The 54,880-nt window shown below is 70.1% G+C and carries 59 protein-coding genes and 1 tRNA gene (2 of these 60 cut by a window edge); 30 read left to right on the forward strand and 30 right to left on the reverse strand.

The annotated features are described in order from the left end of the window. Both ACEZHJ_RS15915 and ACEZHJ_RS15920 read right to left on the reverse strand, forming a co-directional pair. Positions 1-528, reverse strand: the 5' portion of a protein-coding gene (locus tag ACEZHJ_RS15915; RefSeq protein WP_375036699.1) for a MurR/RpiR family transcriptional regulator. Its footprint begins 390 nt before the window's first position; only the first 528 of its 918 coding nucleotides appear in the window; it begins with the start codon at positions 526-528; its stop codon lies beyond the left edge, outside the window. Positions 529-707: 179 nt separating this feature from the next. After that, positions 708-1,052: a hypothetical protein gene (locus ACEZHJ_RS15920; RefSeq protein ID WP_375036700.1), complete on the reverse strand. Its 345-nt coding sequence runs from the start codon at positions 1,050-1,052 to the stop codon at positions 708-710. A gap of 256 nt (positions 1,053-1,308) precedes the next feature. On the opposite strand from ACEZHJ_RS15920, the gene ACEZHJ_RS15925 reads away from it, so the two are divergent. From ACEZHJ_RS15925 to ACEZHJ_RS15975, 11 genes are all read left to right on the forward strand, one after another. Beyond that, complete coding sequence (locus ACEZHJ_RS15925; RefSeq protein WP_256379698.1) at positions 1,309-2,370, forward strand: Glu/Leu/Phe/Val dehydrogenase; 1,062 nt, start codon at positions 1,309-1,311, stop codon at positions 2,368-2,370. Between the two features lie 234 nt (positions 2,371-2,604). Then, positions 2,605-3,609 carry a porin gene (locus tag ACEZHJ_RS15930; RefSeq protein ID WP_163139046.1) on the forward strand — a complete coding sequence of 335 codons (1,005 nt, stop codon included), beginning with the start codon at positions 2,605-2,607 and terminating at the stop codon, positions 3,607-3,609. 172 nt (positions 3,610-3,781) lie between these two features. Further along, positions 3,782-6,817, forward strand: coding sequence for an EAL domain-containing protein (locus tag ACEZHJ_RS15935; RefSeq protein WP_375036701.1), 3,036 nt, complete (start codon positions 3,782-3,784; stop codon positions 6,815-6,817). 35 nt (positions 6,818-6,852) lie between these two features. Beyond that, positions 6,853-8,097, forward strand: coding sequence for a threonine ammonia-lyase (locus tag ACEZHJ_RS15940; RefSeq protein ID WP_163139044.1), 1,245 nt, complete (start codon positions 6,853-6,855; stop codon positions 8,095-8,097). A 112-nt stretch (positions 8,098-8,209) separates the two neighbouring features. Then, positions 8,210-8,989 (forward strand): transporter substrate-binding domain-containing protein, encoded by a 780-nt coding sequence (locus tag ACEZHJ_RS15945; RefSeq protein WP_163139043.1) that lies wholly within the window; start codon positions 8,210-8,212, stop codon positions 8,987-8,989. A gap of 128 nt (positions 8,990-9,117) precedes the next feature. Continuing rightward, positions 9,118-9,786, forward strand: a complete 669-nt coding sequence (locus ACEZHJ_RS15950) for an amino acid ABC transporter permease (protein ID WP_163139042.1) — start codon at positions 9,118-9,120, stop codon at positions 9,784-9,786. 38 nt (positions 9,787-9,824) lie between these two features. Further along, a complete protein-coding gene (locus ACEZHJ_RS15955; protein ID WP_375036737.1) occupies positions 9,825-10,562 on the forward strand; it encodes an amino acid ABC transporter ATP-binding protein in 738 nt (245 codons plus the stop codon). Positions 10,563-10,576: 14 nt separating this feature from the next. Continuing rightward, on the forward strand, positions 10,577-11,542 hold the full coding sequence (locus ACEZHJ_RS15960; RefSeq protein WP_240466096.1) for an ATP-binding cassette domain-containing protein: 966 nt from the start codon (positions 10,577-10,579) through the stop codon (positions 11,540-11,542). 70 nt (positions 11,543-11,612) lie between these two features. After that, positions 11,613-12,353 (forward strand): ABC transporter permease, encoded by a 741-nt coding sequence (locus ACEZHJ_RS15965; RefSeq protein WP_163139050.1) that lies wholly within the window; start codon positions 11,613-11,615, stop codon positions 12,351-12,353. A gap of 186 nt (positions 12,354-12,539) precedes the next feature. Next, a complete protein-coding gene (locus ACEZHJ_RS15970; protein ID WP_163139041.1) occupies positions 12,540-13,220 on the forward strand; it encodes a DUF4126 domain-containing protein in 681 nt (226 codons plus the stop codon). After that, complete coding sequence (locus ACEZHJ_RS15975) at positions 13,217-13,681, forward strand: NUDIX domain-containing protein (protein ID WP_163139040.1); 465 nt, start codon at positions 13,217-13,219, stop codon at positions 13,679-13,681. The genes ACEZHJ_RS15970 and ACEZHJ_RS15975 overlap by 4 nt, the downstream gene beginning before the upstream one ends. 58 nt (positions 13,682-13,739) lie before the next feature. Here ACEZHJ_RS15975 and corA read toward each other — a convergent pair whose 3' ends face one another. Both corA and ACEZHJ_RS15985 read right to left on the reverse strand, forming a co-directional pair. Next, a complete protein-coding gene (gene corA / locus ACEZHJ_RS15980) occupies positions 13,740-14,693 on the reverse strand; it encodes a magnesium/cobalt transporter CorA (protein ID WP_163139039.1) in 954 nt (317 codons plus the stop codon). A gap of 68 nt (positions 14,694-14,761) precedes the next feature. After that, positions 14,762-15,490, reverse strand: coding sequence for an FCD domain-containing protein (locus ACEZHJ_RS15985; protein WP_163139038.1), 729 nt, complete (start codon positions 15,488-15,490; stop codon positions 14,762-14,764). 151 nt (positions 15,491-15,641) lie between these two features. Here ACEZHJ_RS15985 and ACEZHJ_RS15990 point away from each other — a divergent pair, with 151 nt between their 5' ends. From ACEZHJ_RS15990 to ACEZHJ_RS16000, 3 genes are all read left to right on the forward strand, one after another. Further along, positions 15,642-16,145, forward strand: a complete 504-nt coding sequence (locus ACEZHJ_RS15990; protein ID WP_163139037.1) for a fasciclin domain-containing protein — start codon at positions 15,642-15,644, stop codon at positions 16,143-16,145. Positions 16,146-16,267: 122 nt separating this feature from the next. Then, the gene (locus ACEZHJ_RS15995) at positions 16,268-16,567 is read left to right on the forward strand and encodes a hypothetical protein (protein ID WP_163139036.1); all 300 of its coding nucleotides are present in this window, start codon (positions 16,268-16,270) and stop codon (positions 16,565-16,567) included. Positions 16,568-16,600: 33 nt separating this feature from the next. After that, positions 16,601-17,680, forward strand: a complete 1,080-nt coding sequence (locus ACEZHJ_RS16000; RefSeq protein WP_163139035.1) for an endonuclease/exonuclease/phosphatase family protein — start codon at positions 16,601-16,603, stop codon at positions 17,678-17,680. Positions 17,681-17,810: 130 nt separating this feature from the next. Here the strand turns inward: ACEZHJ_RS16000 and ilvA are convergent, their stop codons facing one another. Beyond that, positions 17,811-19,322, reverse strand: coding sequence for a threonine ammonia-lyase, biosynthetic (gene ilvA / locus ACEZHJ_RS16005; RefSeq protein WP_018716427.1), 1,512 nt, complete (start codon positions 19,320-19,322; stop codon positions 17,811-17,813). Between the two features lie 135 nt (positions 19,323-19,457). Between ilvA and rpiA the strand changes: the two genes are divergently transcribed. Continuing rightward, entirely contained in the window at positions 19,458-20,117 is a 660-nt protein-coding gene (gene rpiA / locus ACEZHJ_RS16010) for a ribose-5-phosphate isomerase RpiA (protein WP_163139034.1), read from the forward strand. A gap of 16 nt (positions 20,118-20,133) precedes the next feature. Then, positions 20,134-20,334, forward strand: a complete 201-nt coding sequence (locus tag ACEZHJ_RS16015) for a DUF2905 domain-containing protein (RefSeq protein WP_163139033.1) — start codon at positions 20,134-20,136, stop codon at positions 20,332-20,334. 21 nt (positions 20,335-20,355) lie between these two features. Here the strand turns inward: ACEZHJ_RS16015 and glp are convergent, their stop codons facing one another. From glp to rplM, 7 genes are all read right to left on the reverse strand, one after another. Then, positions 20,356-21,582, reverse strand: coding sequence for a gephyrin-like molybdotransferase Glp (gene glp, locus ACEZHJ_RS16020; RefSeq protein ID WP_163139032.1), 1,227 nt, complete (start codon positions 21,580-21,582; stop codon positions 20,356-20,358). Next, on the reverse strand, positions 21,579-22,028 hold the full coding sequence (locus ACEZHJ_RS16025) for a molybdenum cofactor biosynthesis protein MoaE (RefSeq protein ID WP_163139031.1): 450 nt from the start codon (positions 22,026-22,028) through the stop codon (positions 21,579-21,581). The genes glp and ACEZHJ_RS16025 overlap by 4 nt, the downstream gene beginning before the upstream one ends. 4 nt (positions 22,029-22,032) lie before the next feature. Continuing rightward, the gene (locus ACEZHJ_RS16030; RefSeq protein WP_163139030.1) at positions 22,033-22,272 is read right to left on the reverse strand and encodes a MoaD/ThiS family protein; all 240 of its coding nucleotides are present in this window, start codon (positions 22,270-22,272) and stop codon (positions 22,033-22,035) included. A 6-nt stretch (positions 22,273-22,278) separates the two neighbouring features. Beyond that, on the reverse strand, positions 22,279-23,298 hold the full coding sequence (gene moaA, locus ACEZHJ_RS16035) for a GTP 3',8-cyclase MoaA (protein WP_163139029.1): 1,020 nt from the start codon (positions 23,296-23,298) through the stop codon (positions 22,279-22,281). Between the two features lie 244 nt (positions 23,299-23,542). Next, a tRNA-Gln gene (locus ACEZHJ_RS16040) sits at positions 23,543-23,616 on the reverse strand. Positions 23,617-23,628: 12 nt separating this feature from the next. Further along, the gene (gene rpsI / locus ACEZHJ_RS16045; protein ID WP_018716434.1) at positions 23,629-24,021 is read right to left on the reverse strand and encodes a 30S ribosomal protein S9; all 393 of its coding nucleotides are present in this window, start codon (positions 24,019-24,021) and stop codon (positions 23,629-23,631) included. Between the two features lie 39 nt (positions 24,022-24,060). Further along, positions 24,061-24,489 carry a 50S ribosomal protein L13 gene (gene rplM, locus ACEZHJ_RS16050; RefSeq protein ID WP_163139028.1) on the reverse strand — a complete coding sequence of 143 codons (429 nt, stop codon included), beginning with the start codon at positions 24,487-24,489 and terminating at the stop codon, positions 24,061-24,063. 242 nt (positions 24,490-24,731) lie between these two features. Between rplM and coq7 the strand changes: the two genes are divergently transcribed. Further along, a complete protein-coding gene (gene coq7, locus ACEZHJ_RS16055; RefSeq protein WP_163139027.1) occupies positions 24,732-25,376 on the forward strand; it encodes a 2-polyprenyl-3-methyl-6-methoxy-1,4-benzoquinone monooxygenase in 645 nt (214 codons plus the stop codon). A gap of 80 nt (positions 25,377-25,456) precedes the next feature. Here the strand turns inward: coq7 and speD are convergent, their stop codons facing one another. Together speD and ACEZHJ_RS16065 are read right to left on the reverse strand one after the other, a co-directional pair. Then, positions 25,457-26,281 carry an adenosylmethionine decarboxylase gene (gene speD, locus ACEZHJ_RS16060; RefSeq protein ID WP_018716437.1) on the reverse strand — a complete coding sequence of 275 codons (825 nt, stop codon included), beginning with the start codon at positions 26,279-26,281 and terminating at the stop codon, positions 25,457-25,459. Positions 26,282-26,359: 78 nt separating this feature from the next. Continuing rightward, positions 26,360-26,776 carry an OsmC family protein gene (locus ACEZHJ_RS16065; RefSeq protein WP_163139049.1) on the reverse strand — a complete coding sequence of 139 codons (417 nt, stop codon included), beginning with the start codon at positions 26,774-26,776 and terminating at the stop codon, positions 26,360-26,362. 205 nt (positions 26,777-26,981) lie between these two features. Here ACEZHJ_RS16065 and crp point away from each other — a divergent pair, with 205 nt between their 5' ends. Continuing rightward, positions 26,982-27,614, forward strand: coding sequence for a cAMP-activated global transcriptional regulator CRP (gene crp, locus ACEZHJ_RS16070; protein WP_163139026.1), 633 nt, complete (start codon positions 26,982-26,984; stop codon positions 27,612-27,614). A 111-nt stretch (positions 27,615-27,725) separates the two neighbouring features. Here the strand turns inward: crp and trpC are convergent, their stop codons facing one another. The 6 genes from trpC to rpe all read right to left on the reverse strand — a co-directional run bounded on the left by trpC (position 27,726) and on the right by rpe (position 33,255). Next, on the reverse strand, positions 27,726-28,538 hold the full coding sequence (trpC, locus tag ACEZHJ_RS16075; protein ID WP_163139025.1) for an indole-3-glycerol phosphate synthase TrpC: 813 nt from the start codon (positions 28,536-28,538) through the stop codon (positions 27,726-27,728). A 14-nt stretch (positions 28,539-28,552) separates the two neighbouring features. After that, positions 28,553-29,569 carry an anthranilate phosphoribosyltransferase gene (trpD, locus tag ACEZHJ_RS16080; RefSeq protein ID WP_163139024.1) on the reverse strand — a complete coding sequence of 339 codons (1,017 nt, stop codon included), beginning with the start codon at positions 29,567-29,569 and terminating at the stop codon, positions 28,553-28,555. 15 nt (positions 29,570-29,584) lie between these two features. Beyond that, positions 29,585-30,178: an aminodeoxychorismate/anthranilate synthase component II gene (locus ACEZHJ_RS16085; RefSeq protein ID WP_163139023.1), complete on the reverse strand. Its 594-nt coding sequence runs from the start codon at positions 30,176-30,178 to the stop codon at positions 29,585-29,587. Positions 30,179-30,188: 10 nt separating this feature from the next. Further along, positions 30,189-31,676 (reverse strand): anthranilate synthase component I, encoded by a 1,488-nt coding sequence (gene trpE / locus ACEZHJ_RS16090; protein ID WP_375036702.1) that lies wholly within the window; start codon positions 31,674-31,676, stop codon positions 30,189-30,191. Between the two features lie 170 nt (positions 31,677-31,846). Beyond that, the gene (locus tag ACEZHJ_RS16095; protein WP_163139022.1) at positions 31,847-32,584 is read right to left on the reverse strand and encodes a phosphoglycolate phosphatase; all 738 of its coding nucleotides are present in this window, start codon (positions 32,582-32,584) and stop codon (positions 31,847-31,849) included. Next, on the reverse strand, positions 32,581-33,255 hold the full coding sequence (gene rpe, locus ACEZHJ_RS16100) for a ribulose-phosphate 3-epimerase (RefSeq protein WP_163139021.1): 675 nt from the start codon (positions 33,253-33,255) through the stop codon (positions 32,581-32,583). The genes ACEZHJ_RS16095 and rpe overlap by 4 nt, the downstream gene beginning before the upstream one ends. A gap of 137 nt (positions 33,256-33,392) precedes the next feature. Between rpe and ACEZHJ_RS16105 the strand changes: the two genes are divergently transcribed. Continuing rightward, positions 33,393-33,863, forward strand: coding sequence for a CopD family protein (locus ACEZHJ_RS16105; protein WP_018716446.1), 471 nt, complete (start codon positions 33,393-33,395; stop codon positions 33,861-33,863). Positions 33,864-33,872: 9 nt separating this feature from the next. Here ACEZHJ_RS16105 and ACEZHJ_RS16110 read toward each other — a convergent pair whose 3' ends face one another. From ACEZHJ_RS16110 to moaB, 7 genes are all read right to left on the reverse strand, one after another. Beyond that, positions 33,873-34,670 carry a TerB family tellurite resistance protein gene (locus tag ACEZHJ_RS16110; protein ID WP_018716447.1) on the reverse strand — a complete coding sequence of 266 codons (798 nt, stop codon included), beginning with the start codon at positions 34,668-34,670 and terminating at the stop codon, positions 33,873-33,875. Positions 34,671-34,889: 219 nt separating this feature from the next. Next, positions 34,890-36,536, reverse strand: a complete 1,647-nt coding sequence (locus ACEZHJ_RS16115) for a bifunctional diguanylate cyclase/phosphodiesterase (protein ID WP_051088163.1) — start codon at positions 36,534-36,536, stop codon at positions 34,890-34,892. Further along, positions 36,512-36,889 carry a hypothetical protein gene (locus ACEZHJ_RS16120; protein WP_018716449.1) on the reverse strand — a complete coding sequence of 126 codons (378 nt, stop codon included), beginning with the start codon at positions 36,887-36,889 and terminating at the stop codon, positions 36,512-36,514. Before ACEZHJ_RS16120 ends, ACEZHJ_RS16115 begins: the two co-directional genes overlap by 25 nt. Continuing rightward, positions 36,886-37,527 (reverse strand): acyl-homoserine-lactone synthase, encoded by a 642-nt coding sequence (locus ACEZHJ_RS16125; RefSeq protein WP_205599734.1) that lies wholly within the window; start codon positions 37,525-37,527, stop codon positions 36,886-36,888. Before ACEZHJ_RS16125 ends, ACEZHJ_RS16120 begins: the two co-directional genes overlap by 4 nt. 106 nt (positions 37,528-37,633) lie before the next feature. Beyond that, positions 37,634-38,380, reverse strand: coding sequence for a LuxR family transcriptional regulator (locus ACEZHJ_RS16130; protein WP_018716451.1), 747 nt, complete (start codon positions 38,378-38,380; stop codon positions 37,634-37,636). Between the two features lie 39 nt (positions 38,381-38,419). Next, entirely contained in the window at positions 38,420-39,028 is a 609-nt protein-coding gene (locus ACEZHJ_RS16135; protein ID WP_018716452.1) for a TetR/AcrR family transcriptional regulator, read from the reverse strand. Further along, entirely contained in the window at positions 39,025-39,561 is a 537-nt protein-coding gene (moaB, locus tag ACEZHJ_RS16140) for a molybdenum cofactor biosynthesis protein B (protein WP_256379696.1), read from the reverse strand. Before moaB ends, ACEZHJ_RS16135 begins: the two co-directional genes overlap by 4 nt. A 486-nt stretch (positions 39,562-40,047) precedes the next feature. On the opposite strand from moaB, the gene ACEZHJ_RS16145 reads away from it, so the two are divergent. From ACEZHJ_RS16145 to ACEZHJ_RS16160, 4 genes are read left to right on the forward strand one after another with little or no spacing between them, the layout of a single operon-like run. Next, a complete protein-coding gene (locus ACEZHJ_RS16145; RefSeq protein WP_018716454.1) occupies positions 40,048-41,352 on the forward strand; it encodes an NAD(P)/FAD-dependent oxidoreductase in 1,305 nt (434 codons plus the stop codon). Further along, entirely contained in the window at positions 41,349-42,119 is a 771-nt protein-coding gene (locus tag ACEZHJ_RS16150; protein ID WP_018716455.1) for a DUF1365 domain-containing protein, read from the forward strand. Before ACEZHJ_RS16145 ends, ACEZHJ_RS16150 begins: the two co-directional genes overlap by 4 nt. After that, entirely contained in the window at positions 42,116-43,333 is a 1,218-nt protein-coding gene (locus ACEZHJ_RS16155; protein WP_018716456.1) for a cyclopropane-fatty-acyl-phospholipid synthase family protein, read from the forward strand. The genes ACEZHJ_RS16150 and ACEZHJ_RS16155 overlap by 4 nt, the downstream gene beginning before the upstream one ends. Then, on the forward strand, positions 43,330-44,637 hold the full coding sequence (locus tag ACEZHJ_RS16160; protein WP_018716457.1) for an MFS transporter: 1,308 nt from the start codon (positions 43,330-43,332) through the stop codon (positions 44,635-44,637). Before ACEZHJ_RS16155 ends, ACEZHJ_RS16160 begins: the two co-directional genes overlap by 4 nt. Before the next feature lie 9 nt (positions 44,638-44,646). Here the strand turns inward: ACEZHJ_RS16160 and ACEZHJ_RS16165 are convergent, their stop codons facing one another. Beyond that, entirely contained in the window at positions 44,647-45,078 is a 432-nt protein-coding gene (locus ACEZHJ_RS16165; RefSeq protein WP_018716458.1) for a nuclear transport factor 2 family protein, read from the reverse strand. Beyond that, positions 45,075-45,848, reverse strand: coding sequence for an SDR family NAD(P)-dependent oxidoreductase (locus ACEZHJ_RS16170; RefSeq protein ID WP_375036703.1), 774 nt, complete (start codon positions 45,846-45,848; stop codon positions 45,075-45,077). Before ACEZHJ_RS16170 ends, ACEZHJ_RS16165 begins: the two co-directional genes overlap by 4 nt. Positions 45,849-45,976: 128 nt before the next feature. Between ACEZHJ_RS16170 and ACEZHJ_RS16175 the strand changes: the two genes are divergently transcribed. The 7 genes from ACEZHJ_RS16175 (at position 45,977) to arcC (ending at position 54,207) form a co-directional block, all read left to right on the forward strand. After that, positions 45,977-46,912, forward strand: a complete 936-nt coding sequence (locus tag ACEZHJ_RS16175) for a MerR family transcriptional regulator (RefSeq protein ID WP_018716460.1) — start codon at positions 45,977-45,979, stop codon at positions 46,910-46,912. Further along, a complete protein-coding gene (locus ACEZHJ_RS16180; RefSeq protein WP_018716461.1) occupies positions 46,909-48,336 on the forward strand; it encodes a deoxyribodipyrimidine photo-lyase in 1,428 nt (475 codons plus the stop codon). The genes ACEZHJ_RS16175 and ACEZHJ_RS16180 overlap by 4 nt, the downstream gene beginning before the upstream one ends. A 58-nt stretch (positions 48,337-48,394) precedes the next feature. Next, the gene (locus ACEZHJ_RS16185; protein ID WP_375036704.1) at positions 48,395-49,288 is read left to right on the forward strand and encodes a phosphoribosylaminoimidazolesuccinocarboxamide synthase; all 894 of its coding nucleotides are present in this window, start codon (positions 48,395-48,397) and stop codon (positions 49,286-49,288) included. A gap of 295 nt (positions 49,289-49,583) precedes the next feature. After that, positions 49,584-51,032 carry a YfcC family protein gene (locus ACEZHJ_RS16190; protein WP_018716463.1) on the forward strand — a complete coding sequence of 483 codons (1,449 nt, stop codon included), beginning with the start codon at positions 49,584-49,586 and terminating at the stop codon, positions 51,030-51,032. Positions 51,033-51,044: 12 nt separating this feature from the next. Then, complete coding sequence (locus tag ACEZHJ_RS16195; protein WP_163142189.1) at positions 51,045-52,274, forward strand: arginine deiminase; 1,230 nt, start codon at positions 51,045-51,047, stop codon at positions 52,272-52,274. A 17-nt stretch (positions 52,275-52,291) separates the two neighbouring features. Further along, on the forward strand, positions 52,292-53,293 hold the full coding sequence (gene argF / locus ACEZHJ_RS16200; protein ID WP_375036705.1) for an ornithine carbamoyltransferase: 1,002 nt from the start codon (positions 52,292-52,294) through the stop codon (positions 53,291-53,293). Between the two features lie 2 nt (positions 53,294-53,295). Continuing rightward, positions 53,296-54,207: a carbamate kinase gene (gene arcC / locus ACEZHJ_RS16205; RefSeq protein WP_018716466.1), complete on the forward strand. Its 912-nt coding sequence runs from the start codon at positions 53,296-53,298 to the stop codon at positions 54,205-54,207. A gap of 68 nt (positions 54,208-54,275) precedes the next feature. Here arcC and ACEZHJ_RS16210 read toward each other — a convergent pair whose 3' ends face one another. After that, on the reverse strand, positions 54,276-54,880 hold the 3' portion of the coding sequence (locus tag ACEZHJ_RS16210) for a phosphoglycerate kinase (protein WP_018716467.1). The gene runs 574 nt beyond the window's last position; the window shows 605 of its 1,179 coding nt (coding positions 575-1,179); its start codon lies off the right edge, out of view — the gene reads right to left on this strand; its stop codon occupies positions 54,276-54,278.

The following is a 54,880-nucleotide window of genomic DNA, read 5'->3' on the forward strand; positions in this document are numbered from 1 at the left end:
GTAGGAGAAGAAGCTCGCGAGCGGATAGGACTGGCGCATACCGAGCACGTGCACCCGCGTGGCGCCGACCAGCGCGGCGACCGCCTCCTCCAGGCCGGCCACGTCCAGGTTATTCAGCATCCCCTGGATATTGCCGCGCTCCTCGCGCGCCACCCTGGATAGCACCTCCAGGGTCTCGTGCTGACGGCCACTGACGTCGCGCAGCCGCGATACCTGGCCGCTGTAGAAATGGCCGGTCTGCGCGACATGCCGGCGGAAGACCGCCTGGAACTCGGCGAACCCCCGATAACCCAGGGCCTTGGCGAGGCGGGTCAGCGTCGACGGGTGCACCCCGAACGCCGACGCCAGCTCCGTGATGCTGTAGACCGCGGCCTGGCGCGGTGCGGCCACCATATCGGCAAGCACCGCCGCGGCACGGCGGCCGAGACGATGTCCCTCTCCCCCCGCCTCGACGTCGGCGAGCACCGCCTGCAACGCTTCCAGGGTGACCGGCGCATCGCCGGCCGGGGGGGTGTCCTTCGCGCTCATCTCGGCCCCCCCCTGTCCACTGCGGCACCACACGCCGGCGACCGCCGGGATCGCGGGCCGATGCCCCCCCCGCCCTGTTTGTGCAGCGCTGACGTCATATCGCGAGGATAGCAGCCGTTACACCGCAGGCAAGACAGAATTGCGGGATTGATATTTTTTCGCAAATCTGGAAAGCCCACTTACATCAGCAGACCGTACCCGGTGAGGACGATCCCGATCAGCGCCATGGCCGCGTGCAGCCAGACCATGAACATCGGCGGTGCGGCCCCCTCGAGCCGGAACACCCCGACGAAGCCGCCACCGACCGCGGCGAGACACAGGGCGAACGCACCGGTGTTGGCGGCCAGTGCCTGCCCGCCGCCCCACAGCGTCACCACCAGCGCCGCCACCGCCGATACGGCAACCACACCGTGGGCCACCCCCGCCGCCGGAGCCACGTGCCGACGGTGCAGGTGCCGGACGAGTATCACCGCCCCCGCCAGCGCCGCTGCCGTCACGACCCCCAGCCATATAGCCGCCGTCATGTCACCTCCCGCCGCTCGCCGGCGCCTTCGTCCTCCGGGCGCATAGCCTACGCCCGCCGCCCCGGGGCGGCCATCCCGGCACGCGGCCGCCGCAATGGGCGCGGCGTCACGCCGCGGGGTAGACTGGAACCGCCAGCCGACACACGTAACCCGTGCTCCGGCGGGCGCATCATTCGAACCGCCCCGCCCACAAGGCGGCGGCGGAGACGGATCGCCGGGCCGAACGCCCGGAACGACACCACTGGAGGAGATCCCCATGAGCGTGTTCGAACACCGGGAATTCCGCGGCCACGAACGCGTGGTCTTCGGCCATGACCCGGACACCGGACTGCGGGCCATCATCGCCGTGCACAGCACCCGGCTCGGCCCGAGCCTCGGCGGCTGCCGCGTGTTCCCCTATCCGGACGACGGCGCCGCGCTGACCGATGTGCTGCGCCTCTCCCGCGGCATGACGTACAAGTCGGCTATGGCAGGGCTGCCGCTGGGCGGCGGCAAGGCGGTAGTCATCGCAGACCCCCACAGGGACAAGACCCCGTCGCTGATGCGCGCGCTGGGACGGCTGGTGGAGGACCTGAACGGCCTCTACATCACCGCCGAGGACTCCGGCACCGACGTCGACGACCTGCGCACCATCGCCGGGGTCACCGGTCATGTCGTCGGGATCGCGGACAAGCGCGACGCCGACGGCGTCGTGCGCAGCGGCGATCCCTCGCCGGCCACCGCCCGCGGGGTGTTCGTCGGCATCCGCGCATCAGTGCGTGCGGCCCTGGGCGACGACGATCTCACCGGCATCCGGGTGGCCATACAGGGCGTGGGCAACGTCGGCCATCACCTCGCCGCGATGCTCCATGACGCCGGCGCCCGGCTCTGGATCAGCGACATCGACGAGGCCGCGCGCCGTCACGCCGTTTCGGCGTTCGACGCCGAACCGGTGGACACCGCCGCCATCCACGCCGCGCCCGTCGACGTATTCGCCCCCTGCGCCATGGGCGCCGTGCTCAATGCCACCACCATCCCGGCGCTGCAGGCCCGCGTGGTCGCGGGCTCCGCCAACAACCAGCTCGCCGAGGACGGCGACGGCGAGCGCCTGCGCGAACGCGGCATCCTCTACGCTCCGGACTACGTCATCAACGCCGGCGGCGTGATCGACGTCGCCGACGAGTATGCCGGCTACGACGCCCTGCGCGTGCGCCGCCGGGTCGACGCCATCGCCGACACCCTTACCGAGATCTACGAACGTGCCGCCCGCGAGGGCCGGGCGACCAGCACCATCGCCGACCACATCGCCGAGGAACGGCTCGCGGCCGCCCGTCCCTGATCCGCCTCACGCCGGTGCGGGGCTCATCCGCACCGGCCCTTCGTCATTCCCTCCGCGGACAGGGCCCTGACGCCTTATCCGTTGTTTATTTACAACTAAAAATTAATTTTTAGTTACATATGCAACAACCCTGTTGCGCCCAAGCATCGCCGCACGTATTGTTGCGATCAATTCTCGTTGCGATTTATGTGACGGGATTGTTACAGCAACCCAACCGACGATGAGGACGCGACAATGAAGAAGGCCATCTCCGCCCTAGCGGTCGCCGCCGCCCTCGGCGCCTCCAGCGCCCACGCCGCCGATTTCCGTGTCAACGACGACACGCTGTTCTCCGTTTACGGCTCCATCGAGTTCATCTACTACTCCCAGGAGCAGGCGACGGACGGCGGCGACACCGAGAGCCGCTCCGAGTTCGCCGACAACGGCTCCACCATCGGCTTCGCCGGCGAGCACACCTGGGATAACGGCCTGACCGGCTACTTCAAGGCCGAATTCGAGCACAACGCGGACGAGGAGAAGGGCGCCGGCGGCATCAACGACGGCGATAAGGCCTATATCGGTGTCAAGGGCAACTTCGGTAACGTCCGTGCGGGCTCCTGGGACAACATCTACAACGATGCGATCCAGGATCCGGTCGACCCCTTCGAGGCCTTTAGCCCGAGCATGTCGGACATCTCCGGCGAGGGCGACACCATCGCCTACTTCTCGCCCAAGATGGGTGGGTTCTCATTCCAGGTCGCCAGCCAGATCCGCGGCGACGGCGACACCCCCACCAGCAAGCAGCCGCTCACCGACGAGTCGGCCTTCCAGGTGGTGGGCATGTACGAGGTCAACACCCTCACCTTCGCCGTCGGCTACGACGACCGCGGCATCGTCTCCCAGACCGGCGCCGCAGGCGGCGACCCGGCCGAGGACGGCGTCTTCGGTGCCTCCGTCACCTGGGATCTCGCACCGTTGACCCTGGCCGCCCGCGCCGAGCAGCAGGGCGAGACGGTCGAGGACGACGAGGTCGGCTACTACAGCCTCAACGCCGCCTACGACTACGGCATGGGCACGCTGACCGCCACCGTCACCGAGGTGGACCCGGACGCCGACGACGAGGACAGCCGCACGGAGTTCAACCTCCTCGGCACCTACAACGTGGGCAGCAACATGTACGTCTATGCCGAGGCCGGCTGGTACGACAAGGAGAACGACGAAGACGACGCCATGGGCGTGGGTGTCGTCTACGAGTTCTGATCCCGCTGTATCGCGGAACGCGTTCAGGACGACGGGGGCCGCCCCGTCGTCCGCCTCACCGGTGGGCCACCATCGCCCGCCACCCCGCCAAGTTGCCCCACTCCGACCCCTGTGCCACTCTCTGCGAAGACCGACCCGTAACCGGGGAACCGCGCTTGGGGGCACGGGGCTGGTGACATACCGGAAAGCCGCGGAAGAACAATTCAGGGCCCTGTTCGAGGCCACGCCCCACCCGGTTCTGGTCTACGACCCGGGTACTCTGAACATCCTGCTGGCAAACGGGGCAGCCGAGGTGGCCTACGGCTACCGCGCCGACGAGCTGTGCAGGCTGACCCTCGACGACATCCATCCCGCCGAACAGCGCTCGGCGCTGCACCGCCAGATCGCGCGCAGCAGCCAAGGCAAGCGCTATGCCGGTGTCTGGACCCACGTCGCCGCCGACGGCACGCGCTTCGACTCCGAGGTCACGGGTAACGACGTATGGCTGCGCGGCCGCCGCCACCGGCTCGCGCTGGTCCACCCGGTTCACGACCGCCGCGCCGCCGAGCTCGCCGAGCAGCGCCGGCTCCAGCGTGCCAACGCCCAGGAGCGCGCCCTATCGGAGCTGGCCAGCGACCCGCGGGTGAGCGACGGCAGCGACCTGCACATCGTGCTCCGCCACATCTGCCGCACCGCCTGCGAAGCGCTGGAGATCACGCGTGCCAGCGTCTGGCGGGTCCGCGAACACCCGGAGGCCCTGGTCTGCGAAGCGCTCCACGACATCCGGGACGACATACCCCACGCCGTTCCACTGGTTCCGGCCACCGCATGCCGGACCTATCTCGATTCACTCAAACGCTACCGCAGCATGGACGTGGAGGATGCCCTCTCCGATCACCGTACCCGCGAGCTCACCGATGACTACCTGGCCCCCGCCGGCATCGGTGCCCTGCTCGACGCCGGCATACGCCTGCACGGCCGTCTCCACGGGGTCCTCTGCCTGGAGCACGCGGGCGGACCGCGGCGCTGGCACCACGACGAGGTACGCTTCGCCGCGCAGCTCGCCGACCAGATCACCAATGCCGTGATCCGCGCGGAGCGCAACCGCCAGCAGCAGCTGCTGCACCTCATCGCATCCGAGGTCGCCTCCGGCACCGGCGAGGACTTCTTCCGGCTGCTCGTCACCCGGCTCGGCGAGAGCCTGGGCGCGACGCTGGTCCACATCGCCGAGACCCCGGAGGGCCGGGAGAGCGATTACGCCAGCATCCTTGCCGGGTGGCGCCGGGACGGCAGCCGTCACGACGGCCACTATCCCCTCGCCGAGACCCCCTGCCGCCTCGCCCTGGACGAGGACACCTGCATGATCTCCCACGGGGTGGCGAACGTCTTCCCGGAGGACGGAGTACTCGCCGAGCTCGGCGCCGAGGGCTACATCGGGATCCGGCTGCGTGACAGCACCGGCGAGCCCATAGGACTGCTCACCGCCGTATTCGACCGGGCCCTGGAGCCGGGCGACGAGTCCGGATCACTGATGCAGATCTTCGCCGCCCGCGCCGCAGCCGAGCTGGAGCGCCTGCGCGGCGAGACCCGCCTGCGGCTCGCGGCGGCGGTACTGGAGAACACCGGCGAGGGCATCCTCATCGCCGACGGCGAGGGCCGGATCGCCGAGTCCAACCCGGCGTTCCGCCGGATAACCGGCCACGACCCGGCCCCGCTGCAAGGCGAGGACATCATGGACGTGCTCACCGCAGGCGACCCGGCGACGGTTACCGGGATCCGCCGTGGGCTATTCCGGGCCGGTCACTGGGAGGGCGAGATCCAGTGCCCCCGTGCCGATGGCGGTGCCTTTCCCGCCTGGGCAAGCTTCTCGCGGCTGGCCGGCACGGACGACGACCCGCCCCGCCTCATCGCCATGGTCAGCGACATCACCGAGCTCCACGAGAGCCGCGCCGAACTGCGCTATCTCGCCCACCACGACCCGCTCACCAGGCTGCCCAACCGGGTGTCGCTGCGCGAGGCGCTTGACAGAGCGCTCGCGGACCGCACCACCTCCGGCACCGAGGTGGCGGTCCTGTTCATCGACCTGGACGGGTTCAAGGACGTCAACGACAGCCTCGGGCACAGCGAGGGCGACGCCGTACTCCAGGTGGTCGCGCGCCGCCTGATCGACTACGTCCACGGCGACGACCTGCTGGCGCGGGTGGGCGGCGACGAGTTCATGCTGCTGGTCGCCCGCCACGACGCCCGTCAGCGGGCCACGGCACTCGCCGACAGCCTGCTCGAGGCCCTGGATGCCCCGTTCGAGGCCGGCGGACGGCCGATCTACCTCACGGCGAGCGTGGGCATCGCCCTGGCACCGGAACACGGCGAGGACGCGGAATCGCTGATCCTGGCCGCGGACGCCGCGATGTACCTGGCCAAGAACGAGGGGCGCAACACCGTCCGCACCTTCCAGCCGGAGCTGAGCCACCAGGCCTATCACCGCATCGTCACCGCCGGTGCACTGCGCTCGGCGATCGACGAGGAGCGGCTCTTCCTCGCCTATCAGCCCGTGCTCGCCCTCGGCAGCGGGGAACACTACGCCTGCGAGGCACTGGTGCGCTGGCGTCGCGACGATGGCAGCGTGGTCCCGCCCGGCGAGTTCATCCCCGTCGCCGAACAGTCCGGGCTGATCGTCCCCATCAGCCGCTGGGTCTTCCGCCAGGCCTGCCGCCAGATGCGCGAATGGGCGGAGACCGGCAATGCACCGGGCCGCGTCGCGGTCAACGTCTCACCGGCCCACCTGCGCGCCGGCAACCTCATTGGCGATATTCACGCCGCGCTCGCGGATACCGGCATCGCCCCCACACAGCTGATCGTCGAGGTCACCGAGAGCACGATCATGCAGGCGCCGGAGACGGTCTCGCGCACGCTGGAGACGCTGCGGGCGATGGGCGTGGAGATCGCGGTGGACGACTTCGGCACCGGCTATTCCTCGCTCGCCTATCTCAAGCGCCTGCCGCTGTCGATCCTCAAGCTGGACAAATCCTTCACCCAGGATCTCCCCGACGATCTGGACAACGCGGCCATCGCCCGGGCCATACTGGCAATGGCCGCCTCCCTCGGCCTGCGCGTGGTCGCCGAGGGGATCGAGACCGAGGCCCAGCTGGCATTCCTGCGCACCGAGGGCTGCGAGCTCGGCCAGGGCTTTCTGTTCGCCCGGCCGGCCGAGCCGGCGGCACCGGCATAGCGTTCCCATACCCGACCAGGGAGACAACCGAGACGATGACCCTGTCCATCGACCAGGTCCGCGAGGCCGCCGCGCATATCGCCAACAGCATCGTGCACACGCCCTGTGCCCTGTCGCGGACCCTCTCCGAGCTCACCGGCTGCGAGCTCTACATCAAGTTCGAGAACCATCAGTTCACGGCGGCCTTCAAGGAGCGCGGTGCCCTCAACCGCCTGCTCGCGCTCACCCCTGCCGAGCGCGAACGCGGCGTGATCGCGATGTCCGCCGGCAACCACGCCCAGGCGGTGGCCTATCACGCCCAGCGTCTCGGCATCCATGCCACCATCGTCATGCCGCGGCACACGCCCAACGTGAAGGTCCGCAACACCCGCGCCTTCGGCGCGGACGTGCGCCTGCGCGGCGACGGCGTGGCCGAGGCGGGGGAATACGCGCGCAGCCTCGCCGAGGAACATGGCTACGTATTCATCCACCCCTACGACGACGAACGGGTGATCGCCGGGCAGGGCACCATCGCGCTGGAAATGCTCGAGGAGTTCCCGGCCCTGGAGAGCCTGGTGATCCCCGTCGGCGGTGGCGGCCTGATCGCCGGCAACGCGGTAGCGGCGAAGGCCATCAACCCGGACATCGAGATCGTGGGCGTGCAGACCGAGCGTTTCCCGGCGGTCAGGCAGGCCCTCGCCGGCGAGCCCATCCATTGCGGTGCCGCGACCATCGCCGAGGGCATCGCCGTCAAGCAACCCGGGACACTGACCCTGCCGATCATCCGCGAGCTCGTCGACGACATCCTGCTGGTGGACGAGCCGGGGATCGAGCGCGCCATCCTGATGCTGCTGGAGATCGAAAAGACCGTCGCCGAGGGGGCGGGTGCCGCCGGGCTCGCCGCGGTGCTGGCGGAGCCGGAACGCTTCCGCGGCCGGCGCGTGGGCCTGATCCTGTGCGGCGGCAACATCGACCTGCTGCCGCTGTCCTCGGTCATCCAGCGCGGGCTGGTGCGCTCCGGGCGCATCATCCGGGTCCGCGTGGGCGTGCCCGATGTCCCGGGGGCGCTCGCCGACTTCACCCGTCTGCTCGCCGAGCACCGCGCGAACGTCATCCAGATCGCCCACCAGCGCACCTTCACGGACCTGTCGCTGCGTGCCACCGAGGTGGAGGCGACCCTGGAGACCCTGGGCAGCGAGCACTCCACCGAGGTCCTCGCGGCGCTGCGCTCGGCGGGCTACGACCCGGTGGTGCCGGACAGCGAGCCCCACCCGCACGAGCGCACCGAGCCCGCCCCGTGAGCCCCGGCCCCCCGGGGGTTGCGGCTTGACGGCCGCGCGAGCCCGGCCCATCGTTACCGGTCAGGAGAGTGGTCAGGCCACTCCCCATGAGGCAAGCCAAAAGGAGCCGATAATGTACAAACAATTACTTCGCGGCATCTCCATCGCCACCTGCATGGCACTGACCCTGGGGCTCGCCGGCACGGCGACCGCCCAGGACGACAACCCCACATTGCGGGCGGTCACGGACCCGAGCTTCGTGCCCTTCGAGATGCAGGACCGGGACACCGGCAAGATGGTCGGCTTCGACATGGACATCCTGGCCGAGGTCGCCAAACGCGCCGGTTTCGACTACGAGCTCGAGACCATGGACTTCCAGGGCATCATCCCGGCGCTGCAGACCGGCAACAAGGACATCGCCATCGCCGGCATCACCATTACCGAGGAACGTGAACAGGTGGTCGACTTCTCCGACCCCTACTACGACTCCGGCCTGCGCCTGCTGGTCAACGCCGACGACGACTCCATCAAGACCGTCGACGATCTCGCCGGCAAGAGCGTCGGTACCAAGACCGGCAGCACCAGCCACAACTACCTGCGCAAGAAGCTCGGCGACAAGGCCGACATCGAACCTTACCCGGGTAGCGCTGACATGTATCAGGCCCTGCTCGGCGGCGCGGTGGACGCCGTGTTCTACGACGCGCCCAACGTAGGCTACTTCGCCCAGACCAAGGGCGAAGGCCGTGTCAAGACCGTCGGCCCCCTCTACGAGGGCCAGCAGTACGGCCTCGCCCTGGTCGACGGCAGCAAGTGGGTCGGGCCCGTCAACAAGGCACTCGCCTCGATGCACGAGGACGGCACCTACGACCGTATCTACGAGAAGTGGTTCGGCAAGGCGCCGGACAGCGAGTAGTCGCCGTGCTCCGGGGGGCGGGTGCCGCCCCCTTCCCCCACCGACCGATCGTGTCGGTATAATCGCCCGCCGGCCGGCCCGCGGGGCCGGCACGGCGGCACGATACAAAACCGGAGGCGAGAGACGACGTGGAATTCCAGTTCGACTGGCAGGCGGCCTTCGATGCCGTACCCTTCCTCCTCCAGGGCCTGCCCTGGACGGTCGCCATCGCCGCCGGCGGCCTGTTCATCGGGTTCTTCATCGGCATCCTCTTCGGGCTGATGAGCATCGCCCCCTCCAGGCTGCTCCGCGCCCCGGCGATCACCTACATCGAGATCTTCCGCGGCACACCGGTGCTGGTGCAGGTGCTGTTCATCTTCTACGGCCTGCCCCAGATCCTCGGCGGTCCCATCGACAAGATCACCGCCAGCGTCGCGGCCATCGCGCTCAATGCCGGCGCCTACATCTCCGAGATCGTGCGCGGCGGGGTGCAGTCCATCGACCGCGGCCAGCGCGAGGCAGGACAGTCACTCGGGCTGTCACGGACCCAGACCTTCTACTACGTGATCTGGCCGCAGGCGCTGCGGCGCATGATCCCGCCGCTCGGCAACCAGGCGATCATCAGTCTGAAGGACACCTCGCTGTTCTCCGTGATCGGCGTCGGCGAGCTGGTACGCCAGGGCCAGATCTACATCGCGGACACCTTCTCCGCGCTGGAGACCTACTTCATGGTGGCGGTGCTCTACCTCGCCGTCACGCTCAGCCTTTCCCTGCTGCTGCGCCTCTACGAGAAGCGCGGCGCGGCGGGCAGGACGTAAGGAGCCAACGCATCGTGAGCGACAGCAACGACACGCCCATCGTCCGGCTCGAGAACGTCAACAAGTACTTCGGCAGCCTGCACGTCCTCCAGGACGTGGACCTGGCCGTGCAGCCGGGCGAGGTCATCGTGATCATCGGCGCGAGCGGCTCCGGCAAATCCACGCTGATCCGCTGCGTCAACGGCCTGGAACGCTTCGAGGGCGGACGCATCGAGGTCGACGGCCACGAGCTGCGGCCCCACGGCGGCGGGCGCAGTGCCCTGCAGACCATCCGCACCGAGGTCGGCATGGTCTTCCAGCAGTTCAACCTGTTCCCGCACCGGAAGGTGCTCGACAACATCACCCTGGCACCGATGAAGGTGCGCGGGTGGTCCCGCCAGCAGGCCACGGAGGCCGCCGAGCGGCTGCTGGATCGTGTGGGTATCGCCGACCAGGCACACAAGTACCCGAGCCAGCTCTCCGGCGGCCAGCAGCAGCGCGTGGCGATCGCCCGGGCGCTGGCCATGGAGCCGCGGGTGATGCTCTTCGACGAGCCCACCTCGGCGCTGGACCCGGAGATGATCGGCGAGGTGCTGGACGTGATGCGCGAGCTCGCCCGGGAAGGCATGACCATGCTGGTGGTCACCCACGAGATGGGCTTCGCCCGCGAGGTCGCCCACCGGGCGATCTACATCCACGGCGGCCAGATCGTCGAGCAGGGCAAGCCCGAGGCGGTGTTCGACAACCCGCAGAACGAGCGCACCCAGGCCTTCCTCTCCCGGGTGCTCAAGCACTGAGGCGCGGCAGGCCGATGGCGCACACCGCCGTCTTCCCGACAGAAGACGCCCCGGAGGCCGGGAGCGGGGTCGCCGCCGGCACGCCGGTGGCGGTCGCGCGGGGACTGGTCAAGCGCTACGGTGACGTCGCCGTCGTCGACGGCGTGGACCTCACCGTGGAGCGCGGCGAGTGCCTGGCGCTGCTCGGCCCCAACGGCGCCGGCAAGACCACCACCCTGCGCCTGCTCCTGGGCCTCACCCCGCCGAGCGCCGGCGAGATCCGGGTACTCGGCCACGCGGTGCCGGAGGATGCCCGCGCCATGCGCGCCGCCGCCGGCATCGTGCCCCAGTTCGACAGCCTCGACCCGGACTTCACCGTCCGCGAGAATCTGCTGACCTACGGCAGCTACTTCGGCCTGTCCCGACGCCGGGTGGCCGGGCGGATCGACGACCTGCTCGCCTTCGCGGAGCTGCGCGAGCGCGCCGACGCGCCCATCAGTGCCCTCTCCGGCGGGATGAAACGCCGCCTCACCCTGGCCCGCGCGCTGGTCAACGACCCGGCGCTGCTGGTGCTCGACGAACCCACGACCGGCCTCGACCCCCAGGCGCGGCAGCACATCTGGGAGCGGCTGCAACGGCTCAAGCACGACGGCCGGACGCTGCTGCTGACCACGCACTACATGGAGGAGGCCGAACGCCTCGCCGACCGGGCGGCGGTGATCGACGGCGGGCGCATCATTGCCTGCGACCGTCCGCGGGCGCTGATCGCCGCGCACATCGAGCCGCACGTGGTCGAGCTACGCGGCGACGCCGCTGCGGGCTGGCGCGATACGGCGGCGATCACCGCGGAACGGGTGGGCGCGACGGTGCTCCTCTACAGCGGCGACCGTGACGGCCTGCTCGCCGCCGTCGAGGCGCACTGCGACAACGACTACCTCTACCGGCCGGCCAACCTGGAGGACGTCTTCCTCCGGCTGACCGGCCGCCAGGTGCGGGACTGACCCCGTGAGCGCCCGTGCCGACACCCTGGGCGCCCACCTGCGCCGGGCCCCGCGGCTGAGCCCACGGTTCATGCCGGTGTGGCAGCGCAATTTCCTGGTCTGGCGCAAGCTCCTCGTGCCCTCGCTGCTCGGCAACTTCGCCGATCCGCTGCTCTATCTGCTGGTGCTCGGCTACGGCCTCGGCCGGCTGGTGGGCGAGGTCGAGGGACTGGGCTACATGGCCTTCCTCGCCACCGGCATCGTCTGCTCCAGCGCGATGATGGGCGCCACCTTCGAGGCCCTGTACTCCGCCTACACGCGCCTGACGATGCAGCAGACCTGGGCGGCGATGCTCAATGCCCCCCTGTCCGTGGACGACGTGGTGATCGGCGAGATCGCCTGGGCGGCCACCAAGGCGCTGATCAACGCCACCGCGATCCTGGCGGTGACCCTGATGCTCGGCCTCGCCGGCGGCTGGAGCGCGGTACTCGTTCTCCCCGTGGTGCTCCTCGCCGGCCTGTGCTTCGCCGGTCTGGCCATGATCGTCACCACCGTGTCGCGCAGCTACGACTTCTTCCTCTACTACTTCACCCTCGTCATCACCCCGATGATGCTCGTCTCCGGCGTGTTCTTCCCCCTCTCGGAGCTGCCGGACGCGGTCGCCCGGGGGGCGATGGCCCTGCCACTGGCCCACGTGGTGGCACTGGTACGGCCGCTGATGACCGGCACGTGGCCGTCACTGATCCCGCTGCACCTGCTGGTGATCGCCGCCTACGCGGCCGCCGCGATCTGGCTGGCGTGCGCGCTGGCACGCCGGCGGCTGCAGACCTAGGAACGCCGCGCCCGGCACCTTGTCCGGAAGGACGTCCCCGCCCGGCGACAGCGCCGCGGGCGGGCCGTACCGGTGCGCACGGACCGCCGGGCCGGGCACCCGTGACGGGCGTTCGCACCACAGGCGTATACTGCCCGGCAGACCCTGACGCGCGGCGGATGACCCCGCCACGAGGAGCACCGAGCAATGACCGGCCTGGAGCAGCTCACCGCCACCATCGCCCTGACCCTCGGCGTCGGCTGGGCAAGCGGCATCAATCTCTACGCGGCGATCCTCGGGCTCGGCGTCATGCACCAGCTCGGGCACGTGAGCCTGCCACCGTCGCTGGAGATCGTCGCCGACCCGCTCGTGCTCACCGCCGCGGCGTTCATGTACATGGTGGAGTTCGTGGCCGACAAGACGCCGGGCGTGGACACCGGCTGGGACGCCCTGCACACGTTCATCCGCCTGCCCGCGGGCGCGGTGCTTGCCGCCGCGGCGGTGGGGGACGTCTCCCCCGCGGCGCAGATCGCCGCAGGCCTGGTGGGCGGCGGCGTCGCCGCCGGCAGCCACGCCGTGAAATCCGGCGGACGCGCCGTGATCAACCTCTCCCCGGAGCCGGTGAGCAACTGGACCGCGTCGGTGACCGAGGACGTCGCCGTCTTCGGCGGCCTGTGGCTCGCCCTTTATCATCCGGTCATCTTCCTGGTCCTGCTGGCGGGATTCGCCGCCCTGGCGGTCTGGCTGCTGCCGCGCATCTGGCGCGGGCTCCGCCGGGTCTTCCGGGCCGTCACGGGCCGCGGTGCATCGGAGCCGCCGCCGGAACCGCCGGCGGCAGGGGACCCCTCCCCCCTGCCGCCACAGCTCGGGCGGGACGAGGGCTCGTGAGCACGCCGGGGCGGTTCCTCGGCGGCGTCGCCGCACTGATCGAGAACGACGCCGGCCACGTGCTGCTGATGCGCCGCGCCGCCGGCCGCGACTACGCGCCGGGCGTCTGGGAGTGCGTCACCGGCCGTCTTCAGCAGGGCGAGGGCTTCGAGACCGCGCTGCACCGGGAGGTCCATGAGGAGACCGGCCTTACCGTAACGGCCACCGCGCTGATCGGTACCAGCCACTTCCACCGGGGACCACCGTCGGTGCACACCGAGCTGATCGGCGTGATCTACCGCTGCCGGGCGGCGGACCCGGACGCACTGCGACTGAGCGCCGAGCACGACACGGCACGCTGGACCGGCACTGAGGCGGGGCTGGCACTGGCGGCGGGCAGCCACCCGGCCGAGGTCTGGCTGCGCCGACTGCTACTGCGCCACCGTCACGGCCCGGACGGCACGGGCTTCGAGCTCGGCTGAGCGCCGCGGCGCAACGCCCGCCCCGCGCTCCGGGCCCTCCCCGGGTGCGCCGGCGGGATCAGAGCCAGCCCTTGCGCTTGAAGTAGACGTAGGGGGCAACGCCGGCGAGCACCATCAGCATGAGCGCGAACGGGTAGCCGAACGTCCAGTCGAGCTCCGGCATGACGCGGAAGTTCATGCCGTAGATACTCGCCACCATGGTCGGGGGCAGGAAGACCACGGCGGCGATGGAGAAGATCTTGATGATCTGGTTCTGCTCGATGTTGATGAAGCTGATCGCCGCGTCCATCAGGAAGTTGACCTTCTCGAACAGGAACTGGTTGTGCGGCAGCAGCGAGTCCACGTCGCGCAGCAGCTCGCGCACCCACTCGCGGTTCTCGGTGTTGAGCCGGCCGCGGCGCAGCAGGAAGGTCAGCGCCCGCTGGGTGTCCATCAGGCAGAGCCGGATCTTGCCGTTGATGTCCTCCTGACGGGTTAGCTCGTCGATCGCCCCCTCCAGGTCGACGTCGTCCTCGTCGGCGAGGACCTGGGCACTCACCCGTTCGAGCTCCGTATGCACCCGCTCCAGCCGGTCCGCGAGGTTCTCGACCTTGGTCTCGAAGAGCCCGAGCAGCAGCGAGGTCTCGTCCTCGGCGAGATCCGGCTCGCGGCGGGCACGCAGGCGCAGCAGCCGGAACACCGAGAGACTGTGCTCGTGCAGGGTGAACAGGCGGTGACCGCTGAGGATGAACGCCACCGTCGTGCTGGTCGGGCGCCCGTCGATGTCCTGGAGGAACAGCGAGTGCACGTGCAGCCCGTCCTGGTCCTCGTAGTAGCGGGCGCTGGCCTCGATCTCCTCGACGTCCTCCACATCGGGGAGGTCCTGGCGGTAGAGCCGCTCGACCTGGGCGCGCTCGCTGTCGTCGGGATCGATGAGATCGATCCACATCGCTCGCGAGAGCTCGACGCGGCCCTCGTCGTCTTCCGGGATGGCACTGAGGATGCCTTCCTGCAGCTCGAATGCATGCAGCATGAAACCTCCGGGAATTCGGCGCCCACGGCGCGATTGACCGGCACAGTATAGGGGCCGCCCCGCGTGCCTCAGCGGTCCGGGGCGTAGATCCCCTCGCGCACGAAACGCAAGTGGTCCTCAACGGCACGCACCGCGGCATCCGGGTCGTGGGCACGGATCGCCTCGACCAGGGCACGGTGCTGCTCGCGCAGATTCGCCTCGGCATCGTGGCGCGTGAACAGCGCCTCACGCGCCCGGCGTACATGCTCGCGCATGACCGAGAACATGCCACGCATGACGTGCGCAAGCGCCAGATTGTGCGCCCCCTCGGCGACAGCCAGATGAAGGCGGGCGTCCCACTCCGCAGCCAGCGCCGCATCGCCGTCCTGATGGGCCTGCTCCATCGCCTCGGCGGCCTCCGCCATGCGCTCGATGTCGGCGGTGCTCGCACGCATCGCCGCGAGCCCCGCCGCCATGGTCTCCAGGCCCTGACGGAGCTCGAGCACGTCCGCGAGCGCCTTGCCGTGACTCTCCATGAGGTGCAGCAGCGGGTCGGTAAGGCTGGGCGCGGTGACCTCCGCCACCGTGTAGCCGGCATTGCGGCGCAATGCGAGTATCTTGCGCGCCTCGAGCTTGAGCAGTGCCTCACGCAGCGACGGCCGCGAGACACTCAGCTGACGGGCGAGCTCGCGCTCCGCCGGCAGCGCATCGCCGGGGCGCAGCTCACCGTCGACGATACACCGCTCGATCTGCTCGGCGATCACGTCTGACAGGCGGGCACCGATGGGCGCCTCGATACTCGAAAAGATGGAAGCCAAACCATTCTCCGCTGCACCGGTTATCCGGTGATCATCATATCGCTAAAGCGCGAAGGGCGGACAGGGGACCGTTCATCCGAAACCTCTTCATTATCTATACAAAAGGTCTACATAAAGGGTGTCACCCAAGTGCCCTCCGGGAGGAAAGGCCATGAAGACGCTCCGATCGCTCCTGCTCGCCGCCCTTGTCTCGCTGGTTCCCGGGCTTGCCGCCAACGCCTCCGAACACGGCATGAACGACGCCGGCGATATCGTCGACGTCGCCGCCGGGGCCGGACAGTTCCAGACCCTGGTCACGGCACTGAAGGCCGCCGACCTCGTGGACACGCTCCGGGGCGAGGGTCCCTTCACCGTGTTCGCACCGACCGATGACGCCTTCGCGAAGCTGCCCGACGGGACCGTGGACACCCTGCTCGAACCCGCCAACAGGGAGAAGCTGCAGGCCATCCTGACCTACCACGTGGTTCCGGGCATGGTGATGGCGGAGGACGCGATGGCGGCGGACAGCGCCGCGACGGCCCAGGGCGGCCGGCTGATGCTGGCAGTGGAGGATGGCACGCTGCGCATCAACGACTCCGCCAGTGTGATCAAGGCGGACATCACCGCCAGCAACGGCGTCATCCATGTCATCGACACCGTGCTCATGCCCGAGTGAGCCGGTCTCAACCCACGCTCGGGTGCCCGACGGCACCCGCGCGTGCCCGACGGCGGGACGTCGTGCCGGTGCCGGTGCTGTTACACTGGCCGCACCGGGAACGATGGACTAAAGCACGACGAATGAGCACGGCAGAAACGCCTTACGAAAAGGCCGCCGCCCAGGCGGTGGACCTCGGTAACCATCTTGCGGACGCGGACCAGGAGGCGGATCTCTGGGATCTCGCCGACGGCCTGCTCGCCGGCGCGGTGCAGTACTGGCTCTACGCCCGACAGCCCTGCGGCGACCCTCAGTGCGAGGACTGCAGCCCACTGTGCACGGCGGACCTGCGCCTGCAGGAACTGCTGCGCATGGTCGAGGAGATGGCGCGCAGCAGCGAGTACTTCCACGCGCCCACCGATTTCGACGCCGGCCGCGCCTGACGGGCTGCGGCGCCACGGGGCGCCGCCGAGCGAATGCGGCTACGCATCGTCACCTTCAATGCCGCCCTCAGCCGGCGCACGCCCGGCGGCCTCGCCGCGGACCTGACCGCCGGCGACGCCCAGGCACTGGCCGTCGCCCGCATCCTGCGCCACCTGCAGCCGGACGTGCTGCTGCTCAACGAGCTCGACTACAGTCCCTCCGGAACCGCCCTCGCGCGCTTCCGCCGGGACTACCTCGCCGGTGCCGACGTCCCGGAACCGCCGCTGACGCTACCCCACGCCTTCACCGCACCGGTGAACACCGGCGTCCCCTCCGGCCTGGACCTGGACCGCGACGGGCGCAGCGACGGCCCCACCGATGCGCTCGGCTTCGGTGCGTTCCCCGGCCAGTACGGGATGGCGCTGCTCTCCCGTCACCCGATCGCCGCCGGCGCACGCACCCTGCGGCGCCTGCTGTGGCGGGACGTGCCAGGGGCATGGCTGCCCCGGGATCCGGAGACCGCGGGACCGTGGTATACGCCCGCCGCGCTGGCGCGGCTGCCCCTGTCCTCCAAGAGCCACTGGGACGTCCCCCTCGACGTCGGCGGCCACAGACTGCGCCTGCTCGCGAGCCACCCGACGCCCCCGGCCTTCGACGGCCCGGAGCGCCGCAATCACTGCCGTAACCACGACGAGCTGCGCCTGTGGCGGGATTACCTCGATGGCGCCGACTACATCGTCGACGACAGGGGCGAGCGCGGCGGCCGCCCGGACGACGCCCCGGTGGTGCTGCTCGGCGATCTCAACGCGGACCCGCACGACGGCAACGGCGAGGCCGCCATGATCGACGCCCTGCGCCACCACCCGGCCCTGCAGGATCCGGCCCCCCGCAGTGCCGGTGGCGCGGCGCGTGCCGCGCCGGGGGACGGCGATCCGGCGCTGCACACCCTCGCCGCCGGCGGTTTCGGGCTGCGCGTGGACTACTGCCTGCCGGACCGGCAACTGACCGTAGGGGACGCCGGCGTGTACTGGCCGGCGCCGGAATCGCCCGGTCACGAGCTCGTGGGCGACGGCCGGCGGGTGGTGAGCTCGGACCACCGCGCGGTGTGGCTGGACCTGGAATGGCCACCGTGAGCGGGGCCGGCACGCCAGCGCACATGCCGCCAGGACGTCTCAGCGCCGGTGGACACAGCCCCGGCACGGGAGACGATCGGCGGGCGCCCCCGCCGGCATCACGAACGGGGCCGCGCCCCGTTCCGGGACATTAGCTGAGGAACAGCCGGTAGCCCGGATTCCCGCTCTCGTCCCGGTAGGGATAGCCGAGCTTGTCCAGGCTCTCGCGGAAGCGCTCGCGCTGGGCCTCCGGCACCTGGATGCCCACCAGCACGCGGCCGTAATCGGCACCGTGGTTGCGGTAGTGGAACATGGAGATGTTCCAGCGCTTGCCGAGCCGGCGCAGGAACTTCAGCAGTGCTCCCGGGCGCTCCGGAAACTCGAAGTGGTAGAGGATCTCGTCGGTGACGTTCTTGCCGCGACCGCCGACCATGTGGCGCAGGTGGACCTTGGCCATCTCGTCGTCGGTGAGGTCGAGGACGTCGTAGCCCTGCTCGCGCAGGTCCCCGAGGACCGCGTCGCGCTCGGCCTGGCCGTCATTGAGGCCGATCCCCGCGAACACGTGGGCGTTGTCCGCATCGGCATAGCGGTAGCTGAACTCCGTGACCGCGCGGTTGCCGATGGTCTCGCAGAACTCGCGGAAGCTGCCCGGCCGCTCCGGGATGGTCACCGCGAAGACCGCCTCGCGGTGCTCGCCCACCTCGGCGCGCTCGGCGACGTGAGAGAGGCGGCTGAAGTTCATGTTGGCACCGGAGTTCACCGCCACCAGGGTCTGGTCCTCGATGCCATGCTCGGCGACGTACTTCTTGAGCCCCGCGACGCCCAGGGCCCCGGCGGGCTCCATCACCGAGCGGGTGTCGTCGAAGATGTCCTTGATCGCGGCGCAGACCTCGTCGGTGGAGACCAGCACGCAGTCGTCGACGAACTCCTTCGCGACCTCGAACGGGTGCTCGCCGATCTGGCGCACCGCCACGCCGTCGACGAAGATCCCGACCTCCTCCAGGGTGACGCGCTGGCCGGCACGCATGGCGTGATGCAGCGTGGGCGCGTCTTCCGGCTCGACGGCGATCACCTTGACGTCCGGGCGGAGCTGCTTGACGTAGGCGGCGATCCCGGCGATCAGCCCGCCGCCGCCCACCGGCACGAAGATCGCGTCCAGGGGCCGGGGGTGCTGGGAGAGGATCTCCATACCGCAGGTCCCCTGGCCGGCGATCACCTGCGGATCGTCGAAGGGCGGGATGTAGGTCATGCCGCGCTCGGCCACGAGCTTGTCCGCGTGGGCCTTGGCCTCGTCGAAGCCGTCGCCGTGGAGGACCACGCGGCCGCCGAGATTGCGCACCGCGTTGACCTTGATACCCGGCGTGGTGCGCGGCATCACGATGGTGGCCTTGATGCCCAGGCGCTGCGCCGACAGCGCCACGCCCTGGGCATGATTGCCCGCAGAGGCGCAGATCACACCACGTTCGAGATCCTCCGCCGAGAGCTGGGCGATCTTGTTGTAGGCGCCACGAATCTTGAACGAGAAGACGGGCTGGAGATCCTCGCGCTTGAGGAAGACCCGGTTACCAAGCCGTTTGGAGAGGTTCGCCGCCTCGTCGAGCGGCGTCTGGCGGGCGACGTCGTAGACGCTCGCGGTGAGGATCTGCTGCAGGTATGCCTTCATTCCGGGCCCGTGACGCTCCTTGAAAGTCAAGTGCTACAGTCTACAGCGCGCCCGTGGGACGAGGCCAGACGAAGGCTTTGCCACCGCCGGAGCGGGGGCTATCATGCCGGGACAACGCAATCACCGGAGACGGCCATGGACCCGGACGAGCTCAAGGCACAGGCGGCCCGCGCCGCGATTTCCTATGTCCCCGAGGGCAGTATCGTCGGTGTCGGCACCGGCTCGACGGTCAACCACTTCATCGACGGGCTCGCCGGGATCGGCGGACGTATCAGGGGCGCGGTATCGAGCTCGGATGCCAGCACCGAGCGGCTGCGCGCGGCGGGTATCGACGTCCGGGAGCTCAACGACGTCGATGACCTGCCGGTCTACGTCGACGGCGCCGACGAGATCAACCGCCACCTGCAGATGATCAAGGGCGGCGGCGGCGCCCTCACCCGTGAAAAGATCGTCGCCGCGGTGGCGAAGCAGTTCGTGTGCATCGCCGACGCCTCCAAGCGCGTGGACATGCTCGGCGGATTCCCCGTGCCGGTGGAGGTCATCCCCATGGCGCGCAGCTATGTCGCCCGGGAGCTCGTGGGCCTCGGCGGCCAGCCGGAGCTTCGGCGCGGCTTCATCACCGACAACGGCAACGTCATCCTCGACGTGCACAACCTCACCATCACCAAACCGATCGAGATGGAGCGCACCATCAACAACATTGCCGGGGTGGTGACCGTGGGGATCTTCGCGCAGCGCCGGGCCGACGTGCTGCTGCTCGCCGCCGACAACGGCGTCGAGACCATTACCGCCTGAGCGCGGGGAGACGACGGTGCAGCGCCTGCTGATCGGGCTCGGGATCGCACTGCTGGTGCTCGGGCTGGTCTGGCCGTGGCTGGACCGCCTGGGGCTGGGGCGGCTGCCCGGCGACATCCTCGTGCGCCGGGAGGGATTCACGTTCTACTTCCCCGTCACCACGTCGATCCTGGTGAGCGTGGTGGTCAGCATCCTCGTCTGGCTGTTCCGGCGCTAGCAGCGCGGTGTCAGCGGGCCGCTACGCACCGCCGTCGATGGGCAGCCACTGGACGATCCGCCCCGCAGGCACCGCGGTCTCCCCCGCGGGCACGTGCACTATCGCGTCCGCCACGCAGAGGTTGCTCAGCATGTGCGAGGCCTGGTGGGCCGCGGGCGTGACCGTGACCCGGGCCGCCTCGTCCATGCCCCGGCTGACGCGCACCCAGCAGGCCCGGGCACTGTCCCCCGGCAGTTCGGCGGCGGTGACCCCCGGGCGCCAGCGTGGCCCGGGATCGCTCATGCCCTGGGCGACATCCAGCATCCGGCGCAGGTAGACCGCGGCCCCCACCAGGGTCGCCGCCGGGTTGCCCGGCAGGCCGAGCAGCGGCACGCCGGCGGCATTCACGCCCAGGAACAGCGGCTTGCCGGGCTTCTGCCGGACCCGCCAGAAGACCTCCTCGACACCGAGCGCCCGCGCTGTCGGGATGACCAGGTCGTGCTCGCCAACGGACACGCCGCCGGTGCTCACCACGATGTCGCCCGTCTCCAGGGCCTCGGCCATCGCCTCGCGCACGGCCCCGGCCTCGTCGTGGACATAGCGCACGACGACGTCCGTCACCCCGCGCTCGGCGAGCCAGCCGGCGAGCATCGGGCCGTTGGCGTCCGGCACGGCCCCCGCGGGCAGGTCCGCGCCGGCGGGCACCACCTCGTCGCCGGTGACCAGTACGCGGACCCGCGGCACCCGGCGCACCGCCACGCGGTCGATACCGGCGGCGGCCAGGGCGGCGACCCGGGCGGCGGAGAGCCGCTCGCCGGCAGACAGCAGCGGCGTGCCACGGGGCAGCTCCTCACCGCGCCCGCGGATGTTGTTGCCCTCGGCCACGGGTCCGGTGAACACGGCCTCGCCCTCGGCGGCCTCGACGACCTCCTGGCGGACGACGGCGTCCGCGCCCTCCGGCACCAGGCCGCCGGTGAAGATACGCATGCATTGTCCCGGCGACAGCCGCGGCGTCCCGGACTGGACAGCGGCGGCGACCTCGCCGGCGAGCGGCAGCCGCACCGGCGCGCCCTCGGCGGCCGCCGCCAGGTCGGCCGCCCGCACGGCATAGCCGTCCATTGCGCTCTGGGTGAACGGCGGAAGCATCAGCGCGCTGGCCACGTCCTCCGCGAGCACCGAACCGCGGGCATCCGGTACCGCCACGGTCTCCACCGGCATCACCGGCGTGGTCCGCGCGCAGGCGGCGAGGGCCTCCTCGATCGGAATCACTGCGAGCCTCCCCTGTCCTCCGCGCGCTCGCCGAGGCTGGTGCCGTCCTGCCAGGCGGCACCGCCATCGTCGAAGAAGTCGTGCTTCCAGATCGGTACGCGCTGCTTGAGGGTGTCTATGGCGTAGCGCGCGGCGTCGAAGGCGTCGCCGCGATGCGGGGCGCGCACGACGACGAGCACGCTCGCCTCACCGATCTCCAGCCGGCCGGTACGGTGGACGATCCGGCAGACCGGCACGCCGAAGCGTTCCCGGGTCTCGGCCTCGAGATCGGCCAGCTCCCGCCGGGCCAGCGGGGCGTAGGCAGTGTATTCCATCGCGCTCACGCCGCGGCCGTCGTGGTGGTCGCGCACCACGCCCTCGAAGACCACGAGGGCGCCACAGCGCGGGTCGTCGGTCTCGGCGAGCACGTCAGCGAGGGACAGGGGCGTCTCGGTCAGATGCGTCATCGCCTCAGCCTCCGCTCACCGGCGGCAGCAGCGCCAGCCGCTCGCCGCCCTCCAGCACCGTCCCCCGCGGTACCAGCGTATCGCCGACGGCGCACGCAACCCGGGGCAGATGGGGGGCCAGCTCGGGGATCTCCGTCCCAAGGCGTTCCAGCACGTCCGCCACCCGGTCGCCGGGCGCCACGCCCAGTTCCATCCGCTCCCGGCCGGCGGCCTCAGAGAGGACGCCATGCAGCTCCAGCTCCATGCCGCGCTATCCTCCCAGACCGTGCATCGTGATCGCGCGCTGGACGTAGCCCGCGCTCTCGGCGAAGCCCTTGCCCTTGCGCCAGACCGCGCCGCGGATGACGTGTTCGAGGTCGTCGTCACTGGCACCGTCGCGCAGCGGGGTCTTGAGGTCGGTGTTCATCGGCGAGAACAGGCAGGGGTAGATCTCGCCGGTCGCGGTCACGCGGACCCGGTCACAGGTGGCGCAGAACGGGTTGGAAACGGTGGAGATCACGCCCAGGCTGTACCCCCCGTCGACGCGGTAATAGGTCGCCGGCTCGCGGGTGCGCGGCGTCGCCTCGACCGAGTGGCGCTCGGCGAGCCGATCGATGATCTCGCGCTCCGGCACCACCCGCTGGGGCTGCCAGCCGCCCCGGGCGTCCAGCGGCATGAACTCGATGAACCGCAGCGGCACGCCCTCGCCCATCGCCCACTCGGTGAGCGGCACGATGTCGTCCTCGTTGTCGCCGCGGATCACTACCGCGTTGAGCTTCATCCCCAGGCCGGCGTCCCGCGCGGCACGGATACCCGCCAGCACCGTGTCCAGCTCACCGCCGCCGGTCATGCGGCGGAAGCGCTCCGGGTCGATGGAGTCGATGCTGATATTAATGTCGTCCAGCCCGGCGGCCGCCAGATCCGCGGCGTGGCGACGCAGCGGCACGCCGTTGCTCGTCATCGAGATGCGCTCCAGGCCGAGCTCGCGCAGCCCGTTGAGCTGGGCGACGAAGCCGGACACGCCCCGCCGCATCAGCGGCTCGCCACCGGTCAGGCGGATACGGTCGATGCCGAGCCGGGTGATGAACACCCGCGACACCCGCTCGAACTCCTCGAACGAGAGCAGCTGCTCGCGCGGCAGCCACTCCGGATCCTCCGGCATGCAGTAGTGGCAGCGGAAGTTACAGCGATCAGTGAGCGAGAGACGCAGCTTGTGCTTGCTCCGCTCGAAACGGTCCACCAGCGGGCCGGTCGCCGGCGGAAAGCCCTGTGGGGTGACCAGCTCGGACATCTTATTCCCCGTCCCCGCCCGGGCCCCTGCCATGACAGGATGATGCGCCCGGAACGAAAGTTACCCTTTCGGTACAGGTTAACACCGGCGGGGATGGATGCGTGAACCGTCTGCCTCAACGAATCGATAGCCTGGCGAACACGCACAGCTGAGCGAATGGAACCGCATCCCCACCGGTGACCGAACTCGCACAGCCCGGCCACAAAGAAAAAGGGCCTGCAGCGTCGCTGCAGGCCCTTTCTGTTGGCTGGGGGACTAGGATTCGAACCTAGGTTGACGGAGTCAGAGTCCGCTGTCCTACCACTAGACGATCCCCCAATGAAACCGTCTTTAGCGCTTCGAGAACTGAGTCGCCCGACGCGCCTTGTGCAGGCCGATCTTCTTGCGCTCGACCATGCGATCGTCACGGGTGACGTAACCGGCACGACGAAGGGTCGGCTTGAGCTCCTCGTCGTAACGGGTCAGCGCGTGGGTGATGCCGTGGCGAATCGCGCCCGCCTGACCCGTCGAACCGCCGCCGTTGACCGTAACATAGATGTCGAACTGGCCGGAAGTCTCGGTGAGCTCCAGCGGCTGACGCACGATCATACGCGCCGTCTCGCGGCCGAAGTACTCGTCCAGATCGCGGCCGTTGACGGTGATCTGGCCATTACCCGGGCGCAGGAAAACCCGCGCACTGGAGGTCTTGCGTCGACCGGTACCGTAAAACTGCTGTGCTGCCATGATTCTCTAACTTCCGTCCTTCAGCGCGACTCGCCGGACTCAGACCTCGAGGGCCTGGGGCTGCTGCGCGTGGTGTTGATGCTCGGCACCGGCGTAGACCTTGAGCTTCTTGAGCATCTGCCGGCCGAGGGGGCCCTTCGGCATCATGCCCTTGACCGCGAGCTCGATGATGCTCTCGGGGGAGCGGTTCTGGAGCTCCTCGAACGTGAAGGTCTTGCCGTTGCCGACGTAGCCGGTGAAGCGGAAATAGGTCTTGTCACGGCGCTTGCGCCCGGTGACCGCCACCTTGTCCGCGTTGATCACGACGATGTAGTCGCCGGTGTCGACATGGGGCGTGAACTCGGGCTTGTGCTTGCCGCGCAGACGATACGCGACTTCCGAGGCAAGGCGGCCCAGGGTCTTGCCCGCGGCGTCCACCACGTACCAGTCACGCTTGACGTCAGCGGGTTTGGCGCTGAAGGTCTTCATCGAAGCTGATCTCCGAAGCAGTCGCGTCCATCAAAAGACCGGCGATTCTAACCGACGCCGGAGCCGACCACAACCACTCGTTGGGAAACGAATACAATACGCGGCCCCGCTGCCCGGGACACCGCGTTCGATGGCGCGAGATTTTCGGCCGCGACGGCGCGCGTGTCAACCGCCCCGCTGAAAGCGCCGGGCGCCGGGCGTAGAATAACGGCCACCGCACGCTGCAGACAGGGAGCGCCGCCATGCACGCACGCCACTACACGCCCGCGGACCGGCTTGTCGCCCATCTCGACCAGGCGCTGCGCACGGTGTTCGGCAACCCGCCCACCACGGGCCGGCTCTACCCGGCGAAAGGTGTCGAGGAGGGAGCGCTCTCCGACGCCGAACGCCGACACGCCGCCGGACTGATGCGGGTCAACCACTGTGGCGAAGTCTGCGCCCAGGCCCTCTACCAGGGCCAGGCACTGACCGCACGCGACCCGGCGATCCGTCAGAAGATGGAGCGCGCGGCGGACGAGGAGAACGACCACCTGGTGTGGTGCCGCACCCGGCTCACGGAGCTGGACAGCCGCACGAGCCTGCTGGACCCGGCCTTCTACCTCGGGTCGCTGGCAATGGGGATTGCCGCCGGCACTGCCGGCGACCGCTGGAGCCTCGGTTTCCTCGCGGAGACCGAGCGCCAGGTCGTCACCCACCTGAGCGGCCACCTGGGGCACCTGCCGGACGCGGACGTCCGCAGCCGCGCGATCGTTGAACAGATGCGCACGGACGAGGGCGAGCACGCGGGGATGGCGGTGGAAGCCGGCGCCCGCGAGCTGCCCCGCCCGATAAAGGCAGTGATGCGTCTGACCTCGCGGGTGATGACGGCGACCACTTACCGCCTCTGAACGGGCCGGTTCCCGCCATTACGAATTGCGCCCGCGCTTCGCGCGCGGGCGCAATCATCAGTCGTGGTGGCGCGCCGGCGTCACACCTCCTGGTCCGGCGAGAGGTTCCGCCCGGAGAAGATCTCGCTCATCTCCCGGCGGAGCTGGCGGCGGATCTCGTCCCGACGCTCCGGGGTGAGGTCGGCGGAACGCTGCCCAAAGAGGTAGTCGTCGATGTCCCAGTCCTTGAGGAGCATCTTGGTGTGGAACATGTTCTCCTGGAAGACGTTCACGTCGATGGTGTGATAGCGCCTCAGGGTGTCCTCGGCCAGGTAGTTCTGGATCGAGTTGATCTCGTGGTCGATGAAGTGCTTGCGCCCCTCCACGTCGCGGGTGAACCCACGCACGCGGTAATCCATCGTCACGATGTCCGAGTCGAACGAATGGATCAGGTAGTTCAGCGCCTTCAGCGGTGAAATCAGCCCACAGGTGGACACATCGATATCCGCCCGGAAGGTACTCACCCCGCGATGGGGATGGCTCTCCGGATACGTGTGTACGGTGATGTGGCTCTTGTCGAGGTGGCCTAGCACGGTCTCCGGCAACGGCCCGGGCGACGCCGGCGCGGTGACGTAGGTGCCGTCGTCGCTGTCACCGTCCTCCTCGGAGATGAGCAGGGTGACACTCGCGCCCTGGGGCTCGTAGTCCTCGCGCGCGATATTGAGGATGTTCGCACCGATGATGTCGGACACACCGGTGAGGATCTGGGTCAGCCGCTCGGCGTTATAGACCTCGTCGATGTACTCGATATAGGCCTGGCGCTGGCCCGGCGAGTCCGCGTAGCAGACATCATAGATGTTGAAGCTCAGCGACTTGGTCAGGTTGTTGAACCCGTAGAGCTTCACGCGCTGCTTCGACTCCGCCAAATTTGCGCCCTCCTGAGACGACGGTTCACACATGATATGGCTATATCACCCGGCAACCCCCGGGCGGGGACGCTGGCTCTAGGGCTGCGCCACCTCGAAATCATGGGTGATCTCGGCAGCCTGACTGAGCATCAGCGAGGCCGAGCAGTATTTCTCCGCGGACAATGACACCGCGCGCGCGACCACCGATTCACGCAGGTCACGCCCGACCACGCGGTAGTGCAGGTGGATGCGGGTGAACACCTTCGGCGGCTGCTCGGCCCGCTCGCCGTTCACCTCGACCACACAGTCGACGACGTCATGGCGCCCTTTCCGGAGGATATGGACGACATCCACCGCCGAACAACTCCCGAGGCTGAGCAGCATCAGTTCCATGGGACGGGCGCCGCGATCCTCGCCGCCCAGGTCCGGCGGGCCGTCGACCACGACCTCGTGACCGCTGCCCGTCTCGCCGCGAAAGGCCATCTTGCCGAGCCAGCTCACCGTCGCGTGCATGCCCATCGTGCGCTCCTGCCCTCGCCGCCCGGATTCAGGGCGCCAGAAAATGCGGTTTTCTGTGGGTAATCTTTTAGTATACCACCAGAATACCCCGCCAAACAGGCTCCGCTGTGCATCCACGCTCAAGACTTGCGAACTTATTCACAATGATCTACACATCGCTTATGGTGATCCCGCCATTCAACGGCCAGGTTGCACCAGCATGGTACGAGCGGTTACGGACAGCGAGCTCCCGATTCAGAATCTGCTCTCGCACTGCCATCGGCGGCGCTATCCACCCAAGACGGTGGTGATCTACGCCGGTGACCAGGCGGACGCACTGTATTACATCATCGAGGGATCGGTGAGCGTGCTCATGGATGACGACAGCGGCCACGAGCTGGTGCTCTCCTATCTCAACGCCGGGGACTTCTTCGGGGAGATGGGGCTGTTCGGGGGCACCAGCACACGCAGTGCCTGGGTGCGCACGCGTACGCACTGCGAGCTCGCCGAGATCAGCTACGCGCGGTTCCGCCAGGCCGCCGAGGAGGATCCGCAGCTGCTGTTCCTGCTCGCCGGGCAGATGGCGGACCGGCTGCGCCGCACCAGCGCGAAGGTGCATGACCTGGCCTTCCTCGACGTGACCGGTCGGATCGCGCGCACGCTCCTCGACCTGGCCCGGGAGCCGGACGCGCTGACCCACCCGGACGGCATGCAGATCCGCATCACCCGCCAGGAGCTCGGCCGGATCGTGGGCTGCTCCCGGGAGATGGTCGGCCGTGTGCTCAAGGACCTCGAGGAGCGCGGCCTGATCGCGGTCAGCGGCAAGACCATGGTGATCCACAACACCCGCTGACCGCACCGCCACGGCCGGCGAACGGCATGGCGGGCGGCCGCCGTCCACCGCGCCCTTCCCGGAACGGGCCGGCGGGGCAGAATGGTCGCGCGCCGCGTCCGGCGCACGCGATCAGCCGGCGCCGAACAGCTCCGCGAGCTTCTCGCCCGGCTCGGGCACACGCATGAACGCCTCGCCTACCAGGAACCCGTGCACGCCGTGACGGCGCATGTAGTCCACCTCCTCACGGGTGTGGATCCCGCTCTCCGTCACCCGGACCACCTCCGGCGGGATTGCATCGCAGAGCTCGACGGTGGTGCGGATATCCGTCTCGAAGGTGTGCAGGTCCCGGTTGTTGATACCGAGCAGCGCCGGGCGCAGGCGCAGCGCCCGCTCCAGCTCCTCCGCGGTGTGCACCTCCACCAGGCAGTCCATGCCGAGCTCGCCGGCGAGCCCGTGAAGCTCGGCCAGCCGGGTGTCGCCGAGTGCGGCGACGATCAGCAGGATGCAGTCCGCCCCCAGCGCCCGGGCCTCGTAGACCTGGTACGGGTCGATGATGAAGTCCTTGCGCAGCACCGGCAGCGCCGTGGCCTCCCGGGCCTGCTCCAGGTACCGGTCACAACCCTGGAAGAAGTCCTCGTCGGTGAGCACGGACAGGCACGTCGCGCCGCCGCGCTCGTAGCTGCGGGCGATCTCCACCGGGTCGAAGGGGTCGCGGATGACGCCCTTGCTCGGGGAGGCGCGCTTGATCTCGGCGATCACGCCGCAGCGGCCGGCGGCGATCTCGCCGGCCAGGGCCGCCGCGAACCCCCGCGGCGCCGGTGCGTGCTCCAGGCGGTTGCGGAACGCCTGCATGCCCACCTGCTCGCCACGCTCGGCGACCACCTCCGCCTTGCGCTCGAGGATGCGCTTGAGGATGTCGGGGATGTCTCGCTGCTCCGCCATCGCGCCCTCCGTCACTAGAAGCGGTTGGTGTAGTGGACGAACTCTTCCAGCCGGCGGCCGGCGGCGCCATCGGCGAGCACGGCGCGGGCGCGCTCCACGCCGGCCTCGACACTGTCGGCCAGTCCGGCGCAGTAGATAGACGCCCCGGCGTTGAGCGAGAGCATGTCCGCCGCCGGCCCGGGCTCGCCGGCGTAGACGCGGCGGATGATGTCCAGGCTCTCCACCGCCGTGTGCACCTTGACCGCGTCCAGCGACGCGCTGGCGAGGCCGAAGTCCTCCGGGCGGATCGTGTACTCGCGGATCACGCCATCGTCGAGCTCGGCGACGTGGGTGGGCGCGGCGATGCTCACCTCATCGAGGCCGTCCTCGGAGTGCACCACCATGACCCGCTCGCTGCCGAGACGCTGGAGCACCTCCGCCACCGGCCGGACCCAGTGATCGGCGAACACGCCGAGGAGCTGGCGTCGCGCCCCGGCCGGGTTGGTCAGCGGCCCGAGCAGGTTGAAGATCGTGCGCACCGCCATCTCCCGGCGCGCGGCCACGGCGTGACGCATGGCGCTGTGGTGCCTGGGCGCGAACATGAAGCCCACCCCCACGCGGTCGACGCACTCGCCCACCGCCTCGGGATCGAGGTCGAGCTTCGCCCCGGCGGCCTCGAGCAGGTCCGCGCTGCCGGAGGAGGAGGACACCGAGCGGTTGCCGTGCTTGGCGACCCGCCCCCCCGCGGCGGCGACGATGAACATCGCCCCGGTGGAGACGTTGAACAGGTCGGCGCCGTCGCCGCCGGTGCCGCAGATGTCGACCAGGGCGTCGCCCTCGACACGCACCTTGGTGGCCAGCTCACGCATGACCCCCGCCGCCGCGGCGATCTCCGGGACGCTCTCGCGCTTCATCTGCAGCCCGACCAGGAAGCCGCCGATCTGCGCGTTGGTCGCCTCGCCGGTCATGATCTGGCGCATCACGGCGGTCATCTCGTCGTAGCCGAGATCCCGGCGGTCCATCACCGCCCGGATCGCTTCCTGTATGTTCATCTCGGACTCCTCGATTCAAGCCGCCCGGGCGGGGCGCTCCAGGAAATTGCGCAGCAGGTCGTGGCCCGCCGCCGTGAGGATGGACTCGGGATGGAACTGCACCCCCTCGACGTCCAGGCTCACGTGGCGCACGCCCATGATCTCCTCGATACTGCCGTCCTCGTTCTCGCTCCACGCCGTGACCTCGAAGCACGGCGGCAGGCTCGAGCGCTCCAGCACCAGGGAATGATAGCGGGTCGCCTCCATGGGGTTGGGCAGACCGGCGAACACGCCCCGGCCGCGGTGGTGCACCGCCGAGGTCTTGCCGTGCATCACCCGCCCGGCACGCACCACCCGGGCCCCGAACGCCTGGCCGATGGCCTGGTGGCCGAGGCAGACGCCGAGCAGCGGCACGCGTCCGGCAAAGCGGCGGACCACGTCCAGCGAGATGCCGGCCTCGTCCGGCGTGCACGGACCGGGGGAGATCACGATGCGCTCCGGCGCCATCCGCTCGATATCCGCCACGGAGATGGCGTCGTTGCGATGGACCGCCACCTCCGCACCGAGCTCGCCGAGGTACTGCACCAGGTTCCAGGTGAACGAGTCGTAATTGTCGATCATCAGCAGCATGGTGGCGCCCTCAGCTGTCCAGGCCGGCTTCGGCCATGGCCACGGCGCGGAACAGCGCGCGGCCCTTGTTTAGGGTCTCCTCCCACTCCAGGCGGGGGACGGAGTCGTGGACCACGCCGGCCCCTGCCTGCACGTGGACCTCGCCGTCCTTGACCACCGCGGTGCGGATGGCGATGGCGGTATCCATGTTGCCGGACCAGGAAAGGTAGCCGACGGCGCCGGAGTAGACCCCGCGCTTGACCGTCTCCACCTCGTCGATGATCTCCATGGCGCGGATCTTCGGCGCCCCCGACAGGGTGCCCGCCGGAAAGGTGGCGCGCAGCACGTCCATGGGCGAGAGCCCGGAACGCAGCCGGCCGCTGACGTTGGAGACGATGTGCATGACGTGGGAGTAGCGCTCGATCGCCATCTGGTCGGTGACCCGCACGCTCCCCGTCTCGCAGACCCGGCCGATGTCGTTACGGCCGAGGTCGATGAGCATGAGGTGCTCGGCGCGCTCCTTGGGGTCGGCGAGCAGCTCGGTCTCCAGCTCGCGGTCCTCCGCCTCGTTGCGCCCGCGCCGGCGGGTACCCGCGAGCGGGCGCACCGTGACCTCGCCGTCCTCCACCCGGGCGAGGATCTCCGGCGAGGAGCCCACGACCTGGAAGTCACCGAGATCGAGGAAGTACATGTACGGTGAGGGGTTCGTGCACCGCAGCGCCCGGTAGAGGTCCAGCGGGCGGCCGTGATAACCGGCGGTCATGCGCTGTGAGGGCACCACCTGCATGCAGTCACCGGCGGCGATGTACTCGCGGATGCGCTCCACGCCATCCTCGAAGTCCACCTGGCCGGGGTTGGAGGTGAAATCCTCCTCCTCGACCTCCCGCGGCGCCCGCCCGGTGCGGTAGGCGAGCTCGGTGGCGCGCAGGCGTTCCGCGATCCCGTCGAGCCGGGCCTGCGCCCGCTCCCAGGCATCCGCCTCGGCCGGGTCGGCGTTGACCACCACGTACAGCTTGCCGGCAAGGTTGTCGAAGACCAGCACCTCCTCGGCGACCATCAGCGCGATATCCGGCGCACCCAGGGGGTCCGGGTTGGGGCACTCGCCGAGGCGCGGCTCGATGTAACGCACGGTGTCGTAGCCGAAGTAGCCCACCAGCCCGCCGAGGAAGCGCGGCATGTGCGGGAACTCCGGCGGCGGCGCGGCCGTCACCCGGGCGTGCTCGGCCTCCACCCACGCCAGGGGGTCATCCAGCGTCTCGGTGGAACGCACCTCACCGTCCACCCGGGTCTCGAGGCGGTACCCGGTGATGCGGTACTGCACCCGGGCGGGCAGCCCGATGATGGAATAGCGCCCCCACTTCTCCCCGCCCTGCACGGATTCGAAGAGAAAGCTCCCGGGGCCCTCGGCGAGCTTGAGATAGGTCGACAACGGCGTGTCGAGGTCGGCGAGGACCTCGCGCACGAGGGGGATTCGGTTACAGCCCGATCGGGCCAGCTCCTGAAACTGGGTCTGCTCCATGGTCACCACCGGCATTGGTAAACTCGGACAATGGCGTCTGGGTTGCGATGTGCCAGCCTCGCCATCGATGCCGGGGGTCGAGCGCCGTGGTGACCGCCATGCAGCGCGGACGCGCCGTCACTACGAAGGGGCGGCGGACCGTGCCCACGAGGGCCTCTCCGGCGACGGCCTCAGCCATGCCGGTGCGCCTGTGCCTTGTCAGTGACGGTCGATCCTGCTGTCTCATGCGCCTGTGCGATACCGATCAGGGGCGGCAGGTCGGCCAGCGTGTCGACCACCGCCTCGGGACGAGCCTCAAAGATAGCATCCCCTTCCCGATAGCCATAGGGCACACAGGCGACCGGGATCCCCGCATTGCGGGCCGCGGACACGTCGGTGAGCGAATCGCCCACCATCAGGCAGTCCGCCAGCGCCACCCCCAGGATCCCGGCGGCATGGGCCAGCGGCGCGGGGGCCGGCTTCTTCTCGGCCAGGGTATCGCCGCCGACCACGGCGCCGAAACGCGCCGCCAGGCCCAGGGTCTCCAGCAGCGGCCGCGCCAGCCCCTCGGGCTTGTTCGTCACCACCGCCACGGGGATACCCGCTGCGGCCAGGGCGTCGAGGAGCTCGATCACCCCCGGATAGATCGTGGTCCGCTCGACCAGCCGCTCGCGGTAGAGGACCAGGAACCGCGCCAGGGCCGCCTCCGTGCCCGCCGGCTCCCCGTCGATCCCGCGCCGGCCGGCGAGCGCCCGCGCAACCAGGCGCCGGGCGCCGTTGCCCACCCAGTGACGGACCAGCGCCTCGCCCACGGGCTCGCGGCCGAGCTCGGCGAGCAGGCGGTCCACGGCGGTGGCGATATCCGGCGCGCTGTCCACGAGCGTGCCGTCCAGATCGAAGAGCACGGCCCGCGGCCGGGACAGGCTCATGCGCCCCCCTCGGCGAGCCGGCGGCGCATCTCGCCGATCGCCCCGGCGTAGTCCGGCGCACCGAAGATCGCCGAGCCGGCGACGAAGGTGTCCGCACCGGCCGCCGCCGCGTCGGCGATGTTCGCCGCCTTGATCCCGCCATCGACCTCGAGGCGGATATCGCGGCCGCTCTCGTCGATGATCCGCCGCGCCGCACGGAGCTTGTCCAGCGAACGCGGGATGAAGGCCTGGCCGCCGAAGCCGGGGTTCACGGACATGATCAGCACCATGTCCACCTTGTCGATGACCCAGGGCAGGCAGTCCAGCGGCGTCGCCGGGTTGAACACCAGCCCCGCACGGCAGCCCTCATCGCGGATGAGCTGGAGCGTGCGATCGACGTGTTCGCTCGCCTCGGGGTGAAAGGTGATCCAGCTCGCCCCCGCCGCGGCGAAGTCCGGGACGATACGGTCCACGGGCCTGATCATGAGATGGACGTCGATGGGCGCGGTGACGCCATGGCGGCGCAGCGCCTGGCAGACCACGGGGCCGAAGGTGAGGTTCGGCACGTAATGGTTGTCCATGACGTCGAAGTGGACCATGTCCGCGCCGGCGGCGAGGACGTCGTCCACCTCCTCGCCGAGGCGCGCGAAGTCCGCTGAGAGGATGGACGCGGCAATACGGAAATCGGTCATCGTCCGGGGCCTTGAGGCTGGTCGCGAAGCTGAGCACTTTACAATAGATGCCAGGGACGTAATAGGTAACGCCGTGCGGACGATGCCGGCAGGCAGCGATCCGTGACGGGCACCCGCGGCAACGGAGGGAGACGACGATGTTCTGGGAGATCCCGGTACTGATGGCACTGCACCTGATCGCAGCGGTGGTCTGGATCGGAGGTATGTTCCTCGCCTACACCTGCCTGCGCCCGGCGGCCGGCGCCCTCGAGCCATCCGTGCGCGGCCCGCTCTGGCACGGGGTACTGCGGCGCTTCCTGGCCGCGGTCTGGGTCGCCGTGGTGGTGCTGCCGGCGAGCGGATACCGCATGAGCGCGCTGCGCTTCGGCGGGCTCGCGGACGCACCGGCCTACGTGCACGCCATGCAGGCGATCGGCTGGGTGATGATCGCGCTGTTCGTCTACCTCTACTTCGGCCCGTACCGGCGGCTCGGCCGTGCGGTCGCCGACGGCAGCACCGGCGCCGCCGGCGCGGCGCTGGGGCGCATCCGCCGCGTGGTCCAGATCAACCTGGGGCTGGGCATGGCCCTGCTCGTGGTGGTCGCGGCCGGGCGTTTCTTCGCCTTCTGAGACCGCGGTTCAGGACGCGGCCCGGCGGCGGAGATAGTCGTAGGCGGCCTTGACCTCGCGGGTCCGCGCCCCCGCCTCGCGCAGGGTCGCCTCGTCCGCCCCCCGCGCCACCAGGCGGTCGGGGTGATGGCGGCTCAGCAGCCGCCGGTAGGCGATGCGCACGGTCTCCGCCGTCGCGCCCTCCTCCAGCCCGAGCACGGCATACGCCCAGGCCACGTCCATGCGGTCACCCGAGCCCTGGGCCCGCCGGCGCACCGAGGCGTAGAGCCGGCGGTAATCCTCGTCATCGATGCGGAGCAGGCGCACGGCGTCACGCAGCCGGCGGAATACCGGCCCGGTGGGCTCGCCGTCCGCCAGCGCCACCCCGAGAAGCAGACGCAGCCAGCGCTGGGCGGGACGTCCGCCGCGGACCCGGCGCAGGCGTATGAGATAGCGCCGCCACGGATAGCCGGGCTGCTTGGCCGCGGAGAACTGGCTGATGGCGACCCGTCGGGCGGCGCTGTCGAGGCCGAACTCGTTCATCAGGGCGCGGGTGGCAGCGATCTCGGCCTCGCTCACCCGGCCGTCACGCTTGGCGATATGCCCCGCCCAGCCGAACAGCGCGGCGAGGAAAACGCGCTCGCGCGGGTCCTCGCTCCATTGCCGCCAGCGCCCCGGGCGCAGCGGCGCGAAGTAGCGCCGGTCGTCACGCCACCATCCCAGCGCGGCGCCCAGCGCCACCCCGGCCGCCCCGGCCAGCCACAGGCCGATGAGCGCTCCTGCCAACCGGCCGGCATAGCGGCCTGAAAGACCCAGCCACGACGTCATTTATCGCTTCGATATCCGCTCTTGGACCCACGATGCCGCCCACGGCACCGCCCGGCACGAGAGTATACCGAAGCCCGCGGCACCGACTAATCCATGGCGGGACAAACAGGCTTCAGGCAACACGGCCGCACGCCGAGCCGCCCGGAGATGGAGAGGCATCGCGGACCGGGACCTGCCTCCGGGGGGAACCGTTCGCGCACCACCCCGTGCGCAACCCGCTCACTGCGCCCCGGCCGTGCGCAGGGCACCGCCGTCGCCCGCCAGCAGACGCGCCAGTGGCATGGGGGCGCCATAGAGATAGCCCTGGGCGAGCAGCTCCGGCCAGCGCGCCAGGAACCGCGCCTCTTCCTCACGCTCGACCCCCTCCACCACGACCTGCAGCCCCAGGTCTGTCGCCATGGACACGATGGCCTGCATGATCACCTGCCCCGCCGGGCTCTTCCAGAGCCCCTGGACAAAGGAACGGTCCACCTTGAGCACCTGCACCGGCAGCTCCAGCAGATAGGCCAGCGACGAATAGCCCGTGCCGAAGTCGTCCACGGCAAGGCGCACCCCGAGGGCGCGCAGCTCGCGCAGCGTGTCGATGATCGTGGAGTTGTCGCCGATCAGCCGGTGCTCCGTGATCTCCAGCGTCAGACGCCGCGGATCAAGCCCGGTGTCGCGCAGCACCGCGGCCACCTCGTCGACGAAGCCGCTCTCGTGCAGCTGCTCGACGGACACGTTCACCGCCACCTCCGGGACCCGTCCGCCGGGCGTGGTGGTAGCGACCAGCTCTTCGCAGGCACGCCGCAGCACCCATGCCCCCACCGGGCGGATCAGTCCGGTGTCCTCCAGCACGGGCACGAACTGGTCCGGCGGCACCGGCTGACCGTCCTCCCAGTGCCAGCGCAGCAGCGTCTCGACCCCGCACACCTCGCCGCTGCCGAGGGACACGATGGGCTGGTAGGCCAGCGAGAACTCATCCTCCTCCAGCGCCCGGTGCAGGGCGACCTCCAGCGCCACCGCCCGGGCCGAGTGGTGGTCCGGTGCCTGGGGCGGTTCGTCGTCGAACAGCACCCAGCAGCGCCCGAGACGGCGGGCCCGCTGAAGCGCGGCCTCCGCGGCCACCAGCGGCCCCTCGGCCTGGCCCGTCGCCGCCTTGCTCGCGGCGAACCCCGCGGAGACGGTCACCAGCAGCTCCCGCCCGTGGCAGAAGATCGGCCGGCGCATGGACTGGTCCAGGGCCTCGGCCATCTCCCGGGCGCGCGCCGGCGCGCCGGGACCGGTCATGACCACGCCGAACTCGTCGCCGCCGAGGTTCGCCACCCGTGCGCCGGTACCGGCGAGGCGCTGCAGCCGCCGCCCCACCTCGGCGAGCACGGTGTCGCCGCAGGCGTGACCGTAGCCGAGGTTGATCTGGCGCAGGCGGTCGATGTCGATGCACCCGACCGCCACCGGCGCGCCATTGCCCGCCGCGGTCTCGAGAACGGAGAGGAACTCGGCGCGCCCCAGCAGCGGTGACGGCTTCGAGCTCCGCGCGCTGTCCGCCTCGGCCTCCGCCTCCAGCTCAAGGGCGACGGCACCGGTGGGGTACGGCACCAGCCGCCCGGCAAAACGGGCGCCCGGGTCGCACACACCGCGCAGGCTCAGGTAGATGCCGGCACAGCCGGCGCGCAGCGCGGCCAGGCACAGCGACAGCGAGCGCGCCGGGTAGACCGCGTCGGTCAGCCAGCCGTCGACGCTGTCTCCCCGGGCCAGCCCGGCCAGTGCCTCCGGCAGCGCGGTCGCCACGGAGGTGACGCGCCCCTCGCCGTCGAGCATCAGGCGGTAGACCGGTGCCGCCGGCGGCGCCTGAACGGCCGCTAGGCTGGATTGATAGTTCGGCATGGCGCGTGGTACTCGAAGATCCAGCCACCGTCCTCCCGTCCATAGGCGGGCCGGGCACCTCGGCAACCATAGCGGGCCCGGCCGTCGTCGACCGGGAACTCGGCGTTGTGGACGGGCATCCCCAGAATGCGCTCCCGGGCCTGTCCGCCGGCGGCGCACACACGGTCGCTGACAGCCTCCAGGCTCAGGGCCTCGCCCGGGTCCACCAGGACGTAGTCGAACCACTCACTGGCGGCCAGCTCTTCCGCCTCGGCCAGTCCGCCGCACTCGCACACCTGCCACAGCGGCGATGCGAGCACCGCCTCGGCCAGCGGGTGGGTGCTGCGGCGCAGGTTCACGAACAGTAACCTCATGCCACGGCCCTCCCCGCCGGCGCGGCGGCAGCATCGGTGGCGGGCAAGGCGCCGAGGGCGCGTCCCAGGGCCTCGTCGATGCGCAGCCGGCAGGCCACCGAGAGCACGCGGCCGATACGCACCGCGGAGCCGTCGCCGAAGCGCGTCAGCTCCAGGCCCATCCCCCGGAGCATGCGCTCCACGGCGACGCTGGTCGCCATCACGTACTCGCGGATGCCGTTGCTGGCGCCGTAGCGGTAGCACGCGCGCATCAGCGACAGCGTCGTCTCGGTGCAGCTCGCCTGTACCCGCTCGCTGGCGTCCGAGGGCTCCACGGCGAAGCGCGAGAGCTCCCAGACATCGCTGGCACAGGGCACGGACTCGCCGCGCAGCAGCTCCGGGAACACGTCGCGGAGCATGTACGGGCCGGTGGTCGGCAGCAGCCGGAAGGTGCCGATCACCGTCTCACGGTGCTTATGGCAGGCAATGTAGACCGGGTCGAGATCGTCGTAGTCGTCACGCTCGCGGCCACGCACGCTCGTGACCTCCCAGCCCAGACGCTGGCGGAAGACACGGTGGCGGAAGCGGTAAATGCCATCGACCACCGACGGCGGGAGCGTCGCTTCGGACGGACGTCCGACAAGGATCTGAGCTTGCATGGGCCGGGCCTCTCGCAGTTGTTTGGGTCCGGCTCCCATTCAACGGCGCGCGCGGCCGCGAGGTAACTGTCAGTTCTTACAGGTTGTCAGCAGTGAATGAACGGCTTCACGCAAGCTGGGGGGCGATCAGGCCCTGAGCGATGGCGCGGGCGACCGCCTGCTGGCGCGAGGTGACATCCAGCTTGCGCGCCGCATTGTTGAGGTGGAATACCACCGTGCGCTCGCTCACCCCGAGGATCGCGCCGGTCTCCCAGGCGGTCTTCCCCTCCGCCGCCCAGAGCAGGCATTCGCGCTCGCGCGCGGTCAGGCTGGCGGGACGGTAAGGCAGCGCGCCGTGGTCGAGCAGCCCGCATACCGCCTCGTGGACGTAGCTGGAGAACATGAACAGGGCCGGCTGGGAGGCACGGATATCCCGCTCGACCGGGGTGCCCCGCCGCCCGGAGGAGAAGCTCAGCAGCCCGACCTCGCCGCGGCTGCCGCGCACGGGCAGGCATGTCCCGGTAACCAGGCCGAAGGCGGCGGCCTCGTGGAGCACCGCCAGATCCTCCGGACCGTACTCGGGACTGTCGAACAGCTCGCTCCAGCGCGCCGGGCGCACGTGGTTCACGCTGTGACGCACCGCCGGGTCGAGCTGGATGTAGTCCTCGGCCTGGTAGCGCTCGCGCCACTCGTCCGGATGGCCGCTGATGACGAGCATGAAGGGCCGGGTCAGCGAGCTGGGAAAGCGCGCGCCGTAGATGAAATGGTCGTAGCCGTAGAGCGCGGCCGCGCGGCTGCACACCGAGTGAAGGGCCTCGATGCTGTCCGCGGCGAGTGCCGCCTCGATGAGTTCGCTAAGACGTGGCTCCGGCATAGTCGCCCCACCCCCATTCGACGGCGCGTCCGTGCTGCCTCAGCCCACCAGGCGTTCGAGTCCCTCGCCCCGTTTCATGCCCAGCCCCTGACGCAGGGCCCGGAGGACCCCCTCGTAAGCCTCCGGCCCGCGCAGGCGCGCAAGCTGCAGCGCCCCCTGGGTCGCGGCCAGGATCTGGTGCGCCGTGTCCGCCACGTCGTCAACGTGGGGAATGCTGCCATCGGCGAGCCCGGCCTCGAGCGTCTCGATGAAGAAACCGAGGACGTCCTGCAGCAGCGCATCCGCCTCGCGGCACATTGCCGGCGGCAGGCCGGTACGCTCCACGCCGACGACCCCCAGGGGACAGACGCGGTCGGCGGCGACGTAGCGCCCGTCCAGCTCGAAGAACGCCTCCAGCCGTGCCGACGCGTCCGCGCCTCGCGAGCGCTGGCGCTCACACCACCAGCCGAAGTCCTCGCGCACACGGGCGAGCACGGCGAGGCCGAGATCCGCCTTTGCCGGGAAATGGTAGTGCACCGCGGCGGTGCGCACCCCCAGCGCCTCGGCGATGTGGTGATAGCTGAAACCGTTGAAGCCGCGCGCCTGCATCAGCCGCTGCGCGGTGGCCAGGATCGCCCGCCGGGTCTCGCCACGTGGTCGCCGGCTCACGCCCCGCCTCCGCCGTGATTGGCGAACAGCACCAGCTCCGCCAGGTTGCAGGGACGGTGACGCACGTCGAGCTGATCGGCCAGGATGGCGTCCCAGGCGGTACGGCAGGCCCCGGTCGAACCCGGCAGGCAGGCGATGAACGTATGGTTCGCGAAGCCCGCGAGGGCCCGCGACTGGATCGTGGAGCTGCCGATCTCGGCATGGGAGAGCTGGCGGAAGAGCTCGCCGAAGCCCTCGACCTCCGCATCGAGCAACGGGCGCACGGCCTCGGGGGTATCGTCCCGGCCCGTGAAGCCGGTCCCCCCCGTGGTAAGCACGGCCTGCACGGCCGGATCCGCAATCCAGCGGGAGAGCACGGCACGGATCCGGTAGCGATCGTCCGGCAGGATCTCACGCTCGGCAAGATGATGCCCCGCCGCCTGCAGGCGCTCGCACAGCAACGCACCCGAGCGGTCCTCGTCCACACCCCGTGTATCCGACAGCGTTAGCACCGCCATCGACAGCGGACGGAATTCCGGACTTGCCTCGTGCACGCTACCCCCTGCGTTGAACCGTCATACGTTACCGACTCCAATCCCGTCGGGCATTTTGTCCGGTGTCGGGGCACCTGCATGGGCTCAGGGCGCTCGATCCGCTCGGTCGCACCGGAGACACCCGCATCGCCCACTGCAGCGCAGACCGGTGACTCCGGTGATTATCGGCGTCCGGCACGGCCACGCCCCCATGCCTCTGACACGGCTAGTATTAGCATGATACCCGTCGCGGCGGCGACATCGAAGCCATATAAATGATAATGAGAATGCTTGCTATTTGTGATCGATTCCCCTAGACTCTCCCCTGTCGCGACGGCTTTCGCGACTTGCGGGTAGTTCAAGCCTTTCGGGGACGTCATCGCGACGTCCCCGTTTTCTTTCCGGCCCCTTCACCCCCTGATCACCCGTGCCACGGCGGGTTTAGCGTTTGCGTGACGCCACGTAGTTGTACAATACTTGTATTGTATATTTACGGGGCGATAGGTTATGGCACACAGACGCATCGCAGTGGTCGGGAGCGGCATCGCCGGGCTGGGAGCGGCCTGGCTGTTATCCCGCCGCCACGAGGTGGTGCTCTTCGAGGCGGACTCGCGTCTCGGTGGACACACACACACGGTGGACTGCGACCTCGCCGGCGGCCGGATCAGCGTGGACACCGGCTTCATCGTCTACAACGAGGCCAACTACCCGCACCTTACCGCCCTGTTCGCGACCCTCGGCGTACCGACCCGGCCATCGGACATGTCCTTCGCCTTCTCCGCCAGCGATATCGACCTGGAATACGCGGGCGACAACCTCAACACCCTGTTCGCACAGCGGCGCAATCTGCTGCGGCCCGCGTTCTGGCGCATGGCCGGCGATATCCTGCGCTTCAACCGCGAGGGCGCCCGCGCCCTCGCCACGGACGCGCTGGACCACGACGAGCCGCTGTCGGCATTCCTCGACCGTATCGGCCTCGGCGAGGCCTTCCGGCGCTACTATCTGCTGCCCATGAGCGCGGCAATCTGGTCCTGTCCGCCGGAGCGGATGCTGGCCTTCCCGGCGGCAAGCCTGCTGCGCTTCTTCGCCAATCACGGACTCATCCGCCTGTCGGGCCGGCCGCAGTGGCGCACGGTCACCGGCGGTGCAAGGCGCTACATCGAGGCGATGCGCCCGGACCTCGGCGAAGTGCGGACCGGCTCCCCGGTCACCCGGATCCGCCGCGACGGCACGGGCGTTCACCTGCACGGCCCGTCCGGCGGGCTCGGACGGTTCGACGACGTGGTCATCGCCGCACATGCCGACCAGGCCCTGGCGATGCTGGAGCAGCCGAGCCGCGGCGAACGCACGGTGCTCGGGCGTTTCCATTACCAGGCCAACGAGGCGTGGCTCCACCAGGACCCGGCACTGATGCCCCGACGCCGCACGGTGTGGTCATCCTGGAACCACCTCACCACGCACGCCGCCGATGGTTCCCGGCCGGTATCGGTGACCTACTGGATGAACCGGCTCCAGCGACCCGACACCGACGAGCCGCTGTTCGTGAGCCTCAACCCGGTACGCCCGCCGGCGCCGGACCGGGTGATCCGCCGCCTGAGCTACGATCACCCGGTATTCGACGGCGCCGCGATGCGCGCACAGGCGGCGCTTCCACGGCTGCAGGGTGATGGCGGCGTGTGGTTCTGCGGCAGCTACTGCGGCTACGGCTTCCACGAGGACGCCCTGGCCTCGGCGGTCGCGGTCGCCGGGCGCCTGGGATGCGCGCCGCCGTGGACGCACGCCGTGCAGCGGGACGGCGGAAACACGGGATGAGCGATCTGGCGCTGTATACCGGCACGGTGATGCACCGGCGGCTCGCCGAGCCCGGGTACCGGTTTCGGTACCGGACGTTCTCGCTGCTCGCCGACATCGACCGACTCGACGAGGCCGCCGCATCACGGCGATGGTTCTCCCACAACCGGCGCAATCTCGTGGCCCTGTTCGACCGCGACCACGGGCCCGGCGACGGCAGCCCGCTGCGCCCGTGGGCGGAGCGGGTGCTCGCCGGCAGCGGCATCGACCTCGCCGGCGGCGGCATCCACCTGCTCTGTCACCCACGGGTACTCGGCTACACGTTCAACCCGCTGTCGCTGTGGTTCTGCCGGCATCGCGACGGCACGCTGCTCGCCGTGATCGCCGAGGTGCACAACACCTTCGGCGACCGCCACGTCTATCTGCTGCACGAGCACGGCCGCGCCCTGCAGACGCCGGTCAGGGCCCGTCACGGCAAGGTCTTCCACGTCTCGCCCTTTCTGCCGGTGAGTGGCGAATACCGCTTCCGGATCAGCCCGCCGGAAGCGGCGCTGAGGATCGCCATCACCTACCACCGGGAGCCCGGCGGTGCGGTCACGCTGGCCGCCGTGCAGACCGGCGAGCACCGCGACGCCGGCGACCGCGCGCTGCTGCGCCAGGTACTCGCGATGCCGCTGATGACCTTCAAGGTCATCGCCGCCATCCACTGGCGGGCACTCGGAATCTGGCTGCGCGGCGGCCGCTATCACCGGCGACCGCCGCCGCCCAGCGAGGAGGTTTCACGATGAGCACCCCCACGGAATCGGCCCTCGAACTCCCCCGCCCGCTGCCCGCCGGCGCGGCGCTGCTGATGGGGCGGCTGCGGCGCCTCGCCCGCGGCGAGCTGCGGGGGCGCCTGCCCGGCGGCCAGCCCTACCGGATCCGTGCCGCCGGAGCCGGGCCCGCGGGGGTGCTCGACGTGCACGCCCCGTGGCGGCTGCTCGGGCGCTGCGCGCTGCACGGGGCGGTAGGCTTCGCCGAGGCCTACATCGCCGGCGACTGGGACAGCCCCGACCCGGCGGCACTGCTGGAGGTCATGGCCGTCAACGAGCCCGCCTTCTCCGCCCGCGAGCCACGGCTGCTGACCGCGCTGCAGCGTGCCGGCCATCTCGGCTGGCGGCGCAACACCCGGCGGGGCAGCCGCCGCAACATCGCCGCCCACTATGACCTCGGCAACGACTTCTACCGGCTGTGGCTCGACGAGACCATGACCTACTCGGCGGCGGTGTTCGAACGCCCGGAGCAGCCCCTCGCCGAGGCCCAGCGGGCCAAGTACGACGCCCTGCTCGACGCCCTGGACGCACGGCCCGGCGAGCGGGTGCTCGAGATCGGCTGCGGCTGGGGCGGTTTCGCGCTGCGCGCCGCCGGGCGCGGCCTGCATGTCACCGGCATCACCCTCTCCGGCGAACAGCTCGCCTGGGCCCGGCAGGCCGCCGCCCGGGCCGGCCTGGGCGAGCGTGTCGATCTGCGCCTGCAGGACTACCGCGACGTCACCGGCACCTTCGACCACGTCGTCTCCATCGAGATGCTGGAGGCGGTGGGCGAGGCCTACTGGGAGCGCTACTTCGACACCCTCGCCGCCCGCGTACGGCCGGGTGGCGGCATCGCGCTGCACGGCATCACCATCGACGCCGACAGCTTCGAGCACTACCGGCGCGAGCCGGACTTCATACAGCGCTACATCTTCCCGGGCGGCATGCTTCCCACCCGCGACCACCTGCTCGCCCTTGCCACGGAGCGCGGGCTCGGGGTAAGCGGCGACGAGCGCCTGGGCCGCCACTACGCGGAGACCCTGGCCCGCTGGAGCGCACGCTTCAACGCAGCGGAGGGAACCATGTCCGCCCAGGGCTTCGACGAGCGCTTCCGGCGCATGTGGCGGTACTACCTCGCCTACTGCGAAGCGGGCTTCCGCAGCGGCCGGATCGATCTGCAGCGCCTGGTGCTGCGGCGGCCGCCGGCGTGATCGCCGGCCGCCGGGTTCTCCTCGCCTATGGCGCGCCGGCACTGCCGCTGGCGGTGCTGGGCATCCCGATGTACGTCTTCCTCCCCGGGTTCTACGGCGAGCGCCTCGGCCTCGCCGGCGTCGGCACCGCCCTGCTGCTGGCGCGGCTGTGGGATGTGGTCACGGACCCGGCCATCGGTGCGCTCGGCGACCGGCTGCACACCCGCTGGGGCCGCCGGCGTCCGTTGATGGTGGTGGGTTCCCCGCTGCTTCTGGTAAGCGCCTGGCAGCTATTCCACCCGCCCCCGGACGTGACCATCGCCTGGCTGCTGGCCTGGGGGCTGGCCGCATACCTGGGCTGGACTCTGGTGGCGCTGCCCTACACCGCCTGGGGCGCCGAGCTGTCCCGGGACTACGACGAACGCGCCTCGATCACGGCGAGCCGCGAGGGGTTCATGATCCTGGGCACCCTGGTCGCCGTCGCCTGGCCCGGCGTGGTGGGCGGTGGACGCACCGACGCGACCACCCTCGCCGGTCTGGCGTGGCTGCTGGTCGTGCTGCTGCCGCTGACCCTGGCAGTGACCCTGGCGCTGGTCCCGGAACCGCCGGCGGGCGCCGCCGCGGCCCCGGGGTGGCGGCGCGGCTGGCGGCTGCTGCGCGGCAACGCGCCGTTTCGCCGGCTGCTCGCCGCGTACGTGCTCAACGGGCTCGCCAACGGCCTGCCGGCCTCGCTGTTCACCCTCTATGCCGCTCACGTACTCAGCGCCCGCGGGGCCACCGGGGCGCTGCTGCTGATCTACTTCGCCGCCGGCATCGCCGCCCTGCCGGGCTGGCTTTGGCTGTCCCGGCGTGTGGGCAAGCACCGGGCCTGGGCCCTGTCCATGCTCTGGGCCTCGCTGGTGTTCGCGTGGGTGCCGCTGCTCGGTACGGGTGATGTGGCGGCGTTCGCCGTGATATGCGCCCTCTCGGGGGCGAGCGTGGCCGTGGACATGGCCCTGCCCGCGGCCATCCAGGCGGACCTCGTGGACCTGGACACCCACCGCGGCGGCGGTGGCCGGGCGGGCCTGTTCTTCGGCCTGTGGAACATGGCCACCAAGCTCGCCCTCGCCCTCGCGGTGGGGATCGCCTTCCCGCTGCTGGCGGCGCTGGGATTCGATCCGGCGGCGCCCGCCTCCGGGGACGGCCTCGCGCTGGCGCTGTTCTACGGCGCCGCGCCGATACCGTTCAAGCTCGCCGCTACCGCGCTGGTCTGGCGCTTCCCGCTGGACCGGGCCGCCCACGAGGCACTACGTGCTGGTACGGCGCCCGCCGCGCGGGGGACATGAGCGCCGGGTTCAGGGGGGCGTGACGGGCGCACTCAGGCGCCGGCGCAGCCAGCGCATGAGTGCCCCGAGCACCGGCAGGCGGGCGTAGAGCTGGCCGGCGGCGTCCCAGTAGTCCACGTGCTCGGCCACCCGGCCGTCGGCGGCGAAACGCACCCGCGAGACGCCGTCGATGGGCGGTAGCGCCCGGCCCCCGTTGAGCACGAGGTGGCCGCGCCAGCGCAGGTAGGCCACGTCGGCATCGCCGACGATCTCGGTGATCTCGAAGCGCACCCCCTCGCAGACCCGGAACATGTGCTCGAATACCCCGCGGACCGCGGCGACCCCGCGGACGTCGTTGAACGGATCGACGAAACGGGCGTCGTCGGTGAATACGGACTCGAAACGTGTCAGGTCCGCCGGCGTGAGCGCGGCGAAGAACGCCGCGTACTCCGGGGCGTTCACGCCAGCCTCCGCATCAGCGCGAAGTACAGCCGGTAGGGCAGCAGCCTCAGGAGCTTGAGCGTCCACCCGAGCCGCCTCGGGAAGAACACCTCGAAGCCGTTACCGTCGATACCGGCATGGATCGCCGCCGCGGCATCGGCGGGCTCCATGAGCTGGGGCATGCGGAAGTCATTGCGCTCCGTGAGCCGGCTCTTCACGAAGCCGGGACTGACCACGCGCAGCGCAATCCCGGCACGCTCCGCCTCGGGCCGCAGCGACTCGGCGAGGCTCAGCACCGCCGCCTTGGTGGAGCCGTAGGCGGCGGCCCGGGGCAGACCGCGGTAGGCCGAGAGACTGCCCATCACCAGCACCTGACCGCGTCCCCGGCGGCGCATCGCCGGCAGACAGGCGGCGAGACCGTTGACCGTGCCCAGGTAGTTGACCCGGATCAGGCGCTCGAATACCGCCGGATCGAGCTCGTCCAGACGCACGGGCTCGTAGTCGCCGGCGTTGAGGATCACCGTGTCGATCTCGCCATGATCGGCCTCCACGGTGGTCACCAGCGCGGCGAAGGCATCGGCGTCGGTGACGTCCAGGACCTGGGGGATGATCCGCCCCGGACCGGACGCCCGTTCCGCAAGGGCCTCCAGCGCGGCCCGGCGCCGGGCCGCGGCCACCACCCGCCAGCCGTGGGCGGCCAGGCGCACGGCCAGGGCCTCGCCGATACCGCTGCTGGCACCGGTGATCAGGGCCAGGCGGCCGTCTCCGGGCCGGTCTGTCTGGTTCGGCATGGCAACCTCGTGTTCGCTCGGCGCGGACAGTGGCCGGCGATGCCGGTCGCGGTCCGGCATGGCACCGGGATGATGTTGTACAATATTATTGTACAATCGGGTGCGTCATCCAGGGGGCACGAGTACGCATGTCACAAACGGAGCCGCAACAATCCGCCGTCGAACGTACCGGCGAGGGTCTGTACCCGATCCGTACGGTCTCCGCGCTCACCGGGGTCAATCCCGTGACGCTGCGCGCCTGGGAACGCCGCTACGGACTGATCCGGCCACAGCGCACACCCAAGGGCCACCGGCTCTACGCCGAGGCGGACATCGAGCGGATCCAGCACATCCTCCAGCTCCTGGACCAGGGCATCCCCATCGGCCAGACCCGCCGACTGCTCGACAGTGATGAGGCGCCCGTACCCATGCAGGCCGAGACCGGCGCAGCCGGCCCGTGGGAGGACTATCGTGAGCGCATGCGGCGCTCGATCGCCCGTTTCGACGCCGCTGCCCTGGAGGGGACGTACAACGAGGCACTCTCGCTGTACCCGGTCAACCTGGTCACCCGCGAGCTGCTCCAGCCCCTGCTCGCTGAGCTCGGCCTGCACCGGGACGGGCGCGAGGCGGTGACCGTGGCGGAGGAACGCTTCTTCCGGGCGTTCATCCGTAACAAACTCGGCGCCCGGCTCCATCATCAGGCCGGCCAGGCACGCGGCGCCCGCGTGATCGTCGCCGGTCTGCCCGGGGAGTGCGCCGAGACATCGCTGATGCTGTTCGCGCTCTCGGCCCTGGCCAGCGGCTACCGCGTGGTGCTGCTCGGCGCGGACACGCCGGTGGCACCACTCGTCGAAGTGGTGCGGCGCACGGACGCGCGGGCGGTGCTGCTGGTGGGCGAACACGCACCGGCGGATGACGTGGTACAGGCGGTTGCCGCGCTTGCGGAAACGCTGCCCTGCCCGGTTGCCGTCGGCGGCGACGCCGCCGAGCGCGTCTCGGATGCGCTGTCCGATGGCGGCGCCCACCCCCTCGGCAACCGTCCCGAGGAGGGCCTGGCCCACCTGCGCGAGCTGATGCATCCGTGACCCCGGTGATCGTCTGGTTCCGACGCGATCTGCGCCTGGCGGACAACCCGGCGCTGTCCGCCGCCGCGGAGGCCGGGCCGGTCTGCCCCGTCTACATCCACGACCCGGACGCCGACGGCGACTGGCGCCCCGGGGCGGCCAGCCGCTGGTGGCGGCACCACGCCCTGGCGTCGCTCGACGAGTCGCTGCGCGGACACGGCCTGCGGCTGGTGATCCGCCGGGGACCGGCCCTGGAGACGCTGCGCGCCCTCGTCCGCGAGACCGGGGCATCGGCGGTGCACTGGAACCGCCTCTACGACCCGGCGCCGGTGGCCCGTGACCGCAACGTCAAGCAGGCACTGCAGGCGGACGGGGTCGCCGTTCACAGCCACAAGGCCGCACTGCTCCACGAGCCCTGGACCGTGAAGACCGGCCAGGGCACGGACTACCGGGCGTTCACCCCGTTCTGGCGCGCCGCCCGCCGTGGCGGCGAGCCCGACTCGCCCCTGCCGGTCCCGGAACTCGCGGCCCCGGCGACGCTTCCGGCCGGCGAGCCTCTGGCGGCACTGGGGCTGCTGCCGCGGGTACGCTGGGACGCCGGCCTCGCCGGGCGCTGGCGACCCGGCGAGGCCGGTGCCCGGGAACGGCTGACGGCGTTCACACGGCACACGCTCGGGGATTACGGACGCGCCCGGGACTACCCGGGCGAGCCGGGCACGTCCGGGCTCTCGCCCCACCTCCACCACGGCGGCGTCAGCCCAAGACAGATCTGGTCGGCGGTCCGCAACGCGGATGACGGCGGCGGCGAAGCGGCGGAGGCGTTCCTCGCCGAGATCGGCTGGCGGGAGTTCGCGCACCACGTCCTCTTCCACCACCCGGAGCTGCCCGACGCGCCGCTCAACCCGCGCTTCGCGGCATTCCCCTGGCGGGAGGATCCCGGCGACCGGCTGCTCGGGGCCTGGCAGACGGGCCGCACCGGTTTCCCCATCGTCGACGCGGGCATGCGCGAGCTCTGGGTGACCGGCTGGATGCACAATCGCGTGCGCATGATCGCCGGCTCGCTGCTGGTCAAGAACCTGCGGCTGCCCTGGCAGGCCGGCGAGCGCTGGTTCTGGGACACCCTCGTGGACGCCGACCTGGCCAGCAACAGCCTCGGCTGGCAGTGGGTGGCGGGCAGCGGCGCTGACGCCGCCCCCTACTTCCGCATCTTCAACCCGGTCCGCCAGGGCGAGCGCTTCGACCCCGAGGGGGACTATGTCGCACGGTGGCTGCCGGCACTGGCGGCGCTGCCGCCACGCCATCGCCATGCCCCGTGGGCCGCGCCGGAGGGCGTGCTCCGTGACGCCGGCGTGCGCCTCGGCCGTGACTACCCCCGGCCGGTGGTCGACCTGAAGGCCAGCCGCGAGGAGGCCCTGGCGGCGTTCGAGCGGATCAAGCGCGGCTGAGCTGGTAGACTGGCGGCCCGCAAATCGGCACACGGGGCAGCGGCCCGGAGCGAGGACCATGGACACCCCCCACGCGCTATTCGAGAGCGATCTCCCCAGCCTGGAGCGGCTCGCCCGGGGCAAGGTGCGCGACATCTACGCCATCGACGACGAGCACCTGCTGATCGTCACCACCGACCGTATCTCCGCCTTCGACGTGGTGCTGCCGGACCCGATCCCGGGCAAGGGCGCCGTGCTCACCGCGCTGTCGCGGTTCTGGTTCGAGCGGCTGCGCCACATCGTCCCCAACCACCTCGCCGACAGACCCCTCACCGACGTGCTGCCGGACCCGGCGGAACGTGCCCAGGTCGAGGGCCGGGCGCTGGTGGTGCGACGCCTGGCGCCGCTGCCGGTGGAGGCCATCGCGCGGGGCTACGTCATCGGCTCGGGCTGGAAGGACTACCAGGCGAACGGCTCGATCTGCGGCATCCCGCTGCCCGCCGGCCTGCGCCAGGCCGACCGCCTGCCGGAGCCCATCTTCACCCCCTCGACCAAGGCCGCGGTGGGCGAGCACGACGAGAACGTCGCCTTCGAGACCGTTGCCGGGCAGCTCGGTGCCGAGCGTGCGGCGACGGTCCGCGAAACGACGCTGCGCCTCTACACCGAGGCCGCGGACTATGCCCGCGAGCACGGCATCATCATTGCCGACACGAAGTTCGAGTTCGGGCTCGACCACGACGGTACGCTGGTGTGGATCGACGAGGCCCTGACCCCGGACTCCAGCCGCTTCTGGCCGGCGGATGCCTACCAGCCCGGCGGCTCGCCGCCAAGCTTCGACAAGCAGTTCGTTCGCGACTACCTCGAGACCCTGGACTGGGACAAGACCGCGCCGGCCCCGCACCTGCCGGCGGAGATCATCGAGCGCACTGCGGAGAAGTACCGCGAGGCCCAGCGCCGCCTCGGCGCCGGCTGAAACCGCGCCCCGCGCCACCCCGTCCCGACGCTGCGGCCGGGACGGGACCTCCGCCTCTATTGCGCCGCGGCCGCCCTCACCACCCCCGGGCCGTCCCGTGCCCACCGGTATACGTCCGCATCACCACGCACTGCCCGCCGTCCCGGGGCATGCCGGTAGATTGCTAACGACTTGACCGGCGTCAACTGACACCCACGCGCATTCCGCCTATCGTTGACCTGGGTACACGAACACCCGGCCTCGCCGGAACAAGCCCCGTGGCGCAGCATTGCGCGTCAAAACAAGGAGAAGTGCCGTGTCTGCTGACCCCAACGCCCCGTCGCAGAAGGACCCGGAACTCACCTCTCGTTTCCCGACCGCCTATACCGTTCTCTTTCTTCTCATCGTCCTCGTGGCCGCGCTCACCTGGGTCATCCCCACGGGCAAGTACGAACGCACGATGAACGAGGCCGTGGGCCGCGAGGTCGCCGTTCCCGGCACCTACCAGGCCGTGGAGCCGAACCCGCAGGGCTTCGTCGACGTCATGCTCGCCCCCGTTGCCGGCTTCTACGACCCGGACAGCTATGCAGCGAACGCCATCGACGTGGCGCTGTTCGTGCTGTTCCTGGGGGGATTCCTCGGGGTCGTCAACGGCACCGGCGCCATCGACACCGGCATACGCGAGGCCATGCGCAAGCTTCAGGGTCACGAGATATGGATGATCCCCATACTCATGATCCTGTTCGCCATTGGCGGCACAACATACGGCATGGCCGAGGAGACGCTCGCCTTCTACGGCATCCTGGTCCCCGTCATGCTCGCCGCGGGCTACGACACCATCACTGCCGTCGCGGTCATCATGATCGGCGCCGGCATCGGTGTACTCGGCTCGACGATCAACCCGTTCGCCACCGTCATCGCCGCCAACGCGGCCTCGATCCCGTTCACCACGGGTATCGTGCTGCGCTTCGTCATACTCCTGGGCGGGCTGGCGCTGTGCATCGGCTACGTCATGGCCTATGCACGGCGCGTCAAGGCGGATCCGTCGCGCTCGGTCGTCGCCAAACAGCACGCCGCGCACAAGGCCTACTTCCTCAGGGGCGACGACGAGCAGAGCCATTCCTCGACGCTCACCACCACCCAGTCGATCGTCCTGGTGCTGTTCGGTCTCACCTTCGCGGTGATGATCTGGGGCGTGTCCTCCCAGGGCTGGTGGATGGCGCGGATGGGCGCGCTGTTCTTCGGCTCGGCGATCGTCATCGGCATCGTCGCGCGGATGGGCGAGAAGGAGCTCACCGGCCGCTTCGTCGACGGCGCCCGCGACCTGCTGGGCGTCGCCCTGGTGGTGGGCCTCGCCCGCGGCATCGTCGTGATCATGGACAAGGGCCTGATCGCCGACACGATCCTGCACAGCGCCGCCGAGACCCTCGGCGGACTCGGGCAGCTCGCCTTCATCAACCTGATGTTCTGGATCGAGGCGGCGATGAGCTTCTTCGTGCCCTCCTCCTCCGGACTGGCGGTACTGTCCATGCCGATCCTGGCCCCGCTCTCGGATTTCGCCGGGGTCGGCCGGGAGCTCGTGGTCACCGCCTACCAGTCCGCGAACGGACTGGTGAACCTGATCAACCCGACCTTCGCCGTGGTGATCGGCGGCCTCGCCATCGGGCGCGTGCCCTACGACCGCTGGATCGCCTTCATCTGGCCACTGCTGCTGATGCTCACGATCTTCATCTCGGTCGTACTGAGTATCGGCACCTTGGTCTAGAGGGAAATCGACATGACCGCAACAACACTAGGCGTTCACTCGGAAACCGGCACGCTCCGGCAGGTCATCGTCTGCCGTCCGGGCCTCGCCCACCGCCGCCTGACGCCTTCGAACTGCGACGAGCTGCTCTTCGACGACGTCTTCTGGGTCAAGCAGGCGCAGAAGGACCACGACGTCTTCTCCGCCACCATGCGCGAGCAGGGTATCGAGGTCCTCGACGTCAACGAGCTGCTCGCGGAGACCCTCGACATCCCCGAGGCAAGGGCGTGGGTGCTCGATCACCGCGTCACCGCCGACCACATCGGCGTCGGCGCGCTCTCCGAGCTGCGCGCGTGGTTCGACGAACTGCCGGGCACCCGACTCGCCGAGCACCTCCTCGGCGGGCTCACCGTCGACGAGGTGCCGTTCGAGCTCACCGGGCTGTTCGGCAGCTACCTGGGCCATCACGGGTTCCTTCTGCCTCCCCTGCCCAATGCCCTGTTCACACGGGACAACAGCGCCTGGATCTACGATGGCGTGACGGTGAACCCGATGTACTGGGCCGCCCGACGGCCGGAGACGCTGATCAACACCGCGATCTACCGGTATCACCCCACCTTCGCCGGCCGGGTGAACATCCACTGGGGCGATCCGACACGCGAGCACGGGCTGGCGACCCTGGAGGGCGGCGATGTCATGCCGGTGGGCGACGCCACCGTGCTCGTGGGCATGGGCGAGCGTTCCTCGCCGCAGGCGGTGGGCCAGCTCGCGGTATCGCTGTTCGCCTCCGGCGCCGCGGAACGCGTGCTGGCCTTCAAGATCCCGCGCTCGCGGGCGTCGATGCACCTGGACACGATCTTCACCCTGTGCGGCGGCGATGTGGTCACCACGTTCAAGGAGGTCGCCGACGAGCTCGTGTGCTACGACATCCGCCCGGGCGCGGGGGACAAGCCGCTCGACTTCCGCCACGACCCGCGGCCGATCTTCGAGATCGTCGCCGAGGTGCTCGGCTACAAGCGCCTCCGGATCGTGCCGACCGGCGGCGAGTCCGAGGAGGAGCGCGCCCGCGAGCAGTGGAACGACGGCAACAACGTCCTCGCGCTGCGCCCGGGCGTGGTGATCGGCTACGACCGCAACGACGACACCAACGCCGCACTGAAGGCGGCCGGTGTCGAGGTCCTGGCGATCCCCGGCGCCGAACTCGGCCGCGGTCGCGGCGGCGGCCACTGCATGAGCTGCCCCACCGCCCGCGACCCGGCCTGAACAGCGAGGACCGAACCATGGCATTCAACCTCAAGAACCGGCATTTCCTGACCCTGCGCGACTATTCGCAAAAGGAGATCGCCTTCCTCCTGAAGCTGGCCGCCGACCTCAAGACGGCGAAGTACGCCGGCACCGAGGTGGCCAACCTGCAGGGCAAGGACATCGCCCTGATCTTCGAGAAGAATTCCACCCGAACCCGGGTGGGATTCGAGGTCGCGGCCTACGACCAGGGCGCACGCGTCACCTACCTCGGGCCGACAGGCACGCACCTCGGCAGCAAGGAGTCGGTGAAGGACACCGCGCGGGTGCTCGGCCGCGTCTACGACGCGATCGAGTACCGCGGCTTCGGTCAGAAGGTCGTGGAGACGCTGGCCGCCCACGCCGGGGTCCCCGTCTACAACGGACTGACCGACGAGTTCCACCCGACCCAGATCCTCGCCGACTTCCTGACCATGCAGGAGCACGCCGAGAAGCCGCTGCACGAGGTGAGCTACGCCTTCCTGGGCGACGCCGGCAACAACATGGGCGACAGCCTGCTCATCGGCGGTGCCAAGATGGGCATGGATGTACGGCTGTGCGCACCGACGGCATGCTGGCCGGACGACGACATCCAGGCGGAGGCGAAGACGCTCGCCGCCGAGAGCGGCGCGCGGGTCACGGTCACCGAGAGCGTGGACGAGGCGGTCGAGGGCGTGGACTTCATCTACACGGACGTATGGCTGTCCATGGGCGAGCCGAAGGAGAAATGGGCCGAGCGCATCCGGCAGCTCTCGCCCTACCAGGTGACCACCGAGGTCCTGCGCCGCAGCGGCAACCCGCGGGTGCGCTTCATGCACTGCCTGCCGGCCTTCCACAACGCCGAGACCACCGTCGGCGCCGATATCGAGAAGGAGTTCGGCATGAGCGCGCTGGAGGTGACCGAGGAGGTGTTCGAGGGCCCGGCGTCGATCGTCTTCGACCAGGCCGAGAACCGCATGCACACCATCAAGGCGGTCCTGGTGGCCACACTGGGGGGCTGAGCATGCTGGTGGTGACCGCTCTGGGCGGCAACGCCCTGCTCGAACGCGGCGAGCCGCTAACCGCGGAGACCCAGCGCGCCAACGTCCGCCACGCCGCCGAGGCACTGGCCGGTATCGTCCGCGCCGGTCACGACCTCGTCATCACCCACGGCAACGGGCCCCAGGTGGGCCTGCTCGCCCTGCAGGGCGCGGCCTACAAGCCCGACGAGGCGTACCCTCTCGATGTCCTCGGGGCCGAGACCGAGGGCATGATCGGCTACATGATCGAGCAGGAACTGGAGAACATCCTGGATCACGACCGGCCGGTCGCGACGCTGCTGACACAGGTCGTCGTCGACGGCCATGACCCCGCCTTCGCCAGGCCGACCAAGTTCGTCGGGCCGGTCTACGACCGGGACGAGGCCGAGACCCGCGCGCAGGCTGCCGGCTGGTCGATCGCCCCGGACGGCGATAAGTGGCGGCGGGTCGTGCCCTCGCCCCGGCCGGTGGAGATCCCCGACCTTCGGGTGCTGCAGCTGCTCCTGGACCAGGGGGTGATCGTGATCTGCACGGGCGGCGGCGGCATTCCCGTCGTCCGCCGGGCGGACGGCGGGCTGGTCGGTATCGAGGCCGTGATCGACAAGGACGCGGCCAGCGCCCTGCTGGCACGGCAGCTCGGCGCCGATGCGCTGCTGATGCTGACCGACGTCGACGGGGTCTACCGGGGATTCGGCACCGACGGCGCCGAAAGGCTGGAACGGCTCACCGCCGCCGAGGCCCGCGCACTGGAACTGCCGGAGGGCTCGATGGCCCCCAAGGTCCGGGCAGCGTGCGAATTCGCCGAATCCGGCGGCCTCGCCGGCATCGGCCGCCTCCAGGACGCCGTCGCCATCCTCGAGGGCCGGGGCGGCACACAGATCCGCCCGGACACGTAGTCACCGCCCGCACCGGGGCGTCAGCCGGGTGGAGGCACCGGCCGGACCCAACGCCGTACCCGGCGTGGTCAGCCGGCCCGGGCCTCCAGCGCGGCGACGGCGGGCAGGGTCCGGCCCTCCAGGAATTCGAGGAAGGCACCGCCGCCGGTGGAGATGTAGGAGAGTTCATCACCGACGCCATAACGGGCGATGGCGGCCAGGGTGTCGCCGCCGCCGGCGATGGAGAACGCCGGGCTCGCCGCGATCGCCCGGGCCAGGGCCTCGGTGCCGTGGCCGAACTGCTCGTACTCGAACACGCCCACCGGCCCGTTCCAGACGATGGTGCCCGCGTCGCCCAGGTAGCCGGCGTAGCGCTTCGCCGTCTCCGGGCCGATGTCCAGGATCATCTCGCCCTCGGCCACCTCGGCCACCGGCTTCACGGTGGCGGCGGCACCCTCGGAGAGCTCGCCGGCCACGACCACATCCGTGGGCACGGGGATCTCACTGCCGCGCGCCCGCGCCGTCTCCATCAGCCGCCGGGCCTCGTCCACCAGGTCGGCCTCGTAGAGCGAGTCGCCCACCGGATGACCCGCCGCGGCGATAAAGGTGTTGGCGATGCCGCCGCCGACGATGAGCTGGTCCACCCGGGGCGCCAGTCGCTCCAGGACGGTGAGCTTGGTGGAGACCTTGGAGC

Origin of the sequence: Arhodomonas sp. KWT2 (assembly GCF_041949875.1) — a bacterium.
Taxonomy (GTDB): Bacteria; Pseudomonadota; Gammaproteobacteria; order Nitrococcales; family Nitrococcaceae; genus Arhodomonas; species Arhodomonas aquaeolei.

What these genes read in the sequence shown, in the direction of transcription:
- ACEZHJ_RS16105 (WP_018716446.1), top strand. Translation starts at nt 33,393, where the DNA reads ATGTTCTGGGAGATCCCGGTACTGATGGCACTGCACCTGATCGCAGCG.
- trpC (WP_163139025.1), bottom strand. Translation starts at nt 28,538, where the DNA reads ATGGCGGAGCAGCGAGACATCCCCGACATCCTCAAGCGCATCCTCGAG.
- ACEZHJ_RS16185 (WP_375036704.1), top strand. Translation starts at nt 48,395, where the DNA reads ATGGACACCCCCCACGCGCTATTCGAGAGCGATCTCCCCAGCCTGGAG.
- rpsI (WP_018716434.1), bottom strand. Translation starts at nt 24,021, where the DNA reads ATGGCAGCACAGCAGTTTTACGGTACCGGTCGACGCAAGACCTCCAGT.
- ACEZHJ_RS16085 (WP_163139023.1), bottom strand. Translation starts at nt 30,178, where the DNA reads ATGCTGCTGATGATCGACAATTACGACTCGTTCACCTGGAACCTGGTG.
- trpE (WP_375036702.1), bottom strand. Translation starts at nt 31,676, where the DNA reads ATGGAGCAGACCCAGTTTCAGGAGCTGGCCCGATCGGGCTGTAACCGA.
- ACEZHJ_RS16155 (WP_018716456.1), top strand. Translation starts at nt 42,116, where the DNA reads ATGAGCACCCCCACGGAATCGGCCCTCGAACTCCCCCGCCCGCTGCCC.
- ACEZHJ_RS15965 (WP_163139050.1), top strand. Translation starts at nt 11,613, where the DNA reads ATGCCGGTGTGGCAGCGCAATTTCCTGGTCTGGCGCAAGCTCCTCGTG.
- ACEZHJ_RS15920 (WP_375036700.1), bottom strand. Translation starts at nt 1,052, where the DNA reads ATGACGGCGGCTATATGGCTGGGGGTCGTGACGGCAGCGGCGCTGGCG.
- ACEZHJ_RS16115 (WP_051088163.1), bottom strand. Translation starts at nt 36,536, where the DNA reads ATGCCGAACTATCAATCCAGCCTAGCGGCCGTTCAGGCGCCGCCGGCG.
- rpe (WP_163139021.1), bottom strand. Translation starts at nt 33,255, where the DNA reads ATGACCGATTTCCGTATTGCCGCGTCCATCCTCTCAGCGGACTTCGCG.
- ACEZHJ_RS15960 (WP_240466096.1), top strand. Translation starts at nt 10,577, where the DNA reads ATGGCGCACACCGCCGTCTTCCCGACAGAAGACGCCCCGGAGGCCGGG.
- corA (WP_163139039.1), bottom strand. Translation starts at nt 14,693, where the DNA reads ATGCTGCATGCATTCGAGCTGCAGGAAGGCATCCTCAGTGCCATCCCG.
- coq7 (WP_163139027.1), top strand. Translation starts at nt 24,732, where the DNA reads ATGCACGCACGCCACTACACGCCCGCGGACCGGCTTGTCGCCCATCTC.
- rplM (WP_163139028.1), bottom strand. Translation starts at nt 24,489, where the DNA reads ATGAAGACCTTCAGCGCCAAACCCGCTGACGTCAAGCGTGACTGGTAC.
- ACEZHJ_RS15995 (WP_163139036.1), top strand. Translation starts at nt 16,268, where the DNA reads ATGAGCACGGCAGAAACGCCTTACGAAAAGGCCGCCGCCCAGGCGGTG.
- ACEZHJ_RS16110 (WP_018716447.1), bottom strand. Translation starts at nt 34,670, where the DNA reads ATGACGTCGTGGCTGGGTCTTTCAGGCCGCTATGCCGGCCGGTTGGCA.
- arcC (WP_018716466.1), top strand. Translation starts at nt 53,296, where the DNA reads ATGCTGGTGGTGACCGCTCTGGGCGGCAACGCCCTGCTCGAACGCGGC.
- ACEZHJ_RS16195 (WP_163142189.1), top strand. Translation starts at nt 51,045, where the DNA reads ATGACCGCAACAACACTAGGCGTTCACTCGGAAACCGGCACGCTCCGG.
- ilvA (WP_018716427.1), bottom strand. Translation starts at nt 19,322, where the DNA reads ATGAAGGCATACCTGCAGCAGATCCTCACCGCGAGCGTCTACGACGTC.
- ACEZHJ_RS16125 (WP_205599734.1), bottom strand. Translation starts at nt 37,527, where the DNA reads ATGCAAGCTCAGATCCTTGTCGGACGTCCGTCCGAAGCGACGCTCCCG.
- ACEZHJ_RS16130 (WP_018716451.1), bottom strand. Translation starts at nt 38,380, where the DNA reads ATGCCGGAGCCACGTCTTAGCGAACTCATCGAGGCGGCACTCGCCGCG.
- crp (WP_163139026.1), top strand. Translation starts at nt 26,982, where the DNA reads ATGGTACGAGCGGTTACGGACAGCGAGCTCCCGATTCAGAATCTGCTC.
- ACEZHJ_RS16000 (WP_163139035.1), top strand. Translation starts at nt 16,601, where the DNA reads ATGCGGCTACGCATCGTCACCTTCAATGCCGCCCTCAGCCGGCGCACG.
- ACEZHJ_RS15930 (WP_163139046.1), top strand. Translation starts at nt 2,605, where the DNA reads ATGAAGAAGGCCATCTCCGCCCTAGCGGTCGCCGCCGCCCTCGGCGCC.
- ACEZHJ_RS16065 (WP_163139049.1), bottom strand. Translation starts at nt 26,776, where the DNA reads ATGCACGCGACGGTGAGCTGGCTCGGCAAGATGGCCTTTCGCGGCGAG.
- ACEZHJ_RS15940 (WP_163139044.1), top strand. Translation starts at nt 6,853, where the DNA reads ATGACCCTGTCCATCGACCAGGTCCGCGAGGCCGCCGCGCATATCGCC.
- ACEZHJ_RS15990 (WP_163139037.1), top strand. Translation starts at nt 15,642, where the DNA reads ATGAAGACGCTCCGATCGCTCCTGCTCGCCGCCCTTGTCTCGCTGGTT.
- ACEZHJ_RS15925 (WP_256379698.1), top strand. Translation starts at nt 1,309, where the DNA reads ATGAGCGTGTTCGAACACCGGGAATTCCGCGGCCACGAACGCGTGGTC.
- argF (WP_375036705.1), top strand. Translation starts at nt 52,292, where the DNA reads ATGGCATTCAACCTCAAGAACCGGCATTTCCTGACCCTGCGCGACTAT.
- ACEZHJ_RS16120 (WP_018716449.1), bottom strand. Translation starts at nt 36,889, where the DNA reads ATGAGGTTACTGTTCGTGAACCTGCGCCGCAGCACCCACCCGCTGGCC.
- trpD (WP_163139024.1), bottom strand. Translation starts at nt 29,569, where the DNA reads ATGAACATACAGGAAGCGATCCGGGCGGTGATGGACCGCCGGGATCTC.
- ACEZHJ_RS16145 (WP_018716454.1), top strand. Translation starts at nt 40,048, where the DNA reads ATGGCACACAGACGCATCGCAGTGGTCGGGAGCGGCATCGCCGGGCTG.
- ACEZHJ_RS16030 (WP_163139030.1), bottom strand. Translation starts at nt 22,272, where the DNA reads ATGGAGCTGGAGCTGCATGGCGTCCTCTCTGAGGCCGCCGGCCGGGAG.
- ACEZHJ_RS16025 (WP_163139031.1), bottom strand. Translation starts at nt 22,028, where the DNA reads ATGACGCATCTGACCGAGACGCCCCTGTCCCTCGCTGACGTGCTCGCC.
- ACEZHJ_RS16150 (WP_018716455.1), top strand. Translation starts at nt 41,349, where the DNA reads ATGAGCGATCTGGCGCTGTATACCGGCACGGTGATGCACCGGCGGCTC.
- ACEZHJ_RS15970 (WP_163139041.1), top strand. Translation starts at nt 12,540, where the DNA reads ATGACCGGCCTGGAGCAGCTCACCGCCACCATCGCCCTGACCCTCGGC.
- ACEZHJ_RS16170 (WP_375036703.1), bottom strand. Translation starts at nt 45,848, where the DNA reads ATGCCGAACCAGACAGACCGGCCCGGAGACGGCCGCCTGGCCCTGATC.
- ACEZHJ_RS16095 (WP_163139022.1), bottom strand. Translation starts at nt 32,584, where the DNA reads ATGAGCCTGTCCCGGCCGCGGGCCGTGCTCTTCGATCTGGACGGCACG.
- rpiA (WP_163139034.1), top strand. Translation starts at nt 19,458, where the DNA reads ATGGACCCGGACGAGCTCAAGGCACAGGCGGCCCGCGCCGCGATTTCC.
- moaA (WP_163139029.1), bottom strand. Translation starts at nt 23,298, where the DNA reads ATGTCCGAGCTGGTCACCCCACAGGGCTTTCCGCCGGCGACCGGCCCG.
- ACEZHJ_RS16175 (WP_018716460.1), top strand. Translation starts at nt 45,977, where the DNA reads ATGTCACAAACGGAGCCGCAACAATCCGCCGTCGAACGTACCGGCGAG.
- ACEZHJ_RS15945 (WP_163139043.1), top strand. Translation starts at nt 8,210, where the DNA reads ATGTACAAACAATTACTTCGCGGCATCTCCATCGCCACCTGCATGGCA.